58 protein-coding genes and 2 tRNA genes (2 of these 60 cut by a window edge) are annotated in these 53,791 nt (G+C 67.3%); 31 read left to right on the top strand and 29 right to left on the bottom strand.

From position 1 onward, the window contains the following. The 4 genes in view from LHU95_RS06630 to LHU95_RS06615 are tightly spaced (at most 33 nt apart) and all read left to right on the top strand, a layout consistent with a single transcriptional unit that may run on beyond the window. A protein-coding gene (locus LHU95_RS06630; RefSeq protein WP_248710584.1) for a hypothetical protein crosses the window boundary here: on the top strand, positions 1-606 show its 3' portion. 24 nt of this gene lie to the left of the window's left edge; the window shows 606 of its 630 coding nt (coding positions 25-630); its start codon lies beyond the left edge, outside the window; it ends in the stop codon at positions 604-606. A gap of 33 nt (positions 607-639) precedes the next feature. Beyond that, positions 640-1,266, top strand: a complete 627-nt coding sequence (gene parA, locus LHU95_RS06625) for a ParA family partition ATPase (RefSeq protein ID WP_248710583.1) — start codon at positions 640-642, stop codon at positions 1,264-1,266. After that, positions 1,266-1,724: a CopD family protein gene (locus LHU95_RS06620; RefSeq protein WP_248710582.1), complete on the top strand. Its 459-nt coding sequence runs from the start codon at positions 1,266-1,268 to the stop codon at positions 1,722-1,724. The genes parA and LHU95_RS06620 overlap by 1 nt, the downstream gene beginning before the upstream one ends. Then, positions 1,721-2,146 carry a GNAT family N-acetyltransferase gene (locus tag LHU95_RS06615; RefSeq protein ID WP_248710581.1) on the top strand — a complete coding sequence of 142 codons (426 nt, stop codon included), beginning with the start codon at positions 1,721-1,723 and terminating at the stop codon, positions 2,144-2,146. The genes LHU95_RS06620 and LHU95_RS06615 overlap by 4 nt, the downstream gene beginning before the upstream one ends. 63 nt (positions 2,147-2,209) lie before the next feature. Here LHU95_RS06615 and LHU95_RS06610 read toward each other — a convergent pair whose 3' ends face one another. Then, complete coding sequence (locus LHU95_RS06610; protein ID WP_248710580.1) at positions 2,210-6,094, bottom strand: PAS-domain containing protein; 3,885 nt, start codon at positions 6,092-6,094, stop codon at positions 2,210-2,212. Between the two features lie 178 nt (positions 6,095-6,272). Here LHU95_RS06610 and LHU95_RS06605 point away from each other — a divergent pair, with 178 nt between their 5' ends. After that, positions 6,273-6,944: a DUF4189 domain-containing protein gene (locus LHU95_RS06605; RefSeq protein WP_248710579.1), complete on the top strand. Its 672-nt coding sequence runs from the start codon at positions 6,273-6,275 to the stop codon at positions 6,942-6,944. A gap of 130 nt (positions 6,945-7,074) precedes the next feature. Here LHU95_RS06605 and bcp read toward each other — a convergent pair whose 3' ends face one another. From bcp to LHU95_RS06580, 5 genes are all read right to left on the bottom strand, one after another. Beyond that, positions 7,075-7,542: a thioredoxin-dependent thiol peroxidase gene (gene bcp / locus LHU95_RS06600; RefSeq protein WP_248710578.1), complete on the bottom strand. Its 468-nt coding sequence runs from the start codon at positions 7,540-7,542 to the stop codon at positions 7,075-7,077. A 53-nt stretch (positions 7,543-7,595) separates the two neighbouring features. Next, positions 7,596-8,234: an aspartate/glutamate racemase family protein gene (locus LHU95_RS06595; protein WP_248710577.1), complete on the bottom strand. Its 639-nt coding sequence runs from the start codon at positions 8,232-8,234 to the stop codon at positions 7,596-7,598. A 3-nt stretch (positions 8,235-8,237) separates the two neighbouring features. Further along, positions 8,238-8,684 (bottom strand): hypothetical protein, encoded by a 447-nt coding sequence (locus LHU95_RS06590; protein WP_248710576.1) that lies wholly within the window; start codon positions 8,682-8,684, stop codon positions 8,238-8,240. Between the two features lie 27 nt (positions 8,685-8,711). Beyond that, a complete protein-coding gene (locus tag LHU95_RS06585; protein ID WP_248710575.1) occupies positions 8,712-9,944 on the bottom strand; it encodes an MFS transporter in 1,233 nt (410 codons plus the stop codon). A 100-nt stretch (positions 9,945-10,044) separates the two neighbouring features. Beyond that, positions 10,045-10,467 (bottom strand): globin family protein, encoded by a 423-nt coding sequence (locus LHU95_RS06580; protein WP_248710574.1) that lies wholly within the window; start codon positions 10,465-10,467, stop codon positions 10,045-10,047. A 138-nt stretch (positions 10,468-10,605) separates the two neighbouring features. Here LHU95_RS06580 and queA point away from each other — a divergent pair, with 138 nt between their 5' ends. The 3 genes from queA to queF are packed head-to-tail and all read left to right on the top strand — an operon-like array spanning position 10,606 to position 13,255. Then, positions 10,606-11,664: a tRNA preQ1(34) S-adenosylmethionine ribosyltransferase-isomerase QueA gene (queA, locus tag LHU95_RS06575; RefSeq protein WP_248710573.1), complete on the top strand. Its 1,059-nt coding sequence runs from the start codon at positions 10,606-10,608 to the stop codon at positions 11,662-11,664. Beyond that, a complete protein-coding gene (gene tgt / locus LHU95_RS06570) occupies positions 11,661-12,791 on the top strand; it encodes a tRNA guanosine(34) transglycosylase Tgt (protein ID WP_248710572.1) in 1,131 nt (376 codons plus the stop codon). Before queA ends, tgt begins: the two co-directional genes overlap by 4 nt. A gap of 29 nt (positions 12,792-12,820) precedes the next feature. Further along, positions 12,821-13,255 carry a preQ(1) synthase gene (gene queF, locus LHU95_RS06565; protein WP_248711513.1) on the top strand — a complete coding sequence of 145 codons (435 nt, stop codon included), beginning with the start codon at positions 12,821-12,823 and terminating at the stop codon, positions 13,253-13,255. Positions 13,256-13,371: 116 nt separating this feature from the next. On the opposite strand, the gene LHU95_RS06560 is transcribed toward queF, so the two are convergent. The 3 genes from LHU95_RS06560 to LHU95_RS06550 are packed head-to-tail and all read right to left on the bottom strand — an operon-like array spanning position 13,372 to position 17,174. Then, a complete protein-coding gene (locus LHU95_RS06560) occupies positions 13,372-15,063 on the bottom strand; it encodes a thiamine pyrophosphate-dependent enzyme (protein WP_248710571.1) in 1,692 nt (563 codons plus the stop codon). A gap of 54 nt (positions 15,064-15,117) precedes the next feature. Continuing rightward, positions 15,118-16,125, bottom strand: coding sequence for an ABC transporter ATP-binding protein (locus tag LHU95_RS06555; RefSeq protein WP_248710570.1), 1,008 nt, complete (start codon positions 16,123-16,125; stop codon positions 15,118-15,120). Beyond that, positions 16,122-17,174, bottom strand: coding sequence for an oligopeptide/dipeptide ABC transporter ATP-binding protein (locus LHU95_RS06550; protein WP_248710569.1), 1,053 nt, complete (start codon positions 17,172-17,174; stop codon positions 16,122-16,124). Before LHU95_RS06550 ends, LHU95_RS06555 begins: the two co-directional genes overlap by 4 nt. 155 nt (positions 17,175-17,329) lie before the next feature. On the opposite strand from LHU95_RS06550, the gene LHU95_RS06545 reads away from it, so the two are divergent. After that, positions 17,330-17,584 (top strand): Lrp/AsnC ligand binding domain-containing protein, encoded by a 255-nt coding sequence (locus LHU95_RS06545; protein WP_248710568.1) that lies wholly within the window; start codon positions 17,330-17,332, stop codon positions 17,582-17,584. A 97-nt stretch (positions 17,585-17,681) separates the two neighbouring features. Here LHU95_RS06545 and LHU95_RS06540 read toward each other — a convergent pair whose 3' ends face one another. Beyond that, positions 17,682-18,134, bottom strand: coding sequence for a nuclear transport factor 2 family protein (locus LHU95_RS06540; RefSeq protein ID WP_248710567.1), 453 nt, complete (start codon positions 18,132-18,134; stop codon positions 17,682-17,684). Positions 18,135-18,364: 230 nt separating this feature from the next. Between LHU95_RS06540 and LHU95_RS06535 the strand changes: the two genes are divergently transcribed. Continuing rightward, complete coding sequence (locus LHU95_RS06535; protein ID WP_248710566.1) at positions 18,365-18,610, top strand: hypothetical protein; 246 nt, start codon at positions 18,365-18,367, stop codon at positions 18,608-18,610. Between the two features lie 20 nt (positions 18,611-18,630). Here LHU95_RS06535 and LHU95_RS06530 read toward each other — a convergent pair whose 3' ends face one another. Both LHU95_RS06530 and LHU95_RS06525 read right to left on the bottom strand, forming a co-directional pair. Then, complete coding sequence (locus LHU95_RS06530) at positions 18,631-20,127, bottom strand: amidase family protein (protein ID WP_248710565.1); 1,497 nt, start codon at positions 20,125-20,127, stop codon at positions 18,631-18,633. A gap of 113 nt (positions 20,128-20,240) precedes the next feature. Then, a complete protein-coding gene (locus LHU95_RS06525) occupies positions 20,241-21,839 on the bottom strand; it encodes a gamma-glutamyltransferase family protein (RefSeq protein ID WP_248710564.1) in 1,599 nt (532 codons plus the stop codon). A gap of 115 nt (positions 21,840-21,954) precedes the next feature. Here LHU95_RS06525 and LHU95_RS06520 point away from each other — a divergent pair, with 115 nt between their 5' ends. The 5 genes from LHU95_RS06520 (at position 21,955) to LHU95_RS06500 (ending at position 26,909) form a co-directional block, all read left to right on the top strand. Then, entirely contained in the window at positions 21,955-22,293 is a 339-nt protein-coding gene (locus tag LHU95_RS06520) for a tRNA-binding protein (RefSeq protein ID WP_248710563.1), read from the top strand. Further along, positions 22,293-22,772, top strand: a complete 480-nt coding sequence (gene gpt, locus LHU95_RS06515) for a xanthine phosphoribosyltransferase (protein ID WP_248710562.1) — start codon at positions 22,293-22,295, stop codon at positions 22,770-22,772. Before LHU95_RS06520 ends, gpt begins: the two co-directional genes overlap by 1 nt. Positions 22,773-22,938: 166 nt before the next feature. Then, a complete protein-coding gene (locus tag LHU95_RS06510; RefSeq protein ID WP_248710561.1) occupies positions 22,939-24,369 on the top strand; it encodes an MBL fold metallo-hydrolase in 1,431 nt (476 codons plus the stop codon). A 389-nt stretch (positions 24,370-24,758) separates the two neighbouring features. Beyond that, the gene (locus tag LHU95_RS06505) at positions 24,759-25,898 is read left to right on the top strand and encodes a mandelate racemase/muconate lactonizing enzyme family protein (RefSeq protein ID WP_248710560.1); all 1,140 of its coding nucleotides are present in this window, start codon (positions 24,759-24,761) and stop codon (positions 25,896-25,898) included. Positions 25,899-25,958: 60 nt separating this feature from the next. Continuing rightward, positions 25,959-26,909: a tripartite tricarboxylate transporter substrate binding protein gene (locus tag LHU95_RS06500; RefSeq protein ID WP_248710559.1), complete on the top strand. Its 951-nt coding sequence runs from the start codon at positions 25,959-25,961 to the stop codon at positions 26,907-26,909. A 15-nt stretch (positions 26,910-26,924) separates the two neighbouring features. Here the strand turns inward: LHU95_RS06500 and LHU95_RS06495 are convergent, their stop codons facing one another. After that, positions 26,925-27,950, bottom strand: a complete 1,026-nt coding sequence (locus LHU95_RS06495; protein WP_248710558.1) for a putative sulfate exporter family transporter — start codon at positions 27,948-27,950, stop codon at positions 26,925-26,927. Between the two features lie 71 nt (positions 27,951-28,021). Next, a complete protein-coding gene (locus tag LHU95_RS06490; RefSeq protein WP_248710557.1) occupies positions 28,022-29,053 on the bottom strand; it encodes an LLM class flavin-dependent oxidoreductase in 1,032 nt (343 codons plus the stop codon). A gap of 30 nt (positions 29,054-29,083) precedes the next feature. Between LHU95_RS06490 and LHU95_RS06485 the strand changes: the two genes are divergently transcribed. Further along, complete coding sequence (locus LHU95_RS06485) at positions 29,084-29,548, top strand: nucleoside deaminase (RefSeq protein ID WP_248710556.1); 465 nt, start codon at positions 29,084-29,086, stop codon at positions 29,546-29,548. Here the strand turns inward: LHU95_RS06485 and LHU95_RS06480 are convergent. The 5 genes from LHU95_RS06480 to efp form a co-directional block, all read right to left on the bottom strand. Then, positions 29,542-30,039: a GNAT family N-acetyltransferase gene (locus LHU95_RS06480; RefSeq protein WP_248710555.1), complete on the bottom strand. Its 498-nt coding sequence runs from the start codon at positions 30,037-30,039 to the stop codon at positions 29,542-29,544. The two genes, LHU95_RS06485 and LHU95_RS06480, sit on opposite strands and share 7 nt — an antisense overlap. A gap of 4 nt (positions 30,040-30,043) precedes the next feature. Beyond that, positions 30,044-30,685 (bottom strand): uracil phosphoribosyltransferase, encoded by a 642-nt coding sequence (gene upp / locus LHU95_RS06475; RefSeq protein WP_248710554.1) that lies wholly within the window; start codon positions 30,683-30,685, stop codon positions 30,044-30,046. 65 nt (positions 30,686-30,750) lie between these two features. Beyond that, positions 30,751-31,224 (bottom strand): OmpA family protein, encoded by a 474-nt coding sequence (locus tag LHU95_RS06470; protein ID WP_248710553.1) that lies wholly within the window; start codon positions 31,222-31,224, stop codon positions 30,751-30,753. Further along, positions 31,224-32,087 (bottom strand): inositol monophosphatase family protein, encoded by an 864-nt coding sequence (locus LHU95_RS06465; protein WP_248710552.1) that lies wholly within the window; start codon positions 32,085-32,087, stop codon positions 31,224-31,226. The genes LHU95_RS06470 and LHU95_RS06465 overlap by 1 nt, the downstream gene beginning before the upstream one ends. Positions 32,088-32,188: 101 nt before the next feature. Next, positions 32,189-32,758: an elongation factor P gene (gene efp / locus LHU95_RS06460; protein ID WP_248710551.1), complete on the bottom strand. Its 570-nt coding sequence runs from the start codon at positions 32,756-32,758 to the stop codon at positions 32,189-32,191. Positions 32,759-32,913: 155 nt separating this feature from the next. On the opposite strand from efp, the gene LHU95_RS06455 reads away from it, so the two are divergent. Then, positions 32,914-33,525, top strand: coding sequence for a TRAP transporter small permease (locus tag LHU95_RS06455; protein WP_248710550.1), 612 nt, complete (start codon positions 32,914-32,916; stop codon positions 33,523-33,525). Next, entirely contained in the window at positions 33,522-34,826 is a 1,305-nt protein-coding gene (locus tag LHU95_RS06450) for a TRAP transporter large permease (protein WP_248710549.1), read from the top strand. Before LHU95_RS06455 ends, LHU95_RS06450 begins: the two co-directional genes overlap by 4 nt. Before the next feature lie 4 nt (positions 34,827-34,830). On the opposite strand, the gene LHU95_RS06445 is transcribed toward LHU95_RS06450, so the two are convergent. Further along, on the bottom strand, positions 34,831-35,901 hold the full coding sequence (locus LHU95_RS06445; RefSeq protein WP_248710548.1) for a TRAP transporter substrate-binding protein: 1,071 nt from the start codon (positions 35,899-35,901) through the stop codon (positions 34,831-34,833). Between the two features lie 140 nt (positions 35,902-36,041). On the opposite strand from LHU95_RS06445, the gene LHU95_RS06440 reads away from it, so the two are divergent. Beyond that, a tRNA-Thr gene (locus tag LHU95_RS06440) sits at positions 36,042-36,116 on the top strand. 6 nt (positions 36,117-36,122) lie between these two features. Here the strand turns inward: LHU95_RS06440 and LHU95_RS06435 are convergent. Together LHU95_RS06435 and LHU95_RS06430 are read right to left on the bottom strand one after the other, a co-directional pair. Further along, entirely contained in the window at positions 36,123-36,503 is a 381-nt protein-coding gene (locus LHU95_RS06435) for a rhodanese-like domain-containing protein (protein WP_248710547.1), read from the bottom strand. 196 nt (positions 36,504-36,699) lie between these two features. Beyond that, positions 36,700-37,002, bottom strand: a complete 303-nt coding sequence (locus tag LHU95_RS06430; RefSeq protein WP_248710546.1) for a Loki-CTERM sorting domain-containing protein — start codon at positions 37,000-37,002, stop codon at positions 36,700-36,702. Between the two features lie 93 nt (positions 37,003-37,095). On the opposite strand from LHU95_RS06430, the gene otnK reads away from it, so the two are divergent. From otnK to LHU95_RS06415, 3 genes are read left to right on the top strand one after another with little or no spacing between them, the layout of a single operon-like run. After that, entirely contained in the window at positions 37,096-38,358 is a 1,263-nt protein-coding gene (gene otnK / locus LHU95_RS06425) for a 3-oxo-tetronate kinase (RefSeq protein WP_248710545.1), read from the top strand. A 2-nt stretch (positions 38,359-38,360) separates the two neighbouring features. After that, positions 38,361-38,981: an aldolase gene (locus tag LHU95_RS06420; RefSeq protein ID WP_248710544.1), complete on the top strand. Its 621-nt coding sequence runs from the start codon at positions 38,361-38,363 to the stop codon at positions 38,979-38,981. A 10-nt stretch (positions 38,982-38,991) separates the two neighbouring features. After that, entirely contained in the window at positions 38,992-39,576 is a 585-nt protein-coding gene (locus tag LHU95_RS06415) for a nitroreductase family protein (protein WP_248710543.1), read from the top strand. Between the two features lie 93 nt (positions 39,577-39,669). Here the strand turns inward: LHU95_RS06415 and LHU95_RS06410 are convergent, their stop codons facing one another. After that, a complete protein-coding gene (locus LHU95_RS06410) occupies positions 39,670-40,314 on the bottom strand; it encodes a hypothetical protein (protein ID WP_248710542.1) in 645 nt (214 codons plus the stop codon). Between the two features lie 517 nt (positions 40,315-40,831). Next, entirely contained in the window at positions 40,832-41,953 is a 1,122-nt protein-coding gene (locus LHU95_RS06405) for a bifunctional 2-methylcitrate synthase/citrate synthase (protein WP_248710541.1), read from the bottom strand. Between the two features lie 156 nt (positions 41,954-42,109). On the opposite strand from LHU95_RS06405, the gene LHU95_RS06400 reads away from it, so the two are divergent. Continuing rightward, complete coding sequence (locus LHU95_RS06400) at positions 42,110-42,481, top strand: hypothetical protein (RefSeq protein WP_248710540.1); 372 nt, start codon at positions 42,110-42,112, stop codon at positions 42,479-42,481. A 236-nt stretch (positions 42,482-42,717) separates the two neighbouring features. On the opposite strand, the gene LHU95_RS06395 is transcribed toward LHU95_RS06400, so the two are convergent. Further along, entirely contained in the window at positions 42,718-44,256 is a 1,539-nt protein-coding gene (locus LHU95_RS06395; protein ID WP_248710539.1) for an MmgE/PrpD family protein, read from the bottom strand. Between the two features lie 127 nt (positions 44,257-44,383). Between LHU95_RS06395 and LHU95_RS06390 the strand changes: the two genes are divergently transcribed. Beyond that, positions 44,384-45,757, top strand: coding sequence for an amidohydrolase family protein (locus tag LHU95_RS06390; RefSeq protein WP_248710538.1), 1,374 nt, complete (start codon positions 44,384-44,386; stop codon positions 45,755-45,757). A 323-nt stretch (positions 45,758-46,080) separates the two neighbouring features. On the opposite strand, the gene rpoH is transcribed toward LHU95_RS06390, so the two are convergent. Then, positions 46,081-46,962, bottom strand: coding sequence for an RNA polymerase sigma factor RpoH (gene rpoH / locus LHU95_RS06385; RefSeq protein ID WP_248710537.1), 882 nt, complete (start codon positions 46,960-46,962; stop codon positions 46,081-46,083). Between the two features lie 227 nt (positions 46,963-47,189). Continuing rightward, positions 47,190-48,203 (bottom strand): RluA family pseudouridine synthase, encoded by a 1,014-nt coding sequence (locus LHU95_RS06380; protein ID WP_248710536.1) that lies wholly within the window; start codon positions 48,201-48,203, stop codon positions 47,190-47,192. On the opposite strand from LHU95_RS06380, the gene LHU95_RS06375 reads away from it, so the two are divergent. From LHU95_RS06375 to LHU95_RS06345, 7 genes are all read left to right on the top strand, one after another. Further along, positions 48,204-48,497, top strand: a complete 294-nt coding sequence (locus LHU95_RS06375) for a DUF6476 family protein (protein ID WP_248710535.1) — start codon at positions 48,204-48,206, stop codon at positions 48,495-48,497. Beyond that, positions 48,494-48,667, top strand: coding sequence for a DUF2256 domain-containing protein (locus tag LHU95_RS06370; protein WP_248710534.1), 174 nt, complete (start codon positions 48,494-48,496; stop codon positions 48,665-48,667). Before LHU95_RS06375 ends, LHU95_RS06370 begins: the two co-directional genes overlap by 4 nt. Positions 48,668-48,686: 19 nt before the next feature. Further along, positions 48,687-48,762: transfer RNA gene (locus LHU95_RS06365), tRNA-Glu, on the top strand. 346 nt (positions 48,763-49,108) lie between these two features. Beyond that, positions 49,109-49,591, top strand: coding sequence for a DUF488 domain-containing protein (locus LHU95_RS06360; RefSeq protein WP_349292669.1), 483 nt, complete (start codon positions 49,109-49,111; stop codon positions 49,589-49,591). Continuing rightward, the gene (locus LHU95_RS06355; RefSeq protein ID WP_248710533.1) at positions 49,527-50,354 is read left to right on the top strand and encodes a hypothetical protein; all 828 of its coding nucleotides are present in this window, start codon (positions 49,527-49,529) and stop codon (positions 50,352-50,354) included. Before LHU95_RS06360 ends, LHU95_RS06355 begins: the two co-directional genes overlap by 65 nt. 8 nt (positions 50,355-50,362) lie before the next feature. Next, on the top strand, positions 50,363-51,157 hold the full coding sequence (locus LHU95_RS06350) for a TIGR02391 family protein (protein WP_248710532.1): 795 nt from the start codon (positions 50,363-50,365) through the stop codon (positions 51,155-51,157). A 389-nt stretch (positions 51,158-51,546) separates the two neighbouring features. Next, on the top strand, positions 51,547-52,326 hold the full coding sequence (locus LHU95_RS06345; RefSeq protein WP_248710531.1) for a hypothetical protein: 780 nt from the start codon (positions 51,547-51,549) through the stop codon (positions 52,324-52,326). A 257-nt stretch (positions 52,327-52,583) separates the two neighbouring features. On the opposite strand, the gene LHU95_RS06340 is transcribed toward LHU95_RS06345, so the two are convergent. Together LHU95_RS06340 and LHU95_RS06335 are read right to left on the bottom strand one after the other, a co-directional pair. Further along, entirely contained in the window at positions 52,584-53,225 is a 642-nt protein-coding gene (locus LHU95_RS06340) for a hypothetical protein (RefSeq protein ID WP_248710530.1), read from the bottom strand. A gap of 449 nt (positions 53,226-53,674) precedes the next feature. Then, positions 53,675-53,791: the 3' portion of a hypothetical protein gene (locus LHU95_RS06335; RefSeq protein ID WP_248710529.1), read on the bottom strand. The gene runs 51 nt beyond the window's last position; the window shows 117 of its 168 coding nt (coding positions 52-168); the start codon falls outside the window, past its right edge — the gene reads right to left on this strand; its stop codon occupies positions 53,675-53,677.

Below are 53,791 nucleotides of genomic sequence, written 5' to 3'. Positions count from 1 at the left end.
CACACGGCCCACAGCAACGTCCCGCTCTTCGAGGCCGCGGCGCAGGCCTTGCCTGGCGGCGCACTGCGGCTGACGCATCATGTGCATCCAGCGCTACTGCGCGAGCCCACGCCCGACACGCTGCGTGAAGCAGCCACGCTGCTGCATGATCTGGCGCAGGTTGCGGATGCCGTGCTGCTGACCTGCTCCACCATCGGCGCCGCCGCGGCACTCGCGCAGGATGCGGCACGGCCGGTCCTGCGCGCCGATGGCGCCCTGGCGGAAGCGGCCACACGCACGGGCGGCAGGGTGCAGGTGCTCTACGCCGCCCCCACCACACGCGCGCCCACGCAGGCCGTCTTCGAGGCCGCCGCGGCGCGGACCGGCGCCACATTGCATCTGCATCTGGTGGAAGGCGCCTGGGCGATGTTCCTGGCCGGCGATCTGGCCGCGTATCACGCCCGCATTGCCGAGACGGCGCGGGGCTTGCCCGGCCGGATCGTGCTGGCGCAGGCCTCTATGGCGGGTGCGGCAGCCCTCATGCCGGAGGCGCCGCCCTTGACCGTCCCGGCCATCGGCGTGATGGCGGCCGCACGCGCGGCGCTCACGGCCCGCGATTCGCGCTAGACTGAGGGTTCACGATTCGCAGGAGGGCGGAAAATGGCCTTCATCATCGCCGTCGCCCAGCAAAAGGGAGGGGCCGGGAAATCCACCCTGGCCTCCAACCTCGCCGTCGCGTTGCTGCAAGGGGGCAAGCGCGTCGCCCTGCTGGACACCGACCCACAGGCCAGCCTGACGCGCTGGCACGAGCTTCGGCCGCAGACTGCAGCACGGCTGCTGTTCGAGGCGCCCTCCGGCTGGCGCGTGACCGGCGCGCTCGACAAGCTCAAGCGGAATGCCGATTTCATCGTCATGGACACCCCACCCCATGCCGATACCGATAGCCGGATCGCCATCCGCGCCGCCGATCTCGTTCTGATCCCGCTGCAAGCCTCCCTGCCCGATCTCTGGGCCAGCGAGGCGACCATCGCGCTGGCCGAGGGCGAAAAGCGCATGCACCGCCTGGTGCTGAACCGCCTGCCCGCTTCGGGCCGGCTGCGCGATGTCGTTCTGGCGGAGCTTGCGCGGCGCAAGGCGCCGGTGATGACGCAGACGCTGGGCAATCGCTCGGCCTTTGCCGCCGCCTTCGCGCTCGGGCAGGGTGTGACGGAATCCGCCGCGCGCAGCCCGGCGGCCGATGAAATCCGGGCACTCGCCGAAGCGCTCACCAAGCTGAAGGGCAAATGATGTCGGCCAATATTGCTTTCGCCTTGCATGTGGTCTTCGCGGCGATCTGGGTGGGCGGCATGGCCTTTGCCATCCTGGCCTTGCGCCCGGCCCTGGCCGTGCTGGAGCCGCCGCAGCGCATCGCCCTGATGGGGCGGGTGCACAAGCGCTTCTTCCTCATCGTCTGGCACGCCATGCCGATCGTGCTGCTCAGCGGCTATTTCCTGCTGTTCGGCCATTATGGCGGGTTCCGGGGCGTGGGCTGGCCCGTGCATGTGATGCATCTCACCGGGTTGGTCATGGCGGGCGTCTATCTCACCATCTTCTTCGGCGCCTGGAAGCGGATGCGCCTCGCTCTCGCCACCGGCGACATGGCGGGGGCCGCCGCCGCCAATGAGCGCATCCGGCTTCTGGTCACGGGCAATCTCCTGCTTGGGCTGCTGACATTGGGCATCGCGGCATGGGGGCGCCTCGCGTGAAACCGAATCTCACCATCCGCGACGATGACTACCCCGAGTTGGAAGCCGTTGCCGCCATCCAGCGCGGCCTGCACGGCTACAACCAGGAACGCGGCGGCCCCTATGACCGTGAGCCGGTAACGGTGCTGGCCCGGGATGAGGAGGAGGTGGTGAAGGGCGGCCTGCTCGGCCTCACCTACTGGAACTGGCTGTTCATCGACTGGCTCTGGCTGGCACCCGAGATGCGCGGCCAGGGCCTGGGGACCGAGTTGCTGAATCGCGCCGAAGCACAGGCCCGCGCCCGCGGTTGCACCGCAGCCTACACCGATACCTTCAGCTTCCACGCGCCGCATTTCTGGACGCGCAATGGCTGGGTGGAAGCCGGGCGGCTGGATGGCATGCCGCCCGGGCATGCACGCATCTGGTACCGCAAGACGCTGTAGCGAGCCGGAAGATCATCCGCTCAGATGGTAGCATCTGAGCGGGGCGGGATTGGGGATGATGCTTCAGCCCCGGTCCAGCAGGGGCCGGGCGACACTCAGCGTCTCGGTCAGTAAGGCGTCCATGCCGGCGGTGGCTGCGGCGATCCGGGCGGCGTCCTGCTCCTTCAACGCCGTCTCAACCGCCTGGGCCTGCTCGGCCAGCAGCCTTGCACCCACCATGCGCGCGGCGCCCTTCAGGCGATGTGCCGCAAGGCCGAGCGCCTTGGCATCGGCGCCCTGCATCCCCTGGATATCGTGCCGCGCCTGCTCGGCGAAGCTTTCAAGAATGCTGGAGAGCCGGGCGCGGTCCTGGCCGAACAGGCCGCGCAAGGCTTCGGGGTCGAACAGGGCGCCACCCTGCGCCGGCCCCTCCCCCGCCACTTCCGGCAGGAAGCGTGACAGCGCGCGCGAAAGGCCATCCAGCGTCACCGGCTTGGCCAGGAAGCCGTCCATGCCGGCGGCATAGCAGCGCTCGGCTTCCCCCTTCAGGGCATTGGCCGTGACGGCGATCAGCGTGGTGCGGGGCAGGCTCAGCCGCTGCTCCTCGGCGCGGATGGCGCGGGCCAGTTCGAAGCCATCCATCACGGGCATGTGGATATCCAGCAGGATGATGGACTGCCGCTCCTCCCGCCAGATGCGCAGCGCATCCCCGCCATCCACGGCCGTGCCGGCGCCAAGCCCCAGCAGTTCCAGCTGGCGCAGCAGCACTTCGCGATTGACCGGGTGGTCATCCACCACCAGCACGCCGCCCGCCGCATGCCCCGCCGCCGGCGCATGCATGGGGGTGTGCAGCGCCGCCGCATTCGGCGCCGCCGGCGCACCAGCGAGGCCGAGGCGCAGCGTGACGGTGAAGCGGCTGCCGCGCCCGGGATCGCTCTCGGCCCGCACCTCGCCCCCCATGAGCTCGGCTAGGCGGCGCACGATGGACAAGCCAAGCCCCGTGCCGCCAAAGCGCCGCGTGGTGGAGCTATCGGCCTGGGTGAAGGGCTGGAACAGCCGGCCGAGCGTCGCCTCATCCATGCCCACACCGCTATCCTCGACGCTGAGCGTCAGGCGCGCGACCGCGGGCAGCCCATCGGCCGAGCCGGCATCCTTCTCCAGCACGGCATGGGCCGCGATGCGCACGAAGCCGCGCTCGGTGAATTTCAGCGCATTGCCAACGAGGTTGAACAGGATCTGCCGCACGCGCGTCGGGTCGCCCTCCAGCCAATCCGGGCCGGGGCCGGGCTGGTCCGCGAAGAGTGCTAGGCCGCGGCGCTTCGCCTCCGGGGTCAGCGTCTCGATCGTGCCATCCACCATCGCGCGCAGGCTGAAGGGCATCGCCTCCACATCGAGGCGCCCGGCTTCGATCTTCGAGAAATCCAGCACGTCATCAATGATGCGCAGCAGCGAATGCGCGCTTTCACGCATCACCGTGACGCTGCGCGCCTGGTCGGGCTTGAGCTCGGATCGGCCAAGCACCTCCAGCATGCCGAGCACGCCGTTCATCGGCGTGCGGATCTCATGGCTCATGGCGGCGAGGAAGCTGGATTTCGCGAGGGCAGCGGCCTCGGCCGCTTCCTTCGCCGCGATCGCCGCCTGCTCGCTGGCCTTCAGCGCCGTGACATCCCGCCCCTGGGCGATGATGCGGCCCTGGCCGATCGGGCTGTAGCTGAATTCCAGCCAGCGATTGCCGGGCGCCGGCCGCGTCAGCCGGATCGGCTTGCCGGAGAGCACGGCATCCACCCGGCCATCCACCCAGACCGTCTCGGGCTCATCGAAACCGAAATCGCCGCGGCGATACATGTAGCGCATGGATTCGCGCAGCGAGCCGCCCTCATCCACCAGTTCGGCCGGGATATCGAGGAGGTTGCGGCCGCGCCCGTTGGACATGATGACGCGCGCATCCGCGTCCAGCAGCACCACCATCGCATCCATCGAATTCAGCACCTCGGCCAGCAGGGCGCGCTGCTCCTCCACCTCGGCCTCGCGGCGCTTGAGCGGTGTCACATCGCGCGCCTGCAGCAGCGTGCGGCCGCCCGAAAGCGGCGTGTACTGGAACTCCACCCAGCGCCCATCGGCCGAGGGCCTGGTGTAACGCTGGCCGGCCGGATGGGTGATGAACTCCATGCGCTCGGTGATGCGCGCTTCCTCATCCAGCTCCGTGCCGTATTCACCGCGCCGATACAGATGGCGCAGCACCTCGCGCATGCTGCCGCCGGCGGCCAGCAGGTCGGGCCGCTCGGGCAGGAAATCCGAGCCACGCGCATTGCTGGCCAGGATCGCCTGGTCCGGGCCGAGCAGCACCACCGCCTCATCCAGCCCGTTCAGCAGTTCCAGCAGGAGATGACGCTCCGCCTCGACCTGCTCTTCCTGTTGCTTCAGCAGCGTCACGTCACGATAGAAGGCCAGCAGGCCGCCATCGGGCATGGGCTGCATGCGGATATCGAGCCAATAGCCATTCAGCGTCTTGCGCACATAGCGCCGTCCGCCGGGTTCGAGCAGGCCCTCGATGCGCGCTTCGACAGCCGCGATCCGCTCCGCCTCTGTGTCAGGCACCGGGCCGAAATCACCGCGCAGCAGCTGGAAGCGCGTGACATCGCGCAGGCTGGTGCCGACGCCGAAATGCGCCGGCAGATCAAAGAAGCGCAGGATGGGCTCGCTGACGATGGTCCAGCGCAGATCGGCATCGAACAGCATCACGCCATCGCGCATATTGTCCATCACGCGGCGCAGTTTCTGCTGCTCGGCCTCGAGGGCCAGCTGCACGTTCTTCAGGTCGGTGATGTCGCGCACATTGACCAGCAGCGTGGCATCCGGCCGGGTTTCGAGGTTCATCTCCACCCAGCGGCCATTGGGCAGCAGATGCACGCCCTGGACGCGCCCTGGACGCGCAACCTCATCGCGCGCCTGGGTGATGAAATCCTCTTCCGCGACTGCCAAGCCGTAATCGCCCCGGCGATGCATGGCACGCAGGAAGCCCGCATGCGTGGCGCCCTTGGCAAAGAGCTCAGGCGGCAGGCCGAACATCTCGCCGCAATTGCGCGAGGCTTCGAGCAGGGTGCCGGCTGCATCGAACAGCAGGATGGCATCCTCCGTGCTCTCCAGCAGCAGGGCGGCGCGGCGGCGCTCCTCCTCGCGTTCGGCGCGCTCGGCTTCCAGGGCGGCCAGCGCGTTGCGCAGCTCCGTCACGTCGCGCACCAGGATCAGCAGGTCGCCATTGGGGAGGGGGCGGAAATTGTATTCGGCCCAGCGGCCGTCGGGCATCTGGCTCGGCAGGGTGAAGCGGCCGGCGGCGAGGATCATGGCGCGGCGCTGCGCCACGAAGCTTTCCTCGGTCATCTCGGCGCCGTAGTCGCCCCGCCGGTACATGAATCGCAGAATGTCGTGATGCGTGCGGCCGGGCTTCACCAGGTCATCCGGCAGCCCAAGCAGGTCACCGCGCCCGGTGGAATTGTCGAGGATGACCCCCTGCGGGTCCATCAACACCACTGCATCGGTCACGTTTTCCAGCAGATAGGCGCTGCGCAGCAGCTCATGCGCCTGATCCTCCTCGGCGCGGATGGTGTTGAGCGAGGCGAGGCGGCCACCACCGGGCAGGGCGCGGACGGTGAGATGCACGGCCCGTCCATCGGCCCGCGCCCAGCGCGCCGTGCTGCCATCGGGCGCCTGGAAGGGCGCCAGCAGATGCGGCAAGGCCGAAGGGGCGGCGAAAGCGCCCGAGGCGAGCAACCCGCCCAGCCAGTCGGCCAGGCCGCAACCCGGCTCAGGCAGCGCGACCCGCAGCATCCGGCCAAAGGCATCCGAGGCCCGCCGGACCCGCAATTGCGGATCAAGTTGCAGAAAGCCAGACTCGCCCATGGAAAACAGGGCTTCGATCAGGGCGGCGTCGTCATTCGGCACTTCGGCCGGAAGGGCATGATCAGGCATGTCCAGGCTTATGTCAGGTTTCTGTCGCGCCTTCTGTCGCGTCTGTCGCGCGGGAAGGGCGGGCCGCGCGACAGACGCGACGAAGCCGGGCGTGGGGCGCGATCATCCCGCGACACAAGCCGGTCAGATTGGGGTCATCGAAACACGGCCCCCAAGCCTGCCACCGGAGATCACCACCATGCGCCGCATCCTTCTCACCGCCGTGCTTTCCTTTGCCAGCATGGGTGCCGCCCTGGCCGCCCCCGGCAACATGGACCGGATGAGCCGCATGCAGGCCGATCTCGGCCGGGCCTGCCAGGCCGATTGCCTGCAGCAGGCCGCCCGGCCTGGCGCCCACCCCGCGGCCGCCCAGGCCTGCCAGATCCGCTGCGGCGCCGGCCAGGCCTTCGCCCGCCAGGAGGGCCGCAGCCCGGCGGTCGCTTCGGGGCGCGGGGTGCAGCTTGTGGCACAGCGCCCGGTGGCGGTGGCCGCCGCGCCCGCCGCGCAGCAAAGCCATGGCGTGATCTACGCGGCGCGCAGCCCCTCGGCCGGCTTTGGCCTGGTGGTGGGTGAGCGGGACCGGCTGGTCGCCTTCCGCGCGGCCGAGCAGCGCTGCGCACAGGGCGGCCCAGGTTGCCGCGTGATCGCCGAGTTCACCGCGGCCTGCGGCGCGGTGGCCCAGGGCGTGCGCCGCAACCAATGGGCCATCGTCATGACCTCGGACGCTTCAACCTACAACGTCATGTCCACCAATGCCGGCAGCGGCGCCACGCGTGAAGCGGCCGAAAGCGAGGCGATGGCCGAATGCCGGGCGCGCGACCCGCACTCCACCTGCCGCATCGTGGCGGCCCAGTGCGGCAGCCGGGGCTGAGTGCAGGCGGCCTTCGCACCGCTCATGGGGACCGGCGTCCGCCCCTCCAGCCCAATCGCGGGAAGCCTCGGCTTCCCGCCCGGCGTTTGGGGGAGGGAGGCGAGACGGTCGCGAAGCCTTCAGCCGCCGATCAAAGCGCCTTGGCCGCCTCGATCACCTGGGCCGCATGCGCTTCCGGCTTCACCTTCCGCCAGATCGCCGCGATCTTGCCATCCGCGCCAACCAGGAAGCTGCTGCGCTCCATCCCCATGTATTTCTTGCCATACATGGATTTCTCCACCCAGGTCCCGTAGGCGGTGGCCACCTTCTGGTCCGCATCGCTGGCGAGCGGGAAGGTGAGATTGTATTTGGCGGCGAATTTCTCGATCGGCGGCATCGCGTCCGGGCTGATGCCGATCACCTCCAGGCCGATCTTGCCCAGCGCCGGCAGCGCTTCCTGGATGCCGCAAGCCTGCTTCGTGCAGCCGGGCGTATCGGCCTTGGGATAGAAATACAGCAGGTAGGCCTTGCCCTTCAGCTCCTTGGAGCTGACCGTGCGCCCGCCCGAGGCCGGCATGGTGAAGGCCGGCGCCTTGGCGCCGACAGCGAGTTCGCTCATTCCCTGATCCCCTTGCTTTGGATGCTTTCCAGATGCGCGCGATTGGCCGCGCTTCAAGCGCCGAGCATGCGCCGAAGCTTGCGGACCGCGCTTTCGGGTGTGGAAAACACGGGCTTGCCCGTCGCTTCGGCCACCATCGGCGCCACATGGGCCAGGCTGAACTGGCCCAGCGCGATGGCGTCGCAATCGCGCAATGCCATGGCGGCCGCCACCGCCAGGCGGTCATGCAGCGCCACATCGCCCGCATCCAGCGCGGCCAGCGCGCCCTCGGCCAGGCAGGGCACCACCTCGATGTCCGCGGGGAATTCGGGCGGCATGGAGGTCAGCGTGCCGGCGAAGGTGGCGAGCAGCCCGACGCGCTTCACCCCGGCGGCGATGATCTCCTCGATCATCGCCTCGTTCGGCTTCAGCACGGGAAGCGCCGCGTGATCGGCCGCCACCGCCTCGATGCAGGGGCCAAAGGCCGAGCAGGTGAAGAGGATGGCGTCCGAACCGGTGCCCGTCGCGTAGTGGCCGAGGCTGCGGAAGCGCTCGGTCATCGCCGGCGTCAGCTGGCCTTCACGCGCGAGATCGGCCGAGAGGCTGTCATCCAGCAGGTTCATCAGCGTCTGGCCGGGCCAGAGCCGGGCAAAAGCGGCCTCGATGGGCGGTGGCGAGTGCCGCAGCGCATGGATCAGGGTGATGCGGGCCATGGCTCAGACCGTCCGGCAGCGGCGCAGCGCCCCCGGAAATTCGACGCAGCCGGGCAACATCACCTCATCGGGACCGCGGCGCGTCACGCGCAGCAGATTGGGGTTGCCATCGCAGCCGAAGCCGATCTCGGGCGCCGGGCGGCCACTGACCGGGATCAGGCGGAATTCCAGCCCGTCCGGTGTCAGGGCCACCGTCTCGATCGCCCGCTGGCGATAGGCATAGTCGAGGCTGGAGACCCGCATGATGAGGTCCCGCATGACGATCAGCGCCACGTTGCCGAAGCAGCCCGGGCCTTCGGTATCCACGGCGGGGAAGATGCCGCCGGTCCAGCTGCCGAACATCCATTCATGCGGCGGGCCCTGCCGCGGCTGGGCCAGCAGGGGTGTCACGAGGGCGGGCGAGGCCAGGAGCCCCCCGAGGGCGGGCAGAATCGAACGGCGGCGCAGCATGTCAGCCCAGCTCCAGAAAAACGTTACTCATCCGCTTGTAGCGCCTCGCGGCGGCGGCGTCAGGCCCGGCAACTCGGCCTTGGGGCCATCGCGCACCGGAATATGCATCAGCGCCGCGAAGGCGGAGCCCGCGATGCAGATGCTCCACATGAGATCATAGCTGCCGGTGCGGTCGAAGATATAGCCGCCGAGGAAGGCGCCCGCGAAGCCGCCGAATTGATGCCCCACGAAGACCAGGCCGAACATGGTGGCCAGCCAGCGCGTGCCGAAATTCCGCGCCATCAGTGCCACCGTCGGCGGAATGGTGGAAAGCCAGAGCAGCCCCATGAAGGCCGAAAAGATCAGCACGCTCGTCGTCGTCTTCTCGGCGAAGAGAAACACGGCCATCAGCACGCCGCGCCCGGCATAGATCATGATCAGCAATTCCCGCCGCTTCCAGCGCTGCGACAATTCACCCGCCCCCAGCGCGCCCACGATGTTGAACAGCCCGATCAGCGCGATGGCCGCAGCCCCGACCGAGGCGGGCAAATGGCAGGTGGCGACGAAGCCGGGCAGATGCACGGCCAGGAAACTCACATGCAGCCCGCAGATCGAGAAGCCGAAGAAAATGAACCAGAAGGTCGGCGAAGTGAGACCGAGGCGCAGCGCCTGCATCGCCGTCTGCTCGTCAACGCCGGGCTTGGGCGGGGCGGGGCGGCCATCCAGCGGCAAGGCGAGCGGGATCATCAACAGCGCCACCCCCGCCAGCAGAAACAGCGCCCCCTGCCAGCCAGCCAGGTTGATGCCCAGCTGAGAGAGCGGCACCACCAGGAATTGCCCGAAGCTCGATCCCGCCGTGCCGAGGCCGACGGCCCGGCCGCGCATATTCTCGGGCAGCAGGCGCGTCAGGCTGGCATTGATGACCGGCATGCCGGCGGCCGAGACAGCCACCCCCATCACGACGCCGGCGAAGAAGGTGAACATCGGCAGCCCCGCGCTCAGCGCCATGCCGAGGATGCCGAGGCAGTAGAACACGGCGCCCCCCATGATCACCGCGCGCCCGCCCACACGGTCGGCCACCTGGCCGATGATGGGCTGGGTGAAGCCGTTCAGCAGCACCTGGATCGCGATGGCCAAGGCGAAGCCGGAGCTGGACCAGCCCAGATCACTCGTCATCGGCGCGAGGAAGAGGCCAAAGCTCTGGCGCAGCCCCGTCGCCAGGGCCGCGCAGATGACGGCGCAGGCGATCAGTATCCCGGCACGGCTGGGTGTGGCGAGCATGGGCAAACTCCCGAGGACAGCCGGGAGTGTTTCACGCCTGCGCGCAGCCTCGCAACCGCGCCTGGCGCATGACTGAACGCCCAGCCATGCTGGATGCGTCCTAGGCCGCTCGGACGCAATAGGCGGCATCCATCATCACATCGGCCAGGATCGCATAGGCCTCGGCCCAGGCATCCTCCACCTCGGGCGTGAAGCCATCGCCCAGCCCCTTGCCCAGGGTCCAGAGCAGGGCGGCGCCGACACTGGCATAGTGCTCGCGCTGCACCCCATAGGCAACATGGCGCTGCGCCATCTCCCGCAGCTTGGGCAGGAGCTGCTCGGCGCGCTCCAGCGTGGCGATGGCCATGCCGAGCGCCTGCATCAGCTTGACCCCCTGGGCTGCCATGTCCGTCCTGGCAAAGAGCGGCCGCGTGCTCGGGTCCATCTCCATCAAGCGTCGGTAGAACAGGGCCGCCGCGGGCTCCGCGATGGGGGCCAGGCGTCCGAAGCTGTCACGGAGAAGGGCGATACGGTGCAGGTCCATGATGCCATTCCTTTGCCAGAACGAAATCATCATGCGCCGCTTCTGTGTCAGCTTGATCGCGCGGCAAACGCGAAATTGTCGCGTCTGTCGCGCGCGCGACGTTGCGTCCCCCAGCCGCCCGCGCTACCGCCGCCGCGCATGTCCCTCTCAACCGCCGATTTCGACTATGCCCTGCCCGAGGCGCTGATCGCGCAGAGCCCCATCCGCCCCCGCGATGCGGCGCGGCTGCTGGTGGTGCGGCCTGACGCCCTCGATGATCGCGGCGTGCGCGACCTGCCGGCACTGCTGCAACCCGGCGATGTGATGGTGGTGAATGATACGCGCGTCATCCCCGCGAGGCTGCACGCGCGCCGCGGCGAGGCGCGGATCGAGATCATGCTCAACCGCGCCGAGGGCGATGGCACCTGGCACGCGCTGATCCGCAATGCCCGGCGCATCAAGCCGGGCGATGACCTCGTCATCGAGGGCAGTGACCTCACGGCGCGGGTGGTGGAGAAATTCGAGGGCGGCAGCGCCAGGCTGGATTTCGGGCCGGATCCCAAGGCCCTGGCCGCCGCCCTGGAACAGGCGGGCGAGATGCCCCTGCCCCCCTATATCCACCGCGCAGCACCGCGCGGCGAGGACCGCGCCGACTACCAGACCGTCTTCGCCGCCCGCCCCGGCGCCGTCGCCGCCCCCACCGCCAGCCTGCATTTCACGCCGGAACTTCTGGCGGCGCTGGACGCGCGCGGGGTGCAGCGCGCCACGGTGACGCTGCATGTGGGCGCCGGCACCTTCCTGCCCGTGCGCGACGGCGACCCCCGCACGCACAAGCTGCATCATGAATGGGGCGAATTGTCGCCCGAGGCCGCCGCCATCATCAACGCCGCCCGCGCCGAGGGCCGGCGCATCCTGTGTTGCGGCACCACCGCGCTGCGCCTGCTGGAAACCGCGGCGCGCGCCGTCCCGGACAGGACCACGCCCATCCCGCCCTTTTCCGGCCTGACCGACCTCTACATCCTGCCCGGCTTTGAATTCCGCGCGGCCGACATGCTGATGACCAACTTCCATCTGCCCAAATCCACCCTGCTCATGCTTGTCGCGGCCTTTGCCGGCCGGGCCCGCATGCGGGCGGCCTATGCCCATGCCGTGCGCCAGGGCTACCGCTTCTTCTCCTACGGCGATGCCTCGCTGCTGTTCCGGGACGCCACGCCATGAGCCTGCACTGGACCCATGCGGCGACCGATGGCCGCGCGCGCGCCGGCATGCTGCACACCGCCCATGGCGAGGTGCCCACGCCGGTCTTCATGCCCGTGGGCACCGCCGGCACGGTGAAGGCGATGACGGCGGATGCCGTGCGCTCCACAGGCGCCCGCATGGTGCTCGGCAACACCTACCACCTCATGCTCCGCCCCACGGCCGAGCGGGTGGATCGCCTGGGGGGCCTGCATCGCTTCATGGATTGGCACGGTCCGATCCTGACGGATTCCGGCGGCTTCCAGGTCATGAGCCTGTCCGGCCTGCGCAAGATGGATGAGGATGGCGTGACCTTCCAATCCCATGTGGATGGCTCGAAACACCGCCTGACGCCGGAGCGCAGCATCGAGATTCAGCGCCTGCTGGGTGCTGATGTCACCATGAGCTTTGACGAATGCACCCCCTTCCCCGCCACGCATGAGGTCGCCGCGAAATCCATGCGCCTTTCCATGCGCTGGGCCGCGCGCGGGCGGGAAGCCTTTGTGGAGCGGCCAGGCCATGGCCTGTTCGGCATCGTGCAAGGCAGTGTGTTCGAGGATCTGCGCGCGGAAAGCGCGGCCGCACTCACCGCCATCGGCTTCGAGGGCTATGCGATTGGCGGCCTGGCTGTGGGCGAAGGCCAGGAGGCGATGTTCGCCACCCTCGACTTCACCACGCCCATGCTGCCCGAGAGCCACCCCCGCTACCTGATGGGCGTGGGCAAGCCGGCCGACCTTTTGGGCGCGGTCCGGCGCGGCGTGGACATGTTCGACTGCGTGATCCCGACACGCTCCGGCCGCATGGGTCGTGCCTATACCTCACGCGGGCAGCTCAACCTGCGCAACGCGAAATTCGCCGAGGACACCCGCCCGCTCGACCCGGATTGCAGCTGCCCGGCTTGCCGCAACCACAGCCGCGCCTACATCCACCATCTGCTGAAATGCGACGAGATGCTGGGGCCCATGCTGCTGAGCTGGCACAACATCCACTACTATCAGGCGCTCATGGCCCGCATGCGCGCGGCCATCCTGGCCGGGCGCTTCGAGGCCGAGGCGGCGCTGATCGAAACCGACTGGACCCCAAGGGGCAGAGAGGAAGGCGAGGCGTGACCGCGAAGACCGAAACCGCCGGGCTCACCATGCTCGGCGCCATGACCGCCCTGCCCGCCAACCCGGACGAAGCCGTGCTGGAGCGCGTGCCCAACCCGCATGGCGACATGGCCTATTGCATCCGCTTCGCCGCGCCGGAATTCACCTCGCTCTGCCCGCTGACGGGCCAGCCGGATTTCGCGCATCTGGTGCTGGATTATGTGCCGCGCGACTGGATCGTGGAGAGCAAGTCGCTGAAGCTGTTTCTCGGCAGCTTCCGCAACCATGGCGCCTTTCATGAGGCTTGCACGCTGGATATCGCGCGCCGCCTGGTCACGCTGCTGGAGCCCGTGTGGCTGCGGATCGGGGGGTATTGGTATCCGCGGGGGGGCATCCCGATTGATGTGTTCTACCAGACGGGGACGCCGCCGGAGGGAGTTTGGATCCCCAACCAGGATGTGCCGGGGTATCGCGGCAGGGGGTGAAGGTCAGGGGCTCTGCCCCTGAAACCCCGCCGAGGGACCAGTCCCTCGGAACCCAATTAAATGGTTTCCAAAGGCCTTTCGGCCTTTGGTGGGGTCCAGGGGCAAAGCCCCTGGTCTTACTTCTTCTTCCCCGTGGACTGCGCCCGAAGGTCCGAGATGGTCGCCCGATTGGTCACCTGCTCCGGATTCATCCGCACCTCGATCAGCGCCGGCTTGCCGCTCGCCACCGCGCGCTTATAGGCGGGAACGAGTTCTTCCGTCGCATTCACCACCTCACCATGGCCGCCGAAGGCCTCGATGAACTTGGCGAAATCCGGATTGGTCAGCGCCGTGCCGGAGATGCGCTCAGGATAGACGCGCTCCTGGTACATGCGGATGGTGCCGTACATGCCGTTATTGAACACCATGATGATGGGCGCCACCTTGTGGTGGAATGCGGTCGCGATCTCCTGCCCCGTCATCAGGAAGCCGCCATCGCCGACGAAGCAGATCACCTGCCGCCCCGGGTAGGTGATGGCGGCACCGATCGCCGCCGGCACGCCATAGCCCATGGCGCCGTTGGTGGGGCCCAGGAATTCCTGCGCTTCCTTGACGTGCATGAAGCGGCTCGGCCAGGTGGCGAAATTGCCGGCATCCGTGGTGAAGATCGTGTCCTTCGGCAATTCCTTTTCCAGCGCCTGGAGGGCGCGGGCGAGGTTCAGCGGGCCCTCATATTCGGGCGCCACCGCCTGCGCCTCACGCGCCGCGCGGAGTTTCTTCCGCCAGGCGGCCCATTTGGGCTTCTTCACCCGCTCCTGCTGGATGGCGGCGGCGAAGGCGTTCACATCGCTGGTGATGCCGAGGGCCGGGCGATAGACACGGCCAATCTCGGCCTGCTCGGGATAGACCTGCACCAGCGGCGTCGCACCCGCCATGTCCAGCAGGGTGTAGCCCTGGCTCACCGGCTCCCCCATGCGGGTGCCGAAGGCGAGAATGAGGTCGGCCTCCTTGGCGGCGGCCACCAATGCCGCATCGGCGCCGACGCCGAGATCGCCGGCGAAATGCTTGGAGGTGCCATCGAACAGCGACTGCCGCCGGAAGGAGACGGCCGTCGGGATATCATTCGCCACCAGGAAATCCCGGATGGCGGCGCGGCCCTCTTCACTCCAGCGGCTGCCGCCCAGCACGGCCAGCGGGCGCTCGGCCTTGGACAGCAGCTTCATCAGCCTGGCGATGGCATCGGGTGCCGGATGGGCGGGCGCCACATCCGCGGCCCCGATATCGGGCACTGCCGAGAGATGCTTCTGCATCTCCTCGCTGATGGCGACGACGACCGGCCCAGGCCGGCCACTGACGGCGACATCGAAGGCATGCGCCATGATCTCGGGGATGCGGTGCGCGTCATCAATCTGCGTCACCCACTTGGCGATGGGCGAGAACATCCGGCGGTAATCCACCTCCTGGAAGCTTTCGCGATCCGTCTCCTCGCGCGGGATCTGGCCGACCAGCAGCACCATGGGCGTGCTGTCCTGCTGAGCCACATGCACACCGATCGCGGCATGGCAGGCGCCAGGACCGCGCGTGACGACGCAGACGCCAGGGCGGCCGGTCAGCTTGCCATGCGCTTCCGCCATATGGACGGCGCCGGCCTCGAAGCGGCAGGTGATGAGCTCGATGCGATTGCGAACGGCGTAGAGCCCGTCCAGCAGGTCGAGATAGCTTTCGCCCGGCACGGCGAAGACATGGGTCGCGTCATTGGCGACGAGTGCATCGGCCAGCAGCTTGCCGCCGCTGCGCTCACTGGTCTTGGTTTTTGGCGGCTTCGCCATCATCGTCGCTCCCTCTGGAATCGCGGGGGAAGCTAGATCAGGCGGAGCGTTCCGTCACTCCGCCGGGATGGCCGATGCCGCCCCCACACGCACGCAACGCGCGAAGCGCCCCGGCGAGGCTTCCAGCAGGGGCGGAACGCCGGCCACGCAGGCGGCCTCCGCATATTCGCAGCGCGGGGAAAAAGCGCAGGTGGTGGGCGCCACATCCAGCGTGGGCGGCGCGCCGGGAATGGTGGTCAACCGCTTGCCGCGCATGCCGGGATGCACCGTGGCCCCCAGCAAGCCTTGCGCATAGGGGTGCAAGGGCCCTGCCATCAGCCCGGCCACGGGGCCTTCCTCCACCACGCGCCCGGCATACATGACGGCCACGCGGTCCGCGATTTCGCCCGCCACGCCAAGATCGTGCGTGACAAAGATCACGCCCATGCCCAGCCGCTCCTGCAACTCGCGCAGCAGCAGCAGCACCTGGATCTGCACCGTGGCATCCAGCGCCGTTGTCGGCTCATCGGCCAGCAGCAGCTTGGGGCGGCAGGCGAGGGCCACGGCAATCATCGCGCGCTGGCGCAAGCCGCCGGAAAGCTCATGCGGATACGCCGCCAGGCGGCGCTTGGCGGAGGGGATCTGCACCAGTTCAAGAAGTTCCAGCGCCCGCGCATCGGCCGTGGCGCGGGAGACGCCCTCATGCCGCTGCACCGTCTCGGCAATCTGGCGTCCCACAGTGAAGACCGGGTCGAGCGCGGTCATGGGCTCCTGGAAGATCATCGCCACTTCGCCACCGCGGAAATCCGCGAGCTGGCTGTTGCTCATGCCGTTCACATCGCGCCCGCCGACTTCGATGCCGCCCTTGATCTGCGCGAATTTCGGCAGGAGCTTCATCAAGGCGCGCAAGGTGACCGACTTGCCCGAGCCGGACTCGCCCAGGATGCACAGCACCTCGCCGGCGGCCAGATCGAGATCCACGCCGTTCACCGCATGCACCGTGCGATCCCGCGTCTTGAAGGTGACATGCAGGTCCCGCAGCCGCACCAAGGGCGGCGCTTCGGTCTTCAGGACGGCGCTCATGCTGCGAGGCTCCCGGCCTGGCTGTGCCCGCTGCCCGGGCTCGCCATATGGCAGGAGACGATGTGGCCATCGCCGAGATCGGCCATCAGCGGCTTGCGGGCGGCGCAAACATCCTCGGCATGGGTGCAGCGGGTGCGGAAGCGGCAGCCCGATGGCGGATTCACTGGATTGGGCGGATCGCCGGTCAGTGGCGGCTTGGTCCGGCGCGTGGCCGGATCCATCGAGGGCCGGCTATCCAGCAGGGCACGGGTATAGGGATGCGCCGGGCGGTCATAAATGGCGCCCACCGGCCCCATCTCCGCCACCTCGCCCAGATACATGACCAGCACGCGGTCACTGATGTACTGCACCACGTTCAGGTCATGGCTGATGAAGACATAGGTCAGCCCGAACTCGGCCTTGAGGTCCACCAGCAGGTTCAGCACCTGCGCCTCGACCGATTTGTCCAACGCCGAAACCGGCTCATCCAGGATCACCAGCTTGGGCCGCAGGGCCAGGGCACGGGCGATGTTGATGCGCTGGCGCTGCCCGCCGGACAGCTCATGCGGGTAGCGGCGGGCGAAGCTTTCCGGGGCGAGGCCGACCGCGGCCAGCAATTCCCGCGCGCGCGTCACGGAATCATCGGAGGACAGCCCGTGGATGCGGGGCGCGAAGGCAATGGTTTCCTCGATCGGCAGGCGCGGGTTGAGCGAGGCGTAGCTGTCCTGGAACACCATCTGCACCTGGCGGCGGTATTCGCGCAGCGTCAGCCCACCGGCCTGGACATTCTCGCCCACGGCCTCGCCATCAAAGATCATCGTGCCGGCATTGGGCTCCAGCAGGCGCATCAGCAGCCGGGCGGTGGTAGATTTGCCGCAGCCGCTCTCCCCCACGATGCCCAGGGTCTCCCCCTTCATGACATCGAATTCGACATCATCCACGGCGCGCACGACCGCCTGGGTGCGCCCAAGCAGGCCGCCCTTGAGGGGGAAATGCTTGACCAGCCCCTTCACCGCGAGGAGGGGTTGGGCGGGGCCACCGCGATCGGGCGTGGGTTCGAGAGCGTCCATGGCGCCTATTTGGCGAGGACCTGCCCCCGGGCACAAGCTCCCTGCTTCCGCTGCCGCCTGGGGGGACCCCAGGCTTTGCCCGCGCAGGGTGCAACCCGATGGACGGAAGCCTCGCATCACGGCATATCTGCGCCCGTGAACCCCGGGGGCCTCAGATGCGCGCGATCTTCGTCATGGTGAAATGCGAGATGGGCCAGGCCTATCGCGTGGCGCGCGAAATGGCCGACGCCATCGGCGAGCTTTCGGAGATGCACTCCGTCTCCGGGCAGTATGACCTGCTGGGCAAGTTCTACCTGGAGCCGGACCAGGATATCGGCCTGTTCGTGGTCGAGAAGGTGCAGAGCGTGAAGGGCGTCAAGGACACCTACACGCTGCAAACCTTCAACGCCTTCTCCGGTGCGCGCGGCTGAAGCCATTCGCCAGGGGCTTCGCACCCCTTCCGGCCGGCCTGTTTTCACGCATGTTGCGGGCGGCCGGCAGGGGCAGCCACGCTGCAGGGTCAGCGCGTCAGAACATCCCGTTGGGATTGGCCGCGGTCTCGGGGACGGGTTGGATCACGTCCCAATGCTCCACGATCAGCCCGCCCTCGACGCGGAAGATATCCATGATTGCGAGGCCGCGATCCTGTGGATTGTTCCGGCTGTGATGATGGAGCACCACCAGGTTGCCTTCGGCGATCACGCGCTTCAGATCATTGCTGGCCTGGGGATTGTCCCGGAAGCGGCCGGCCAGGAAGCGGATGGCGGGCTCGGCCCCGTCCGGCACGCGCGGGTTATGCTGGATGTAGACCGCGCCGACATGGCGGGCAAAGCCCTCGGCCACGCGCTTCTGCGTGAAGACGAGGTCGAAGAAATCCAGGACGATGGCGCGCGGTGTGGCCGTGGGTGGCGGCGATTGGGCCTGGACAGGTGAGAGCAAGGCCGAGGTGGCGGCAAGGCTGGTGATGAAGCGGCGGCGCATCGGCGGCATCCTGCGGAGTTGACCGGCTCAGCCTCCCTGCCCTCCGCCGCCCATGCAAGTGACCATGCGTATCCGGCGGCGCGGTTGCCACAATCCCGGCCAGAGATGCCTTGATCGCACCGCGCTTCCGCCACAGCCTGCGGTGTACTCTTCAGACCAGAGGACAAAGACCCCCCTCCCGGTCCGGCGCCCGAAAACGCTGGGCTGATGCTCTGGAAAGAGCCAAGACGATGCGCAAGCTCCTCCCTGCCCTCGCCCTCACCGGGCTGCTCGGCTTCACCGCCTGCACCGACATGTATGGCCGCTATGACCCGGTGGCGACGGGCTTTCTTGCCGCCGGTGCGGCGGTGGCGGCGGTCGCGGTGGGTGTTGCCGCCAGCCAGCCCAGCCGGCCCGCCTATTACGGGCGGCCTTATTACGGCCGGCCCGACTACCGCTACAGCGCCTACCAGCAGCCCCGCCGCGCCTATTGGTGAGGGCCCAGTCTTAGGTCTTATCAGTCCCAGGTCTTGAAGGCTTCCATTCCGGAGATCGGCGGCGCCTTGGCGAGGGCTGCCACATCCGGGATGGGCCGGCCAAATTCGGCATCGCCCGCGAAGGCGGCCTCGATCGCGGCCGCCACCTGCAACACCAGCACATCGCCGCCGCGCGGACCCACGATCTGCAGGCCGAAGGGGAAGCCCTTTTCATCGAGGCCAACCGGCAGGCTCATCGCCGGATGCCCGGTCAGCGTCACGTAGTAGGACAGGCTCAGCCAGTGGAAGTAGCTGCGCGTGGGCTTGCCATCGATCAGCGCGGGATACAGTTCCCGCCAGGGGCGGGGTGAGGCGCAGATGGCCGGGCTGATCAGGACCGAATGCCCGGCAAAGAAGCTCTGGAAGTTGCGGTAGATCTGCGTCTGCCGCGTCAGCGCAGCCGAGTTGTCAGCGAAGGTGTAGCGCCGTGCCTCCTCGACATTCGCGTGCATGTTGGGGCCGCAGAGATGCGGCGTCTTGTCCACCTTCTCGGCATGGGCGGCCAGCACGTTGACGGAGCGCAGCACTTCGAACGCCTCGTCACCACCCGTCACATCGGGGGTTGCCTCGCTGGCGCGGGCGAACATGGGCGCCACCGCCGCCACCACCTTGCGGAAGGCCCGCCGAATGATGGACTCGGTGGGTGCCAGTCCGAAATCCTCGGTGAAGGCGAGGCTCATCGCGCTGAGATCGGCCGGCCGCACCGGATGGAACAACTCCGGCCGGGCACGCATGGCCTGGCCCGGGAAGGTATAGGCCAGCGGGTCCGCCACATCATCGCTCGCCATCGCGCCCAGCATGAGAGCAAGGTCGGGCACGTTGCGCGCCATCGGGCCCAGCATGGGCAGGGGGGACCAGCCGTGGCCGCGCCGCTCGCTCGGCACCAGGCCCGAGGAGGGGCGGTAGCCGACGATGCCATTGAAGGCCGCAGGATTGCGCAGGCTGCCGCCCGTATCACTGCCCGAGGCGAGCGGGATCATGTTCGTCGCCAGCGCCACGGCCGAACCGCCCGAGGAGCCGGCGGCATTGTAGGTCGGGTTGAAGGCATTGCCCGTCGCCCCCCAAACCGTGTTGCGGCTATTCGCACCCAGGCCGAATTCCGGGACGTTGGTCTTGCCCAGGACATTGCCGCCTGCCTCGCGCAGGCGGCGGACCATGCCTTCGTCATGGTCCGGCACATGGTCGGCAAAGAGCGGGCTGCCCCATGTGGTGCGCAGCCCCTTGGTCGCTTCCAGATCCTTGATGCCGAGCGGCAACCCGTGCAGCAGGCCGAGCGCTTCGCCCTTCATGGTCGCGGCATCGGCCGCCTTGGCCGTGGCGCGCGCGGCCTCGATATCCATCGCCGTCATGGCGTTGACGGCGGGGTTCACGGCGGCGATGCGCGCCAGGCAGGATTCCAGAAGCTCGGTCGCGGAAAGCTTCTTGGTGCCGATCATGCGGCGGGCTTCGAGGGCGGTCAGGTCACAGGGTTCGGTCATCGGGCTTCCTTTCGCGCTCTGAGGCGTGCCCCCTGTGGCATGCCGCCAGGGTCACGCGCCACAGCGGGCGCGGCTTCGAAAAATACGATGGGGATGATGGGCGCGCGCTGCGCCTAGTAGCCCATCACGCAGCCATCCTTGCGCGGATCGCTGCCGCCGATCAGCACGCCGCGGTCATGATCCATGAAGATCACCTGGCCACCGCCATGCGGCTTGGTGATCGGCTCGCAGACATGGCCCATCGCGTTCAGCTTGGCGACGGTCGCCGCCGGCACATGCGCCTCCACCTGAACCTTGCCGCCCTCGGGGAAGAGGCGCGGCGCGTCCAATGCCTGCTGCGGGTTCATCCCGTAGTCGAACATGTTGGAGAGCAGGAGCGTCTGGCCCATCGGCTGGAAATGCCCGCCCATCACGCCGAAGGGCATCACCGCCCGGCCATCCTTCATGGCCATGCCGGGGATGATGGTGTGCATCGGCCGCTTGCCCGGCGCGATGCAATTCGGGTGGGCTTCCTGCAGGCGGAAGCCGAAGCCACGATTATGCAGCATGACGCCCGATTTCTCGGCCGTGATGCCGGTGCCGAAGCTCTTGAACAGCGAGTTGATGAAGGAACAGGCATTGCCCTCCTCATCCACCACACAGAGATAGACCGTGTCGTCATGCTTGGGCAGCAGCGTATCGGGGGCCGGCGGCACCACCATGGCGCCCGCATCGGTGATGAGCTTGGCCAGCCCACTGAGATAGGCGTCCGAGAGGAGGATGTCGGTCGGCACCGGCACCTGCGCCGGGTCCGCGATGAAGGCATCGCGGTCGCGGTAAGCGAGGCGCGCGGCCTCGATATGCCGGTGCAGCCGCAGGGCCGACATGGGATCCTCGGGCGGCGTGAAGCCTTCCAGCAGGCCCAGGATCATGAGCGCGATGATGCCCGTGCCGTTCGGCGGGCATTCATGGATATCCATGCCCTTCCAGCTGCGCTGGATCGGCGTCACGAATTCGGCGCTGCGCAGGCTGGCCGCGAAATCCTCCTCGGTGTGCAGCCCGCCCAGGGCGCGAAGTGTGGCCACCATGTCGGCCGCCACCTCGCCCTCGTAGAAGCCGCGGGCGCCCTTCGCCGCGATGGCGCGCAGCGTCTTCGCCAGCGCAGGGAAGCGCATGATGTCGCCCTCGCGCGGGGCCTCGCCATTCTTCAGGTAGAGCCGGGTGGAGGCCTCATTCAGCCGCAGCTTGCCGGCCGCATCGGCCCAGTCGGCCGCCACGCGCTGCAGCACGGGGAAGCCTTGCTCGGCAAAGCGGATGGCGGGTTGCAGCAGGAAATCCAGCGCCTTGCGGCCATGCGCCGCATTCAGCGCCTCCCAGGCGGAAACGGCGCCCGGGATGGTCACCACATGGGCGCTCGTGTCCACCAGCTGGGTCACGCCTGCCGCGCGCAGCGCCTCGGGGGTGGCGGCCATGGGGGCCCGGCCCGAGCCGTTCATCGCATAGACGCGGCCCGTGCCGGCCGGCGCGTAGAGGCAGAAGCAATCCCCGCCGATGCCGGTGCTCTGCGGCTCGATCACACCCAGCACGGCCACGGCCGCGATGGCCGCATCCAGCGCATTGCCCCCGGATTTGAGGACCTCGATCGCCGTCAGGGTCGCCGCCGGCATGGAGGTCGCGGCCATGCCGCGTGCGGCGATGACCGGGCTGCGGCCAGGGGCGTGGAAGTCGCGCATGGATGGAGTTTCCTCAAGGGGCAAAACGTTTCACCTCCATATAGGACGAAGCCGGTCCAGCTTGGAACCCTCGGCCCCCTCGCTTCCGGCGCGGAAATAGGATAGCGGCGATGCCATGGAAACGATCACCTATCCGGACTTCGAGAAGCTCGACATCCGCGTTGGCACCGTGGTGGACGCCAAGCCCTTCCCCGAGGCGAAGAAGCCCGCCATCCAGCTTTGGGTGGATTTCGGCGAGCCGCTTGGCATCAAGAAAAGCTCGGCGCAGATCACGGCGCATTACACGCCGGACCGGATGATCGGCCGCCAGGTGCTGGCCGTGGTGAATTTTCCGCCCCGCCAGATCGGCCCCTTCATGAGCGAGGTCCTGGTGCTGGGCCTGCCTGACGAGAACGGCGCCATCGTCCTGCTGCGGCCGGATATTCATGTGCCCGATGGCGGGAAGATGTTCTGATGGCGCAGCGCTATTTCACCGTCACCTGGGATCAGCTGCATCGTGACAGCAAGGCGCTGGCCTGGCGTCTGCTCGAGCTCGGGCCCTGGCAGGGCGTCGTCGCCATCACGCGTGGCGGGCTGATCCCGGCCGCCATCATCGCGCGCGAGCTGGAATGCCGCATCATCGAGACGGTCAGCATCGTCACCTATGACGAGGAGAAGAAGGGTGAGCCGCGCGTCATGAAATCCCCGGCGGCGGCGGGCGATGGCCAGGGCTGGCTGATCATTGACGACCTGGTGGATACCGGCACCACTGCGAAGCTCGTGCGCGCGATGCTGCCACATGCCCATTTCGCCACGATCTACGCCAAGCCCGCTGGCAAGCCGCTGGTGGATACCTTCGTGACCGAGGTCAGCCAGGACACCTGGATCCTGTTTCCCTGGGATACCGAGGCGCAGTTCATCGCCCCCATCGCCAAGGGCCAGACGAGCAGGTAGGGCGCGGGCCTGGCAGCCGCAGGCGTCGCCAATTCCGGATTGGCCAGTTGACTCGTGGGGTCCGCCGCCGGCCCGATGCGGTCAACCCGCCCCCTCTCGCTTGACACAGCACGGAAAAATATTGCTGAATTCATGCTTCTGACGGTGGGGAGATGCCCCTGTGCGCATGGCGATCCTGTCCCATGCCGGCCTGCTTGTTGAAAGCCAGGGCCGACAACTGATCTGCGATCCCTGGTTGATCGGCAGCACCTATTGGCGGTCCTGGTGGAACTATCCACCCGTCGCGCCAGAGCTGGTTGCGTCGCTCAAGCCGGACTGGATCTACCTGACGCATATCCACTGGGATCATTTCCAGAGCGCGTCGCTCAAGCTTTTCAGCCTCGACACACCGGTGCTGATCGCCTTTGATCGTTACACCCGCATGCGGGATGACCTGCACAAGATCGGCTTCCGCAACGTGATCGAGCTCAGGCACGGGCGGCGCAGCGAACTCGCGCCGGGCATGGCGATCACCAGCTACCAATTCTCGCCGTTCTCCGACAGCGCGGCCGTGATCGAGGCCGATGGCACGACCATCCTGAACGCCAATGATGCCAAGTTCATGGGCCTGCCGCTTGCGCAGATCATGGACGACCATCCCAGGATTGACTTCGCGCTGCGCAGCCACAGCTCGGCCAATGCGCGGCTGACCTATCAATGCCTGGACGGCCCGGATGAACAGGTGGACGATGTTGCGGGCTATAGCCGTGCCTTCTGCGCCTTCATGAAGCGGGTGCAGCCGCGCTATGCGGTGCCCTTCGCGTCCAACCACTGCCACCTCCATCGCGAAACCTGGGAATTCAACCACCACGTCGTCTCACCCGACACGGTGGCGCGCGACTTCGCCGCCTATCAACGCGAGCACCCGTTTCCGACCGAGCTCAAGGTGATGACCACCGGCGATTCATGGGATGATCAGGCGGGTTTCCACATCACGCCCTCACCCTGGCTCGAGGACCGCGAACGCCATCTGGCGCAATACGCCGCCGAGAAGCAGGCGGTGCTGGAGCGCACCTACGCGCGCGAGGCGCGCAGTCACGTCAGCGAGAAGATGGCCCAGCGCTACCTTATCGAGATGGCTCGCAACACGCCGTTCTTCCTGCGCCGACGCTTCAAGGGGCACCCTGTCCTGTTCGACGTCCGCGCGGGCGAAAACCGGCAGGGCTTCCTGTTCGACCTGTGGAACCGCACCGTCATCGCCGTGGACCCGGCGGCCGCCGACCCGATGATCATGCGCGTCATCATCCCGGCGAATGTGTTCAAGATGACGCTGGTGCTGCGCATGTTCGGCCATGCCGCCATCAGCAAGCGGCTTCGCTGGCAAGCCACGCGGGCGGATATGGGAAGGATGCACCTGTTCGAAGGGATCCTGTCCTGGCACGAGCACGAAGCCCTGCCCCTGCGCAAACTCCTCACTTGGCGCTGCTTCGTGGATTATCTGCCGCGCTGGCGGGAGGTGCTGCTCTACCTCCAACTCACCATCGGTGTGCTGCGCGGCCGCGGCCTGAAGCAGCAGGAGGAGGAAATCCTGGGCGGATACCGGCTCCCGGCGCCCTAGCCCGCCCTGCGGATGCCCTCGCCCCAAGCCGAAGCCCAACCGCGGCATTGGCCGGCGCGGCCGTGCTTGCGGGCATCATGGCCGATGGAAGGAGGCGCCTCGTCACCTGCCCTCCGTCATGTCCGCCCCATCCCGCGGGCTGAAGCCATGCCTGGTGGCCATGAATGGTGGCCTTGGGCTCCGATACGGATCGGGTAGCCCATCCGTCCGGCCGTGATCTGGCCGGCCTCGCCATCCTGCGGGCGGCGGCGCTGAGCTCCCCAGCCAAGGTGCTGGGCACCATTCCGGTCCGGGCTCAAGCAATGGCCTTTTGCCAAGGCGTGGCCTGCTTGCCGGTGAGCTGGCCGCCTCCTAACCTTTGCGCAAGCAACCAAAGGGGGAAACGGCGCATGAAGGTCACGGATGTCACCTGCCACGTGGTGCAGTCCAAGGTGGAGAAGCCCTTCACCTCGGCGCGGGGCTGGCTCTACACCACCCGCGCTTCCTGCCTCGTGGAAATCAGCACGGATGAGGGCATCACCGGCTGGGGCGAATGCTATGGCCCGGCCATGGTCAACAAGGCCATCATCGAGACGCAATACCGCAACCGCGTCATTGGCCGTGACCCCTTCGATGTCGAGGTGGTGTGGGAGGATCTCTACAACCGGATCAAGGATTACGGCCTGACCGGGATGACCATCTGCGCGCTCTCGGGGATTGATATCGCGCTGTGGGATGTGATGGGCCGCGCGGTGAACAAGCCCATCCACAAGCTGATCGGCGGGGCGCATCGCAAGGACCTCGTCGCCTATGCCACCGGCCTCTACTTCATCGACATGGACCGCCTGGTCGAGGAAGCGGTGGAGGAAGCCCTTGCTTACAAGGAACAAGGCTTCCGCGCGGTAAAGATGAAGATCGGCCTGGGCGATCCCAAGCTCGATATCCGCCGCATCGCCGCCGTGCGCGAGGCGCTGGGCGATGGCGTGCAACTCGCCGTGGATGCCAATCACTGCTTCACCGTGCCCCAGGCCATCAAGCTGGGGCGCGAGATGGAAAAGCTCGATCTGCTCTGGTTCGAGGAGCCGATCAGCCCGGAGGATCACGCGGGCTATGTCGAAGTCTCCCGCGCGCTGGATCTGGCCGTGGCCGGCGGCGAGAATGACTTTACCCGCTGGGGCTTCCGCGATGTGATCGCGACCAAGGCCATGGACATCGTGCAGCCCGATGTCTGCGCCGCGGGCGGCATCAGCGAGTGCCGCAAGATCGCGGCCCTGGCCAGCGCGCATGGGGTGGAATGCGTGCCGCATGCCTGGGGCTCGGCCATTGGCCTCGCCGCCACGGTGCAGTTCCTCGCGGCCCTGCCGGACACGCCGCCCGCCTTCCGCCCCATGCCACCCATGCTGGAATTCGAGCAGACGCCCAACCCGCTGCGCGATCACCTGGCGATGGAGCCCATCGTTCAGGTGAACGGCATTGTTCGCGTCCCCGACGGCCCGGGGATCGGCATCGAGGTGGATCGTGCCGTGCTGGAAAAATACCGCGTGGCCTGACAAGCTGCGCGCACTGGCCATCCCGGAGCAACCGGGAGGCAACCTTTGGGAGAGACGAGTATGCGGCGCATCCTGCTGATCCTGTTGACCATGGCGACACCCGCCTGGGCGCAGGACTACCCCACACGCGACATCCGCTTCCTGAACGCCTTCGCCCCCGGTGGCACATCGGATCTGCTCGGCCGCGTGCTGGCCGAGCAGCTTTCCCAGCAGATGGGCCGCCGCGTCGTGGTGGATAACCGCACGGGGGCGAGTGGCGCCATCGCCGCCGGCGAACTCGCCCGCGCGGCCCCCGATGGCTACACGCTGCTGCTCGTCTCGATGAGCATGATGGCCGTCCTGCCGCAGATGCAGCGCCTGCCCTATGAGACCGATCGCGATATCACGCCTATCGTGAATGTCGCCAATGTCTACAACATCCTGGTGGCCTCGCCCGCGTCCGGCATCCAGACCTGGCAGGATGTGGCGCGCATCGCGCGGGAACGGCCAGGCGCGCTGCGCTGTGCCACGGTCGGCCCCGGCTCCAGCCAGCAACTCTCCTGCGCGCTGTTCATGTCGCTGACCAATACGCGGCTGGAGCAGGTGGGGTATCGCGGCGGGGCGCCGGCCATCCTCGACATCGTCGCCGGCCGGATCGAGGTGATGTGGGGCAATCTGCCGGAATACCTCGCGCAGATTCGCGGCGGTGGCTTGCGGGCCATCGCCTATGGCGCCGCCACGGCCTCGCCCCTGCTGCCCGAATTGCCGGTGATGTCGCTGGACGGGCTGCCCGGTTTCGTCATCCCCAACTGGTTTGGCGTGGCGGGGCCGGGCGGCATGGCGCCGGCCCTGGTGCAGCGCCTCAATGCCGAGATCAACCGCGCCCTCATGGCACCCGATGTGCAGCGCCGCTTTGAGGAAAACGCCATGCTGCGCATGGGTGGCTCACCGGCCGACATGGTCCGGCAGATCGGCCAGGACCGCGAGCGCTGGGGTGCGGTGATCCGCGATCACGACATCAAGCCGGAGTGAACCCCGCCGTGGCGATCAGATGATCGCGACCCCCAGCAGGGCCAGCAGGGTGATGAACACCGTGCTGGCCACGCCAAGCAACAGGGGAGCCGCGCCGCGCGCATGCAACGCCCGCAGATCGGTCTGCAGCCCAAGTGCCGCGACCGAGGCCGCGAGCATGATCGGCACGATGAAGCGCGACGCATCCACGACGAATTTCGGCACGAGGCCCGTGCTGCCGATCACGACCAGCGCCAGGAAGCCGAAGGCGAACCAGGGCACCGGGGCCTTGGCGTGCCCGGCCTCCGCCGTGCTGCTGCGCGCCACCCACCAGCCCAGCGCCACCACGGCGGGCGCCAGGAGGAACACGCGGGCCAGCTTCATCACGGTGCCGGTCTGCGCGGCTTCCGGGCCGCCCGCTGCGGCGGCACCGACGGCCTGCACCACCTCATGGATCGCAGCCCCGGCCCAAAGGCCATAGGTATTGGCGGACATGCCCATCAGGTCACCCAGATAGGGGAAGGTGATCAACGCGACCGTCCCGCACAGCGTGATGACCGCCAGCGCATAGGTCACGTCCTCATCCTTGCCGCGCGCCACCTGGTTGGCGGCGACGATGGCCGATGCGCCGCAGATCGCGGTCCCGGTACCGATCAGCAGGGAGAGTTTCGGGTCCACGCCCATGATGCGGCCGAGCCAGATGGTGAAGGGCAGCGTCAGCCCCACCACCAGGAAGGCCAGCACCAGGGCACCCAGGCCCAGCGAGGCGAGCATGCCAACCGTCACCTGGAAGCCCAGCAGCACGATGGCCGCGCGCAGCACCGGCCGCACCGCATAGCTGATCCCGGGCTTGAGGCTGGCCGGACGGCCGATCACCGCACCCAGCCCCACGCCCAGCACCAGGGCCACCACCACCGGGTTGAGCGCGGCAATGCCCGTCATGTTGCGGATGATGATGGCAATGGCCGCGATGGCGAGGCAAAGCCCCAGCCCCGGGGCCAGGCCACGCATCCGCTCGGGGAAGGACTGGGCGGCGCTGGGCGCTGTGGTCGGGGCTGCCATGGTGGGTCGAATCAAGCCTGAACGTTACGCGCCGACCGTCAACCCGGATCGGGGCAGCGTCAAGCGGCCGGCTATTCGGCGGCGATGGCCATGGGCTGCGTCAACCCGAACGCCTCGGCCAGCAGGGTCACGCTGCGGGCCCGCGCGCCGGCATCGTGGCAGGGGGTGAGGATCGCCACCTCCTGCACGCCAAGCTCGGCGGTGAGTGCCGCCAACCGGTCCCGCACCTGCTCACCCGTGCCGATGATGGCGTTTTCCCGCATGCGCTCGATTCTGATGCGCTCGGCGTCGGTATAGGGGTGGCTGGCCGCTTCATCTGCGGTGGGAAAGGGCGGGAAATGGCCGCGGTCGCGGTGCAGGCGCCAGAGGGCGCGCGGCGCGAAAAGGCGCTCCGCCTCGGCCACCGAATCGGCGGCCAGGGCATAGACGGCGATGGCGGCGTGGGCGGGCTGGCCGCGCATCTCCCGGAAGCCCTCGCGGTACATATGCAGCGCTTCGGCGGCCCCCCGGCCATCGGTGATGAAGTGGGCGTAGCAATAGGGCAGGCCGAAAAACGCCGCGACCTGCGCGCCGTAGTCGCTGGAACCCAGCACCCAGACCTCGGGCATGGTCGTCACCTCGGGGCTGGCGCGGACCTCGCGGAAGGGATGGTTCTCGGGCAGGCCATCGCCAAGCCAGCCGAGCAGATCGCGCAGCTGGGCCGGGAAATGATCCGCCGCACTCGCCGCATTGGGATTGAGCGCATAGGCGGTGCGGCCATCGCTGCCGGGCGCCCGGCCCAGGCCCAGGTCAATGCGGCCGGGGGCGATGGCTTCCAGGGCGCGGAATTGCTCGGCCACCTTCAGCGCCGCGTAATGCGGCAGCATGATGCCGGCGGAACCGACGCGGATGCGCCGCGTGGTGGCGGCAATGGCGCTGATCAGGATTTCCGGCGCCGAGCCCGCATGGCTCTGGCTGTTGTGGTGCTCGGCCAGCCAATAGCGGGCATAGCCGAGCCGATCCGCCAATTGGGCGATGGCAAGGCTTTCCTGGATCGCCTCCGCCGGGCCCAGGCCGGAGACGATGGTGGATTGATCGAGGATGGAGAGCGCTGGCAAGGTCATCCGCACAGCTTACCGGCAGCAGGGGATGCCATGGAAGAGATGTTCATGCGCCGCGCCGTCGTCCTCTCCTGCCAGGGGGTGGCCGAGGGTGGAGGGCCCTTCGGCGCGGTGGTGGTCAAGGCGGGCGTCATCATTGGCGAGGGGCGCAACAACGTCGTCCCCGGCCAGGACCCGACCCAGCATGCCGAGGTGGTGGCGATCCGCGCCGCCTGCGCGGCACTGGGCACGCATGACCTCAGCGGGGCCACGCTCTACACCAGCTGCGAACCCTGCCCGATGTGCCTGGCCGCCACCTGGTGGGCCCGCATCGGCGAGATCGTCTATGGCAATGACCGCGCGGATGCCGCACGGATCGGCTTTGACGACGCGGCGATCTATGAGGAAGTCGCGCGGCCCATGCCGGCCCGCGCCCTGCCGATCCGGCGCCTGCTGAGCGAGGAAGCCATCGCGGCATTCCAGCTCTGGGACGCGAAGCCCGACAAGATCCGCTACTGAGGATAATCCCAGCACTCGGCCGCGGCGCCGAGCAATTCAAGGGCCTCCCCCTGCACCCCACCCAGCCGGGCCGCGAGGCGGCGTGATGCCCCGTTGGCCGGGCGGATGTAGCTGACGATGCGCCGTTGCGGCAGCGCCGCCCGGGCCCAGCGGAGGGCCGCTTCAGCCGCCTCAAAGGCCAGGCCCTGGCCCCAGGCGGGCCGCGCCAGCGCATAGGCGAGTTCCGGAGCCGGCCAGCCTTCGGGGTTGAGGATGCCGGCCCGGCCGATGAAGCGCCCCTGATGCTCCAGCGCCCAGAGGCCATGGCCGCGCAAGGCCCATTGGCCCATGAAGCCCGCCATGCCCTGCCAGGTTTCCGCCCGGCTGCGGGTCTGGCCCGTGCCGAGATGCCGCATCACCTCCGCATCGGCCTGCATGGCGGCGAAGGCATCCAGATCCGCCTCGGTGAAGCCGCGCAGGGTCAGCCGCGCGGTGGTCAACACCGGCACCATCGCCTCATTCCGTCCCGAAGCAGCGATCCCCGGCATCGCCCAGGCCTGGCACGATGTAGCCATGCTCGTTCAGCCGCTCATCCAGCGCGGCGGCCAGGATGGCGACATCCGGATGCGCCGCCTGGAGGGCCGCCACGCCCTCGGGGGCGGCCACCACGCAGGCGAAGCGCACCACCTTCGCACCCGCCTGCTTCACGCGATGAATGGCCTGCACGGCGGAACCGCCCGTGGCCAGCATCGGGTCCAGCACCAGCGCGCCGCGGCGGGCCAGGTCCTTGGGCAGGCGCACCACATATTCGCTGGCCAGCAGCGTCTGCTCATCCCGCACCAGGCCCAGATGACCGACCGGCGCATCGGGCAGCACCATCCGCGCGCCATCCAGCAAGCCGAGGCCCGCGCGCAGGATGGCAACAAGGCAGGGCTCCATCTGCGCCAGCACCGGCGCTTCCATCCGCGCGACGGGCGTCTCGATGGTGGCCGTGGTCTCGGGCAGGTCACGCAGCGCCTCGCTCGCCAGGATGGCGCCGATCTCGGCGAGCACACGGCGGAATGTGGCGCTGTCGGTGTCCCGGCGCCGCAACCGGGTCACCTTGGCGCGCAGCAAAGCGTGGCGGGGGATGTGGAAATTGGCACGGATCGGGCTCATCGCGCCGGCTTAGCCTTATGGCGCGGCGGTATCAATCGGCGCCCCCGGGGCGGCGACGCGGGGCATCAGCTGCCCGGGCGTGGCGCCGTCGGGCTCAGCACATCCACCACATCGCGGCCGTTTTCGGTGCGGCCGAGGGCACGGATATCCACCCGCGTCTCGTTCAGCCCGCCCGCGACCAGGGCATCCTTCACCGCCCGCGCGCGCAGCAGGGAGAGGCGGCGATGGGTCGAGAGGTCCTCACCCGCACTCACTTCGCTGTTCAGCGTGATGCGGCCGATCGTGGCGGTCTGGAGTGCCGCGCCGAGCCGCCCCAGCGCCGCATGCTGTTCGGCGTCCAGTTGATCGCGATCCGCCCGGAAGGTGACGCGCCATGCGCCCGGCGGCAGTTCCGCCACCCCGCGGGCGAGGCGAATGGCGGGCATGGGGGGCAGCGCCACGGGCGGCGTGGCGGGCGTGCCCAGGGGCTGGGCCAGCGCGGCGGCGGGCAGCATCAGGGCCAGCAGGATGCGCCGGCCGAGTTGGTGATCGGCGAGCATCAGCCGGCCTCGGCGCGCCCCTTGGCGGCGCCCTGGGCGGCGGCGGCGATGCTGTCGACCACCGCCTCACGCAGCTTGCCGTGCAGATGCTGGTTGCCGGCGACGACATGCCCCTCCGGATAGGGATCCCCGCCATCGGGCGAGGTGACGATGCCGCCAGCCTCGCGCAGCATCACAAGGCCGGCCGCGATATCCCACTTGTTCAGGCCCAGCTCCCAATAGCCGTCATAACGGCCGGCCGCCGTCCAGGCGAGGTCGAGTGCGGCCGAACCGAAGCGGCGGATGCCCGAGACCTGCGGCATCAATCGCACCAGGGCATGGGCGAATTCGGCCTTGCGGGGCGTCGCGGCGAAAGGGATGCCGGTGGCGAACAGCGCCTCCTTCATGTCCCGCCGGCCGGAGACGCGCAGCCGCTTGTCGTTCAGGAAGGCGCCCATGCCCTTCTCGGCCCAGAACAGCTCATCCACCACCGGGTTGTAGATGACGCCGGCGACCACTTCCGTCTTGTCCTCGGCGATGCGCTTCTCGATGCCGACGCTGATCGCCCAATGGGGGATCCCATGGAGGAAGTTAGTGGTTCCATCCAGCGGGTCCACCACCCAGCGCCACTCCCAATCGGCATCGCCATGGGCGCCGCTCTCCTCCATCAGGAAGGCGAAGCCGGGGCGGGCCTTGTGCAGATCCTCGCGCAGGGTCTGCTCGGCCCGCAGATCGGCCTGGCTGACGAAATCACCAGGGCCCTTCATGGAGACCTGGAGCTGCTCCACCTCGCCGAAATCACGCAGCAGGCGGCGTCCCGCCTTGCGCACGGCGGAGACGACGACATTCAGGGCGGGGGAAAGGCGAGGCGAGGCGCCGGACATTCAATTTCCTTCTTGGAGCCAGGGGCGCTGCCCCTGGAACCTGGCAGGGTGAAAACCTGCGTGGTTTTCACCAGGTTCCTGCACCTCCGATAAATGGGACCTTAGTTCTTGGCGCGCTCGACGTAGGACGCGTCTTCCGTGCGGACCACGATCTTCTCGCCGGCCGTGATGAAGGGCGGCACCATCGTCTTCACGCCATTCACCAGCAATGCCGGCTTGTAGGAGGAGGAGGCGGTCTGCCCCTTCACCACCGGATCGGCCTCGGCGATTTCGAGGATGACGGTCTCCGGCAGGTCCATCGCCACCGGGTCACCCTCAATGAGGCGGACATTCACCGTCATGTTTTCCTGCAGGAAGGCCAAGCGGTCGCCCAGGATGGTGCCCGGGACCTGGGTCTGCTCGTACGTCTCGGGGTCCATGAGGACCAGGTTGTCGCCATCGGCGTAGGAGTAGGTGAACTCCTTGTCCTCGGTGGTCAGGCGCTCGACGACGTCGGCGGTGCGCCAACGCTGGTCCTTCTTGGACCCCGTCTTGATGTTGCGCATGTCCACCTGAATGATCGCGTTGCCCTTGCCCGGGATCATGATGTTCTGCTTGATGATGGTGTAGCGCTGGCCTTCGAATTCGATGACCATGCCGGCACGCATCTGATTGGCCTGCATCTTCGCCATGGGCGGGAACCTGCAATTCTTCGTGGGTTGAGCCGAGGCGGCAGGGCTTACACGCGTGGGCGCGGATCGGCAAGTTTATGGGCGTTGCCACAGCCCGATGCACCCCTGGTATGCGTTTTGCATGGCTCAGATGGCCCTTGCCCCCAGGAGTTCCCTTGACCCATCCCGACGAAAATCCCATCGGGCGGCGGGTTGCCCCCTTCGCGCGCTTCCTCGTGCTCGCCGGGGGGTGGTGGCTGCTGGCGCTCTCCTTTGCGACCTGCGCCGAAATCCTGGCGCGCAAATTCCTCGGCCGTTCCTTCCAGGGCATCGACGAGGTCGGCGCCTACACGCTGGCGGTGTTTTCCTCGCTCGCCTTTGCCTGGGCGCTGGTGACAAAGGCGCATACGCGGGTGGATTTCCTGCTGGCGCATCTGCCGGCCCCTGTGCGAGCCGTGCTGAATGCGCTGGCCTATGCGCTGCTGGCGGGCCTCGCCGTCTTCGCCGCCTGGCGTGGACTTGATGTGGTTTCCGAAAGCATCGAGTTCCAGTCCCACGCCAATTCGCCGCTGGGCACGCCGCTCTGGATTCCGCAGAGCCTCTGGCTGCTCGGCCTCGTGACCTTCGCCGCCTGCGCCGTGCTCTTCGCCCTGCATGCGCTCTTCCTGCTGGTGGTGGATCGCGCCCGGCTCAATCGCCTCTACGGCCCCATGACGCTGGATGAGGAAGTGGAGGCGGAGGCCAGCGCCCTGCTCTCCCGCACACAAGGCAAGGAGCTGGCGCCATGATCGGCGTGGGCGAGACGGCGATCGGCTTCGGCCTCATGGTCGGGCTGCTCTTCCTCGGGCTGCATGTGGCGACCTCGATGTTCCTGGTCGCAGTGCTGGGGGCCACGCTCTATCTCAGCCCGGCGCTAGTGAATGCGGTGGGGACCCAGCTCTGGGCCTCGATGGAGGACTACGTCCTGCTCTCCATCCCGCTCTGCATCCTGCTGGGCGAAATCCTGGTGCGCAGCGGCAGCACGGACCGGCTCTACCGCAGCCTGGCCGACTGGCTGAACGTGCTGCCGGGCGGTCTGCTGCATACCAATGTGGGGGCGAGCGCCATTTTCTCGGCCGTCTCCGGCTCCTCGGTCGCGACGGCGGCGACCGTGGCCACCGTCGCCCTGCCCTCCTTTCGCAAGCGCAAATATGACGACCGGCTGGTGCTGGGGTCCATCGCGGCCGGCGCCTCGCTCGGCAACCTGATCCCGCCCGGGATCGCGCTGATCGTCTATGGCGCGATGACCAATACCTCCATCGGGCGGCTCTACGCGGCGGCGGTAATCCCCGGCATCCTGATGACGCTGCTCTTCATGGCGACGATCATCGTCATCGCCCTCGCGCGGCCCGATCTGGTGCGGGAAAAAGAGGCGCTGGACCCGCTGCTCATGCGCCTGAAGCGCCTGGTGGATCTGCTGCCGCCGCTGGTCATCTTCACCATCATCATGGGCTCGATCTACACGGGCTGGGCGACGGTGACGGAGAGTGCGGCGCTGGCCGTGGTGGTCGCGCTGCCCATCGCCGCGATCTACGGGCGGCTGAATGTCGCGATGCTGCATGAATGCTTCATCGCCACGGCGCAGTTGACGGCGATGAGCCTGCTCATCCTCGCCTGCGCCTTCTATCTGAATTTCGTGCTGGGGCTGCTGGGTGTCACGCCGGCCCTGGGCGCCTTCGTGGCCGGCCTGGACGCGACGCCGCTGCAACTCATCCTGGCGCTCACGGTGTTCTACCTGCTGCTGGGCGTCTTCTTCGAGACGCTGCCCATGCTGGTGGGCACGGTGCCGGTGATCTTTCCCGTGGTGGTGGCGGCCGGGATCGATCCCGTGTGGTTCGGCGTCTTTATCGTGCTGATGTGCGAAATCTCGCTGATCTCACCGCCGGTGGGCATGACGCTCTACGTCATCCAGGCGGTGCGGCGGGAGGGAACCATCGCGCAGGTCTTCGCCGGGACCATCCCCTTCTTCCTCGCGATGGTGGTGATGACGGGGCTGCTGATCGCGCTGCCGGAAATGGCGCTCTGGCTGCCCCGCCTCGCCTACAACTGAACGCTCAGCGGATCTGCATGTTGGCGACCTGGCCAACCGTGCGGTTCCAGGTGGCCGAGCATTGCGGGTCCACCCGGTTGCAGGCATCGCGCCAGATCGGCAGCACCACCTCCTCGGCGGCGCGGCGCACGCGCTCCTGATCGGCCGGCTCGATCTCCACCATGGTCATGCGGAAGCGGGTATTGGCCGTGCAGGGGTCACGCCCGACATTGCAGTTCACCGCATCCTCATTGGCCGAGATCGCCAGATCCCAGAGCTGGTTTTCCATTCGGCGGAACTCGGCCGTCAGCGCCGCCTGGCGCTCGGGCGAGTAGCGGCGCCAATGGTCCAGGTTCATCAGATGGCCCTGCACGGCACCGCCCAGCGAGAGCGGCAGGAAATGCGTCGTCACCTCCGGCCAATTTCCCGAATTGCCCGATGTGGGTGAGGTGATGGCGCATTGCGCAACCCCGCGCTGCAGCGCCGGATAGACCTCGCTGAATTGCAGAGTGACGGCGACGGCGCCGAAATTCTGCATCAGCGCGGCCATGGAGGGGGTGAAGGTGCGCACGCGCAAGCCACGCAGGTTTTCCAGCGTGCGGATCGGCGCGTTGCAATAGATGACCTGCGGGCCGAAGGGCCACAACGTCATCACCTTGGCATTGAAGCGGGTTTGCAGGCGGCGGTCGAAGGCCTCGCGATAGGCGTCCACGGCACGGCGCAGCTGCGCCATGTCGGTCGAGACGCCGACAAGGTCGAGCCCTTCGAAGAAGGGATCATCCCGGCTGGCCATGCCGATCTGCACGCTCATCACGTCAAAGGCGCCGGAGCGCAGCAGGCGGAAGGCATCGGCCGCCTGCACCCCCACCTGGTCCATCGGGTTGTAGGTGATATTGGTGCGCATGCCCGCCGTTTGGGCAAGCTGGGTGAAGAAGGGGCGCTCCACCACCTCCACATGGGTGCGGTTGGAGGAGAAATTCCCCACGACCCGCATGGTGGGCGCCTCGGTCTGGGCCTGGGGCGAGGTGGGCCAGAGCAGGCCACAGGCCAACAGGGCGGCGCCCAGGAGGCCGGTCGGGGGGATGCATCGGTGCATGGGGCGTCTTTCTTGCAAGGAGAAGCGCCCAGAGCTGAGCAACCCTTGTGCCATCCAGGCAACGATGAACGCCGCCAAGCGGGTTTTTGGCACATGGGGCTTGCGGGACGGCAGGCAGGTGGGTAGGAACCGCCCCGGCCGCTGTTGTAGCTCAGTGGTAGAGCACCTCATTGGTAATGAGGAGGTCGAGAGTTCGATTCTCTCTAACAGCACCAGTGGCCCTACCCCGGTTCAACCTCGCCGCCCGCTTCCACCCAGTCCTTGAAGCCGCCCAGGTTGCGCACATCCGTGTAGCCCATGGATTTCAGCGTCTGCCCGGCCAGCGCCGCCCGCCCACCGGCGGCACAATGGATGATGATGGTCTTCGCCCGGTCGAACGCCGCGTCATGCATGGGCGAGTCCGGGTCGGCCCGGAATTCGAGCAATCCGCGGGAGACGGCGAGGCCGCCCACGGCCTTGCCGGTCACCTTCACTTCGGCGGCGTCGCGAACGTCCAGGATCAGCACCTCAGGCCGGCCGGCGAGGGCCACGGCCTCCGCCCCGCTGATGCGCGGCACCGCGGCATTGGCGGCCTCCAGCATGTCCTTGACGGTATTGGTCATGGCCTGATCCTCATCTGCTGTGTCGGGCCGAAGCCTTCCGGCCCGAAGCCCTGGGGCGCAGGCTACCCCGCCGCCGCGGCCGCGGCCATGCCCGGAGCGACCGGGTACCAGGCCGCCCCCAACGGCGGAACAGCGATGGAGGGACCCTGACACGGCGGGGGGCGCAAAACCGGGCCGGCGGGAGCGCCGCCGCGGCTCAGCGGCGCACCACGATCCGGATCGGGCCGGGCTCGATGCCCATCTTGCGCAGGCGACGACGGCGCCACCACAGCGAGACGGCCGCGATGGCCCCGGCACCGATGACGATCGGCAGCAACAGCCCGATGAAGAAGATGGCCAGGGCCACCAGCAGCAATCCGCCCGCCGCAACCGCAACGAGGATCGCCACCCCGCCCGTCCGCGCGAGCAGAAGGTTGAAACCGGTGGGCTTCGGCGCTTCCCGGAATGCGCCATCCGGCGTCATGTCCAGCACCGGCCGATGGTGCGAGGGATTGTTCATGAGGGAGATGTTGCCCCGCGCCCCCTCCGCTTCAAGCCCTGTTTGCCCGGGACCGCGCCTCAGCCTAAACCGTGGGTGATACAGGAGATTTCCATGCCGCTTCTTGGCTGCATCGCTGACGACTTCACCGGCGCCACCGACCTCGCCAGCACGCTGGTCCGCCAGGGCATGCGGGCCGTCCAGGTGATCGGCGTGCCGGAAGACGCCCTGCCCGAGGCGGATGCCGTCATCATCGCGCTGAAATCGCGCACCATTCCGGCGCGTGAGGCCGTCCTGCAGTCGCTGGCCGCCTGTGAGGCGCTGCTGGCGGCCGGGGCCAGGCAGATCCTGTTCAAGTACTGCTCCACCTTCGACAGCACCGAGCACGGCAATATCGGCCCGGTGGCAGAAGCGCTGCTGAAGCGGCTCGACGCGCCCTTCGCCATCGCCTGCCCTGCTTTCCCGACCAATGGCCGCACCATCTTTCAGGGCCACCTCTTCGTCGGCAACCACGTGCTGAATGAAAGCGGCATGGAGAACCACCCGCTGACGCCGATGCGCGATGCCAATCTGGTGCGGGTGCTCGGGCGGCAGAGCGAAGGCAGCGTCGGGCTCATTCCCTTCGCCGTGGTCGAACGCGGGGCCGGCGCGATCCGCGCGGAGGTGACGCGCCTGCGCGATGCCAATCGCCGCTTCGCCATCGCGGATGCCATCACGGACGCGCATCTCATGGCCCTGGGCGAAGCCTGCGCGAACCACGCGCTGATCACCGGCGGGTCCGGCATCGCGATGGGCCTGCCCGAAAACTTCCGCAGCGCCGGCCTTCTGCCAGCGCGCGAGGATGCCGGCGCGCTGCCCGAAGTGGGCGGGCTCTGCGCCGTCATCGCCGGCTCCTGCTCCCGGGCCACGCTGGGGCAGATCGGCCTCGCGCGGGATCATGTGCCGACGCTGGAGCTAGATGCGCTGGCCACGCCGGATGCCGCGGCACTGGCAGGCGAGGCGAAGGCTTGGATGGCCGGGAAGCTCGATGCTGCGCGGCCCATCGTCATCGCCGCCTCGGCGCCGCCCGAGCGGGTCGCGGCCTTGCAGCAGAGGCTGGGGCGGGAGGCGGCGGGCCTGCTGATCGAACACGCCATGGCCGAGATCGCCGCCGCCCTGGTGCAGGCGGGCGTGCGTCGCCTGGTCATCGCGGGGGGTGAAACCTCGGGTGCGGTGGTGCAGCGCCTGGGCGTCCATGCGCTGCGCATCGGGGCGGAGATTGATCCGGGCGTGCCCTGGACCCATGCGACGCCCGATGCCGCCCCGGAGGGCATGTGGCTCGCGCTCAAGAGCGGCAATTTCGGCGCGCGCGACTTTTTCCTGAAGGCCTTCGCCTGACCATGCGGGAAGAGGATCAGCGGCAGCTTCTGGTGAGCCTGGGCGCCTCGCTCTTTGCGCGCGGCTACAGTGTGGGCAGTGCGGGCAATATCAGCCTGCGCCTCCCGGATGGCTATCTGATGACGCCCACCAACTCCTCCCTCGGGCGGCTCGATGCCGCGCGGCTCAGCAAGCTGGACCGGGACTGGAACCACATCGGCGGCGACAAGCCCACCAAGGAGGTGTTCCTGCACCGCGCCTTCCTGGACGCACGCCCCGATGCGGGGGCCGTCGTGCATCTGCATTCCACCCATGCGACGGCGATCTCCTGCCTGGAGGACGCGGTCATTCCGCCCCTCACTCCGTATTTCGTGATGCGCGTCGGCCGCACGCTGCCGCTCATTCCCTATTACCGGCCCGGCGATGCGGCGATGGAGCCCGCTATCCATGCGGCGGCGCTATCGGCGAAGGCCGTGCTGCTGGCCAATCACGGCCCGGTGATCTGCGGCGCCACGCTGACCGATGCGGTCAACGCCGCGGAGGAACTCGAAGAAGCCGCCAGGCTCGCGCTCATGCTGCGCACCATGAATCCCCGCCTGCTGACGCCCGCGCAGGTGGATGATCTTCTGACAACCTTCGGATAAGGACTTGCCCATGGACCGTACCGCCCCCACCGACCATCCCGTTCTGCCCGCCATCGCCGCACGCTGGAGCCCGCGCAGCTACCTGGAGACGCCCGTTCCCGATGCAGCGCTGCATTCCATCCTGGAAGCCGGGCGCTGGGCGGCCTCGGCCTATAACGAGCAGCCCTGGCAGTACCTGATTACGCGCAGGGCTTTGGAGCCTGAGGCTTTCGCCAAGCTGCTGGCCTGCCTGGTTCCCTTCAACCAGGGCTGGATCGGCGGGGCGCCTGTGCTGATGCTGGCCTGCGCGCGGCTGAATTCGGCCGGCAATGGCAAGCCCAACCCCTGGTCGCATTACGATGCGGGCCAGGCGAGCAGCGCGATGGCGATCCAGGCGGCCGCACTCGGCCTGCAGCTGCACCAGATGGCCGGCTTCGATGCGGCGGCCGCGCGCGCGGCTTTCGCCATCCCCGAGGATGTGGCGCCGATCGCGGCGATGGTGCTGGGCACCCCGGGGCCGGCCTCGGCCCTGCCCGAGGCATTGGCGCAGCGCGAGACGGCGCCGCGCGCCCGCAAGCCCGCGGGTGAGATGTTCTTCCTTGGCCAATGGGGCTGATGCGGCCATGAAAAAAGGCGCCACCCGATGGGTGGCGCCTGATCTCCCGGGTCAGCGCCTCGCGGCGTGACCCGGCCTGATGATCCGGAAGGATCAGCTCGTCGGCGTCTCGCTGGCGGGCGCCGTGGCGGGGGCCGCGGCAGCCGCGGCCTTCTTGGCGGCGCGGGTGGCAGCGGCCTTCTTCGCGGCCTCGGCGCGCTTCGGGTCCTTCGCCGGGGCGGCCTTCATCGCCGGCGCCTTCTTGGCGGGAGCGGCCTTCTTCGCGGCAGGCTTCTTGGCCGGGGCGGCCTTCTTCGCAGGCGCGGCCTTCTTGGCAACCGGCTTCTTGGCAGCGGCCTTCTTCGCGGGGGCAGCCTTCTTCGCGGGTGCGGCCTTCTTGGCTGCCGGCTTCTTGGCAGCGGCCTTCTTCGGCGCGGCCTTCTTGGCTACGGCCTTCTTCGCAGGAGCAGCCTTCTTGGCGGGTGCAGCCTTCTTGGCAGCAGCCTTCTTGGGGGCGGCTTTCTTGGCAGGAGCAGCCTTCTTCGCGGGTGCCGCCTTCTTGGCAGCAGCCTTCTTGGGGGCGGCCTTCTTGGCAGGAGCAGCCTTCTTCGCAGGCGCAGCCTTCTTGGCAGCGGGGGCCTTGGCGGCGACGCGGCCACGGGCCGTGGCGGGCTTCTTCGCGGTGCGGCGGGCGCCGGCGGCAACGGCCATGGCTTGCGCGCGTGCCGTCACTTCGGCGGTATCGGTCGTATCAGTCATTTGAGTCTCTCCTTGCGCCTTCGCGCGACAGGTTGGTGGATGGTTACTGGACCAGGCCGCGGCGGCATCGCGCCGCGACGGATTGCAGAGAGTTCGAACAGGCGAAGATCATCGTCGCGAAGAAGCCGCTTGCACTGTCGCGTACCCGCCGTGAATCAGGCGATGGCCCGACCCAATGCGAGAACGGGTGCCTTCCTCCCGCAGAGACCGGAAATGGTTTCCGGCTAACCTCATCGAGGTTCATCCCTTCCGTTCGCCGCTCGCCCTGCTCTGCGATTTCGTGGCCCTGCTCTCCATGTCTCGCGTGATGCGCGGCGGTCAGAGCGTAGGCGCGAATCGCGCGTCAATGCGTGCGTCTGCAACGCTATCGGAATGCGCGAGTTGCCTGTCAAACACATTCTGCTTTTACGCAAAGATTTTCCGCGGCGTGAGTCGCGCGTGCATCATCTTCACACATGAGAAAGGCCGCCCGTTGCAGCGGGCGGCCTCACCATGGAACGCCACGCGCGTTCAGGAGTCAGCGCGTCGGTACCGCGCGCTGCTCCACGCCGTTGTAGAGCGAGAGCGGACGGATCAGCCGGTTATCCGCGGCCTGCTCGAAGACATGCGCGGCCCAGCCGGTGATGCGGCTGCACACGAAGACCGGCGTGAACATCGGAATGTCGAAACCCATCAGGTAGTAGGCGGGGCCTGCCGGGAAATCGAGATTGGGATGGATGTTCTTCTCGGCCAGCATGACGCGCGCGAGCACGGCCGAGGTGTTCATCCAGCGCTTGTCGCCCACCACATCGGCCATCACCTCGGCGTATTTCTTCATCGTCGGTACGCGGCTGTCGCCATTCTTGTAGACGCGATGGCCGAAGCCCATCACCAGCGCCTTGTGGTCGAAGCGCTCGCGCAACCAGGCTTCCGCCGTTTCGGGCGAGGGGATTTCCTTCAGCATGTGCATCACCGCCTCATTGGCGCCGCCATGCAGCGGGCCCTTGAGGGCGGCGATGCCGGCGACGATCGCGCCGTGCATGTCCGCCATGGTTGACGTCACCACGCGGGCGGCGAAGGTCGAGGCGTTGAAGGTGTGCTCGGCGTAGAGGATCATCGAGACATCGAAGGCCTTGATCACCTCCGGCTGCGGCACCTTGCCGAACACCATGTGGAAGAAATTCTCGCAGAAGGGCAGCGAGGGGTCGGGCGGGACAGGCTCAAGCCCCTTGCTCAGCCGGTTGGTCGCGGCGACGGCCGTGGGGATGCGCGCCAGCAGGCGGATCGCCTTGCGGCGCTGCGCGGCATCGCCGATGTCGGCCGCCTCCGGGTCTTCCATCCCCATGAAGGAGACGGCGGTGCGGATCGCATCCATCGGATGCGCGTCCTTGGGGAAATCGCGCAGCACGCGCAGCAGCGTGGGCGAGAGCGCGCGTTGCGAGCGCTCGGCCTCGGCGAAGGCGGCGCGCTCAGTCGCGTTGGGCAACTCGCCGTTCCACAGCAGGTAGGCGACATCCATGAAGTTGGAATTCTCGCACAGATCCTGCACGGCATAGCCGCGATAGGTGAGGCTGTTGGTTTCCGGCATCACCTTCGAGACGCTGGACTCATCGGCATAGACGCCGACGAGCCCTTTGCGGACGTCGATGGTTTCGCTCATGACTGACTTCCCTTGTTGCTCTTGCTGCGCCGCAGCTTAAGCCTGTGTGCGTGGCTGTCCATCGGGCCGACCGATCGGGGAGATCGTCCGATCCGGGTCGCCTCCCGCCCCTCGCGCTGGCACGATGGGCGCATGGAACCAGGGAGATCTTCGACGATGTTCACGCGCCTCGCCGCCGCATTCGCCATGGCATGCCTCGCCGCCCTTCCCGCCTCCGCTCAGGGCAGCGGGGATTGCGTCGCCAACGGGATGATACAGGTGCTCGGCTTCACCGCCACACCGGCGCCAGCAGAACGCGAAGGCCGGGTCCCGGCGGGCACCATCTACAGCGCGAGCCTGCTCGGCTCGCGCCCCTTCCGGATGGTGGTCGTGCGCCTGAGTCTTGCCGGACGGCCCATTGCCGCCGGGCTGGAGGTGGAACTGCCACCCGGCCAGGTAACGATGGTGCGGATCGCCCGCATCACCGGCCCCACAATCAGCGATGGCGATCTGCGCAATGGTCTCAGGGTGACATGCATGTTGCCGTAGGGCGAAGGCGGTCGAGAAGATCCGGCTCGCCTTCCTCGTTCTGGCCGCCGTCGCCTTCGGCCTCGATCATGCAGCCACGGCGCTCGCAGACGCCGCGGCCAAAGTCGCTGCGCGCCATACCATGCAGCGAGCGACCCGGGATGTGCCCGGATCGCCTCGCGCAGCAGCGCCGTACCCATGTCGCGCAGGCGGCATGATGGATGCACGCCGGCCTGGGCGCAACGCCCATTCCGGCATCAGAAGATGCCGGGCTTGGCCTCCAGCAACGCGCCCTTGGGCAGCGCCACATGCAAGGCACCCAGTTCACCGGCCTTGAGGCTCGCCAGGCTCTGCACCACTTCGAGAAAGCGGTTGCTCTCGCGCGCCGAGATGATGCCATCGGTCAGCGTGCGGAACTTGTGGATATACTGCTCACGCGCGAAGGGCCGCGCGCCGCGGGGGTGCGCATTGGCCACACCCAGCTCATCCACGAGCTTTGTGCCGTCCTTCATGGTGATTTCGACGCGGCCGCCGAAGGCCAGCGTCTCCGGATCGCGGCTGTGGTAGCGCTCAGTCCATTCCGGCGCCTCGCAGGTCTCGATCTTGTGCCACAGGCGCACCGTATCGGCACGGCCAGCACGCTTGGGCGCGTAGCTGTCCACATGGTGCCAGCGACCGTCCTGCAGCGCCACGGCGAAGATGTACATGATGGAATGGTCGAGCGTTTCGCGGCTCGCCTTGGGGTCCATCTTCTGCGGGTCCTGCGCGCCCGTGCCGATCACGTAATGGGTGTGATGCGACGTGTGGATCATGATCTTCTCGATCGCGTCGAAATTCTTGATGGATTCGCGCATGCGGAAGGCCAGATCAATCAGCGCCTGGCTCTGGTACTCGGCCGAATGCTCCTTGGTGTAGCTGTCGAGGATGGCGCGCTTGCCCTCGCCGGCGGCCGGCAGGGGCACGTTGTAGTAGGTCGGGTCGTACACCGTCTTGCGGCCCTTGCTGTCGGCCTGCGTGCGGCCCGAGAGCACCCAGGCGATCACGCTGTCCTCACCCTCATAGATCGGGCTGGGGGCACCTTCGCCGCGCATGCAACGGTCGACGGCTTCCACGGCCAGCTTGCCGGCATGGGCGGGCGCGTAGGCCTTCCAGGAGCTGATCTCGCCCTTGCGGGACTGGCGGAAGCTGACGGAGGTGTGCAGCGCCTGCTGCACCGACTGGAAGATCACCTCCTGCTTCAGGCCGAGCAGCGTGCCGATTCCGGCGGCCGAGGCGGGGCAGAGATGCGCGATGTGATCCACGCGATGCTCATGCAGGCAGATGGCCCGCACCAGGTTGATGTGGATTTCATAGCCGGTGGCCAGGCCCCGCAGCAGGTCCTTGCCGGAACGGCCCATGGTCTGCGCCACGGCGAGGATGGGGGGGATGTTGTCGCCGGGGTGGGAGTAGTCGGCGGCCAGGAAGGTGTCGTGCATGTCGAGCTCACGCACCGCCGTGCCATTCGCCCAGGCCGCCCATTCGGGGCTCGCCGTGAAGCTCGCCGGCATGCCGAACACCGTGCCGCCGCCCTTCTTCGCATGGCCCAGCGCCATGCCGCGCGCCGAAACCACAGGCCGGCGGTTGATGGCGGCAATGGCGACCGAGGCGTTGTCGATGATCCGGTTGATGATCATCTCCGCCGTGTCCTTGGGCACGGGCGCCTTGTCGGTGGCCACACCCGCAATCTTCCAGGCGAGCTGGTCCTCGCGCTTGAGCAGCGCCTTGGAGGGATGAACTTTCACGGGGTGGAGTTGCATGCGCGTCTCTCTTTCGTCTTGCCGGGTTGGCGGCCACGGCGCGCGCGCCTAGCCTTGTGACATGTGACGGGGCCGCATCCTATTGATCGCGACGCGTCACGCAACATGGGCAGGGGATTCTGCGGGTATGGCTTTCGATCTGGTGGTGCGCGGCAATCTGGTGCTGGCCGATGGGGTTCTGGAAAACGGCTATGTCGCGGTGAGCGGCGGCGTGATCGCCGCCATCGGCCAGGGCAGCCCGCCAGCAGCGGCCGAGATGGTGGACCATCGTGGGAAGCTTGTGTTCCCGGGCCTGGTGGATGGGCACATGCACACCAGCAGCAGCACCGGCTGGTCGGGAATCGAGGGCGCCTCGATGTCGGCCGCCGCCGGCGGTGTCACCACCTGCGTGGACATGCCCTATGACGTGCCGCGCCCGGTGACCGATCCCGGCATCCTCGCCGAGAAGATCGCGGTGGTGAACGCCACCAGCCATGTGGACATGGCGCTCTACGGCACCATCCGGAAGGATGGCGGGGTGGACCAGATTGCGGGCCTCGCTGAGGCCGGCGTCTGTTCCTTCAAGCTTTCCACCTATGAATATGACGCGGTGCGCTTTCCGCGCATCAACAACACCATGATGGTCGAGGCCTTCGCCGAGATCGCCAAGACCGGCCTCATGGTGGGCATTCACAACGAGGATCAGGAGATCGTCGAGGGCGCCATCGCCGCCGCAAAGGCCACCGGCCGGACCGACCCCATCATGCATGCCCGCACCCGCCCGCCGCTCTGCGAGACCATGGCGGACCTCGCCATCTTCGAGATGGCGCTGGAGACGGGGGCGCATGTCCACATCGCGCATTCCTCCCTGGCGCGCGGCTTCGACCTGGCCGAGGTGTTCCGGAACCAGGGTGCCAAGACCTCGGGCGAGGCCTGCATCCAGTATTTGTGCATGACGGAGGAGGATCTGGTCCGCCTCCAGGGCTTCGGCAAATGCAACCCGCCCTTCCGCACCGCGGCGGAGGTGGAACGCATCTGGGGCAGCATCGCCGAGGGCAAGGTCGCCTATGTGTCCACCGACCATGCGCCCTGGCCCAAGCAGCGCAAGGAATATACGGGCGACATCTTCGCCTGCGGCGCTGGCCTGACCGGCATGCAGAGCTTCGCGCCGCTGATGTTCACCCTGCTGTCCAGGCGCGGCCTGTCCCCCACGCTGATGGCCAGCCTCTGCGCAGAACGCCCGGCGAAATTCCATGGCCTGTTCCCGAAGAAGGGCGCCATCCGCATCGGCTGCGATGCCGACCTGCTGGTGATGGAGGAGGGTGACTTCGCCTTCGACGCCCGCAACATCCAGGACCGCGAGGATGCCCGCTGGTCGCCCTATGACGGCATGGCCATGACGGCGCGCGTGGCGGCCACCTATCTGCGCGGCGCCTGCATCTGGGACGGGACGCGGGTTCTGGCACGGCCAGGCACGGGCCGCTTCGTGCCGCGCCAGCATGGTGAGAGCTTCTGGGTCTGAGGGTCTGGACCAAAATCCTTCCCGATCGGCTCGTCGGGGCGGATCACGATGCCCGGACACCAACTGCCCGGGCCTTCTGATGTGAGCCCCGGCGATCGGAAGGTGGCCGGGACGCCTCTGAAATCAAAGCGGGCCGGGGGGCGAGGCATAACGCACCTCGAGCGGCAGGCTGACTGACCGCTGGACGTCAGTGCCAGAACCAGAGCCCTGAAACCCAGGCTACCAGGCGAAAGGGCGCCGCCCTTTCGCATTCCGATCACCACCGGGGCCGATCACGAAGACAAGCTGCCCGCGTCGCCCAGCCCCGGCCTTCCGCCCTGGCTTCAGCCGACGCTGAGGCGCCGGTCCACGATCTGCTGCTTCATGCTCTTCTGCAGCTTCTCGAAGGCGCGGACCTCGATCTGACGCACGCGCTCGCGGCTGATGTTGTATTGCTGGCTGAGCTCTTCGAGCGTCGTCGGCTCATCCTTCAGGCGGCGCTCGATCAAGATATGGCGCTCACGCTCATTCAGCGTGCGCAGCGCGCCATTGAGCATGTCCTTGCGGTTGGACATGTCCTCCCGCTCGGCGAGTTCGCTTTCCTGGCTCTCGGCGTCATCCACCAGCCAATCCTGCCACTCGCCCTCGCTATCGGCGCGGACGGGGGCGTTCAGGCTGTTATCCGGGCTGGCGAGGCGGCGATTCATGCTCACCACATCCTGCTCGGGCACGGCCAGCGTCTTGGCGATCTTGGCGACGACTTCCGGCTGCAGGTCACCATCCTCCAGCGCCCCGATCTGCCCCTTGAGGCGACGGAGGTTGAAGAACAGCTTCTTCTGCGCGGCGGTGGTGCCCATCTTCACGAGGGACCAGCTGTGCAGGATGTATTCCTGGATGGCGGCACGGATCCACCACATGGCGTAGGTCGCCAAGCGGAAACCGCGATCGGGATCGAAGCGCTTGACCGCCTGCATCATCCCGACATTGCCCTCGGAGATGAGTTCACCGACCGGCAGGCCATAGCCGCGATAGCCCATCGCGATCTTCGCCACGAGGCGCAGATGCGAGGTGACGAGCTTGTGCGCCGCCGCCTCATCGCCGGCATCGCGCCAGCGCTTGGCCAGGTTCAGCTCTTCCTCGGGGGCGAGCATGGGAAATTTCCGGATGTCCTGCAGGTAGCGGGACAGGTTGCCTTCCGGGGCAAGCGGGATACTCAAAGAAGCCATCGTATTGGACGAGCCTTCCATTTGCGCCGTGCCCCACCCCGTGACGGCGATGGGCACACGGCCGTATTGGCCTAACGCGTCTGGGGCCCTCCCGGATGCATCCGCCCCGGTCACGGAGGGGGAAGAGTCAGCAAACGGGCTCAGAGCGGCGCCCCAGGGCGTAGATCCACCCTCAAAATACCGACATGCTCGGAGGCTTGCAAGCAAAACTGACCAAACTGGTACGGTTACTCCGTGTTACAGCCGAGCATGGCCAGGAGCCGCGCGAAATCCTCCGGCGGGGCCGATCGGAAAGAGAGATTTTTCCGGGTCACGGGATGAACAAAGCCGAGACTCGTCGCGTGCAGAGCCTGGCGCGGAAAGGCCAGCAGGGGGTCCCGCAAGCCCGGTTCCAGGGTTTTGCTGACCGCCGGGATACGCCGCAGATACACAGGATCACCCACCAGGGGGTGCCCGATATGGGCGAGGTGGACGCGAATCTGGTGCGTCCGCCCAGTCATCAGCTTGCAGCGCATCAGGGCCAGCGCCCCATGGAAACTTTGCTCGGTGCTGTAGCGGGTGACGGCGTGCTTGCCGGCGCTGGCACCCGCCATCTCGCCGCGCGCCACCCCGCGCGCGCGGGGCTCGACCACGGCCATGCGCTTGCGGTCCGTTGCATGCCGGCCGATGGCGGCCTCGATCTCGCCGGCGGGCGGCTTCGGCAGCCCCCAGACCAGGGCGAGATATTCGCGGTCCAGATCGCGCGCGGCGAAGGCTTCGGAGAGGATCTGATGCGCCTGCTGCGTCTTGGCGACCACCATGATGCCGGAGGTGTCCTTGTCCAGCCGATGCACGATGCCGGGTCGCTTCTCGCCGCCGATTCCTTCCAGCTCCTCCCCCGCATGCGCCAGCAGCGCATTGACCAGCGTGCCATCCAGGTTGCCGGGAGCCGGGTGGACCACCAGGCCCGCGGGCTTGTCGAGCACGATGAGGTGAGCGTCCTCATACAGGATATCGAGCGCCATCGCCTGCGCCGCAGGTCGCGCCGGGGCGGGCGGTGGTGGGGCCACGCGATACAGGCTGCCTGGCCGCACCGCCTGCGCCGGCTCAGCGAGGGGTTCGCCATCCCGCGTCACGTGGCCATCCTCGATCAATGCCTTGACGCGGGAGCGCGAGAGATTGCCTATCCGCTCCGCGAGGAATCGGTCCACGCGCTGTCCGTGATCGGCTTCTGTCGCGGTGATCTCATGGGTTTCTGGCAAATGCGGGCACTCAAATTCCTGGTTGTGGCGATGGGGGTGCTGATCGTGGCCGGCACCGTGACGCTGGTTGTGCTGCTCGTCCAGCGTGCCGGTGGCGGAGGCGCTGGTGCCAGCTTGCCCCCGATGAGCCTGAACCTGCCCGCCGGCAGCCGGATCCTGGGCGTCGCGGGCGCGGGCGAGCGCTTTGCCGTGCATGTGCAGCGCCCCGATGGGGACCGCATTCTGCTGCTCGACGCGCAAACCGGGCGGGTTGTGGGCGAGGTGATCCCCGGGGCCGCGGTCCCGGTGCGGTGACACACCGCAAGCCCAACCTGCCGGAAAAGATCTGCGCTGCCTGCGGCCGGCCCTTCGCCTGGCGAAAGAAGTGGGCCAGGAGCTGGGCGGAAGTCCGATATTGTTCCGATGCGTGCCGGGATGGGAGATATGCGAAGGCCCGGGTTGATCCGCCGCGCCGCGGGGGGTAGGAAGCTGTCTCTCGGCCAAGTCCCTTTCGTCTAGAGGCCTAGGACACCGCCCTCTCACGGCGGCAACACGGGTTCGAATCCCGTAAGGGACGCCATTTTAAATCAAACACTTAGATGGCAGCTTGGACAGAGCTCCACGGTTTCTGCCCATCTTCGGGAGTTCCTTCGGGAGAATGCAGGTGGCGGGTGCGCCCTGCCCAATCTCCCCACAGCCGGCTCCGCCGTCTCCCAACGTTCACCGCCCGATCCGCCTACGCCGCCTTCCCCAAGGCTGACTTGGTGGACATGCCCAAGCTTTCCCTTTTGGCCGTCCGCTGGCACCATTGCAGACGCAGCACAGGGGGCCACGTGGCAAAGGCAGCGACTTCATCGGCTCAACGGGACGCGACGGGCGCCAGGGCGGGCGGCACCCTGCCGGCCAGCCGCGGCTAGGCGCCTCGTGTGACATCTACGCTCCGCACCATCGGCTATGAGGGAGCTACGCTAGACGGTTTTCTGGCGGCGCTGCGCCGCGCCCGTGTGTCCCTGTTGATTGACGTGCGCGCCGTGGCCGTGTCTCGGCGGAAGGGCTTCTCTAAGACGGCACTGGCCGCCGCGCTGCGCGAAGCCGGCATTGGCTACCTGCATCTCCGCGACCTTGGCGACCCCAAGCCCGGCCGGGAGGCGGCCCGTGCCGGCCGCATGGCGGAGTTCCGCACGATCTACACCGCGCATCTTCGGGGCGCCGTAGCACAGGCCGCGCTCGCGGAAGCCGCACGTGTCGCGCAGCAACGGGCCGTGTGCCTATTATGCTACGAAGGCGAACCATCCGGCTGCCATCGTGCCATCGTGGCGGCTTCGATAGCGAGGAAGACCGGCCTTGTCGTCCAACACCTCCACCCCGACGCACCCCGAGTCTCAGGGAAGCCCGCCGCAGCCGCGTGACGGCAACCGCGAGGCCGTCCTGACCTTGGTGAAAGCTGTCCCGCGGCCAAGCAGGGGCTACCGGGAAACCGTTTGCTGCGCCGGCATCACGGCGGCTGGCGAGTGGCGCCGCCTTTACCCTGTGCGCTTCCGCCAGCTTGTCGCGGGACAGCAGTTCGAACGCTGGCAATGGGTGGAATATTCGTGGCAGGCGCCGCGCGGTGACAACCGACGCGAAAGCCGCCGGATCGAAGAGAACACCCTGAGACCAGGCGGCAAGGTCACGTCGCGCGATAGGTTGCGGATGGTGCTACCGATCGTGCGCGCTTCCACGCGCGAAGCTGCGGAGCTTGGCGAAAGTCTTGCCTTGATCGAACCGCGCGACCTCACACTGAAAGCACGTGCAAAGGGACCGGCGCGGATCGAAGCCGAACGCGCCGAGTTCCGGGAGGCTGCGCGTCAACAGTCCTTCCTTGATCGGGACGTGAAGGACTTCGAACCTTGTCCCTATGCGGTCGCCATCGCCTTCACGGATCAAGACGGGGTGCGACATGCGCCGCAATGCGGTGATTGGGAAACCACGGCGACATTCTTCAAGATGCGCCAGCGCGGCGCGAGTGACGCAGCCATCATCGCCCATCTTCGCGCCGAGTTCACGGAAGCAAGGGCCGGCCGTCGCATTTTCCTCGCCATGGGCACGGTAGCGAAGAGGCCGCGCCAATGGTTGCTGCTAGGGGTGATACGAGTACCTGACCTGGCACCCGGTCAACTCGCGTTGCTGTAGAGGTTCGCGTGATACAGGAAATCAAGGCCGCGCTCCCCGATCCAGAGGTGTTATTGGCGCTCGCACCGCAAGAACTAGCGCGCGTGTTGCTGCCGATCTTCAAGCGGCATCGTGGGCAGGTGCATCTCTACAACATCATGATGCACCTCAAGCAAGGGCGCGTGGGCGAAGGTTACGAAGCTGAGTACGTCCCGGCAGTCGGCATAGCGATAACGGAAGCGTGGAACTGGTTAGCAGTCGAAGGCTTGATCGTGCCGAAGCCCGGAGATATGGGCGATTGGTTCATTATCTCGCGCGCGGGCGAGAGGATCGACGGCGACGAAGCGTTCAACGACTTTGCGAAGGCAGCGCTCCTACCGCGTAACTTGCTTCACCCCAAGATCGCCGCCGATGCTTGGGCCAACTTCCTGCGCGGAGCACATGATCTCGCGGTCTTCGCAGCATTCAAGCAGGTCGAGGTTGCGGTGCGCGAGGCCGCTGGCTGCGATGCCCGAATGACCGGCACCGACCTTATGCGGATGGCATTCCATAGCGACAGCGGGCCGCTCGCGGATCGCACCTTGCCGAAGGGCGAACGTGAAGCACTGGCGCATCTTTTTGCCGGTGCCATCGGTTCTTACAAAAATCCGAGCAGCCATCGCACCGTGACGATTGCCGACGCGTCAGAGGCGGGCGAAATGCTCATTCTCGCCAGCCACCTTCTCCGCATCGTGGAAGATCGTGCGCGCCGCCGTCGTGGCGAAGGCCCGCCTTTGCATGATGACGCTTCTCCCGCCGCCAGCGGCATGACCAAGCCTGTATAGGCGCGACCATGGACCCGGCCGCCGCCGCTATTTGATAGATGGGCTGGCCCGCATGCGCAGCTAGTGGATAAAACCTAACGCTTGGTACCCGACGAATTATGGCTATTTTCGACCCACGGCGGACATTCGCACTGGACTTCTGCAACGGCTAACCGGTTGACGAATTTGGCTCCGCGATGTCGTGCAAAATTCCTGAATTATACACGCGGACATGCGTTTGGGACTCGTTGGGGCAAATCCCCCCAGTCAGGAATCTCGTGCATTGCCGGCGTGTGTTGTCCGCAAAAATCGCTTGTCAATGTCGCTATTCGGTCTCCAGACTTCGACGGATGCTTTACCAACGAAGCTGGAGGGTTCAAGCGATGTCAGTCACAATTCAACCAGTAGACATGGAAGCCTTTGAATTCGATCTCGGTAAATACGTTGGCTCCAGCGAAGACAAAAGCTTGCGGCTTCAGGCAACTTTGTTCGGCTATGGAGGCGGCGGCGGCGGCGGCGGCGGTGGCGGACAAGGTGGAAGCGGCGGAGGTGGGGGTGGCGGTGCAAGGGGCGAAGTGCAGGTGCTCGATCTGCCCGTCTGGGACGACGTTGGCGTCCTGATAAAATATTCTTTGCAAAAAGGTGAAGGGGGAACGGGCGAAGCGAACAACGGCAACGCCGGTATAAAAGGCAATGACGGCAAGGAATCCGTTTTTTCGCGGCGGCAAAACAATCAGTTGGAGATATTGGCAAAGTTCATTGGCGGCGTGGGTGGAGAAGGCGGGCGCGAATGGAACTTTGCGGGACCCGTCTCCGGAGGGACTGGCGGGGTCGGAAAAATCTCCGGTGGCAACGGCGGTGATGGTGGCTTTGGCGATCCTAATACCGTTGGTGGTACCGGCAACCGCGGCAGCGATGCCGATTCCACTAATGGCAAGGGAGGCGTCGGAGGAATCGGCGGCGGTCAGCCGGAAGGAGATTCAAGGGGAGGCGGCGGCGGCGGCGGCGGCGGCGGCTATGGTGATGGCGGCGCTGGAGCTGGCGCTGGACCGCACGAGGTAGCCAAATCGGGCGCGGCGGGTGCCGGAGGGGGAGGTGGCCATGGCTGGGCCGGCTCCCCCGGGCCTCGTACAGTCGGCGGCAAAGGTGGGATAGGCGATATCCGTCTGATTGTTGTGTCGCTCAAATAAGGCAATTGCCAAGGGCAGCGCTGAGATGGCGTTCTCGAGCTGAGCTGGCCTGCTTTTGGGGATTGTTCGCAGTCCGAGCGCCTCCATGAAGCAGAGGACAGGACATCAATTCGCCAAGTCCTGCCCCATTTCGCAAAACGCCTTCTATGGAACGTGAGTAATTAGCGCATAAATCTTGATTTTTGCACCATGCCGAGTGTCCGATTCCCACCACAAGCCGACCTCTGCCACTGGTACCAAGTGTTAGATTTCATCGACTAGATGCGCTGCCATGGCGATTCGATTGGCTGCTGCGGGGACATCTGCCGTTCTCGGGCACGAAGAATTAGCGCCAGCAGACTTGCCCTGGCAGCCGTGTCCAAGGCGGGCTTCATCCGCCAGTCAACCCGGAAAAGCTCCGCCGCTTCGTTAGGACATGAGCCTGCTGCGGCATCCGCAACAACAGTCGCCGCTTCAGCGCTGGACGCGGCCAGCGAAGCGGCGGCGGCCTGTACACACAGGATATAGCGGCGGGTTGCAATGTCGAGTTCGGCGTCTCGCCGCGCGGCATTTGCCGCGTTCAAGCGCGCCGAAGCTGCATTTCGTCGCTCCCGATAAGGCCGATCAAGTTCAAATCGCATCTCACGGACTGCGCCCCACGCACGCATTCTTGTCCAGGGGCGATCCAGCGGGGGAACGCCGCACGAGGTCATCGCCTCTTCGATGGAAGGTCGCTCCTGCTCAAGATCGATACTCGAAGCTACGTTTTCTCCCAAATCGACAAGGCGACGGTGCATATCTGCGCGAACGCACTCATCAGCACGAGCTTGGTCAAAGCGTGCAATCGGCGCTGGACGCGGCGGTGGCGGTGCAGCGCAGGCCATCAGCAGGCAAAAGGCCAGCATGTTGCCGTAACGCATCTCGACCCCCACAAACCGTCTCCCCGAGCAGAATAGTTAGCCGTCCGATGCGACTGAGGTCCAGCGAAGCAGGCCAACGACGCGCCAGCGCGGCACCATGTCCAGGCGGGGTAGGATATGGACGCCAGGCGCACCGCTACATTTTTTTTTGCGAGATGGCAGGGCGCGCAATCTGGCGTGGTGTCCACGGGGCGTAGGGAACACGGCTGCGCGTAAGGCAATTTGTGCGCGGGGGTAGTGTTGGCGAGCGGCGGGGGGTGTCGGCGGCCCCACCCCCCACCCTTTAGCGCGCGTCAGACGTTCGCCAGCGCCAGCGCGCTCGGGTACCGGGGCTGGCGAGGTGGCCGCGGTCTTCGGCGCCGTTGCGGCAGCGGTGCCAGCATCGGGCTTCGCTGGCGTCGCCGATGGATACAGGGCTTGCAGCGCCGCGGCCTGATCGGGCGCGCCGGTCATGACAGCATCTCGGCGAGTTCGCGCTTGTCGCGCTCGACCGGCGTCTCGGGCGGGGCGGCATCGGCCGCACCGCGCCCGCCCTCACTCGCCGATGGCGATGCGGCTTCCTGCCC

This window comes from Sediminicoccus sp. KRV36 (genome assembly GCF_023243115.1).
In the GTDB taxonomy this organism is placed as follows: domain Bacteria; phylum Pseudomonadota; class Alphaproteobacteria; order Acetobacterales; family Acetobacteraceae; genus Roseococcus.
Note: the sequence above shows the minus strand (reverse complement) of the source record. Positions and strands in the feature narration are given on the sequence as shown.

Coding starts and splice junctions, on each gene's coding strand:
- parA (WP_248710583.1), top strand. CDS start 640: ATGGCCTTCATCATCGCCGTCGCCCAGCAAAAGGGAGGGGCCGGGAAA.
- LHU95_RS06620 (WP_248710582.1), top strand. CDS start 1,266: ATGTCGGCCAATATTGCTTTCGCCTTGCATGTGGTCTTCGCGGCGATC.
- LHU95_RS06610 (WP_248710580.1), bottom strand. CDS start 6,094: ATGCCTGATCATGCCCTTCCGGCCGAAGTGCCGAATGACGACGCCGCC.
- LHU95_RS06605 (WP_248710579.1), top strand. CDS start 6,273: ATGCGCCGCATCCTTCTCACCGCCGTGCTTTCCTTTGCCAGCATGGGT.
- bcp (WP_248710578.1), bottom strand. CDS start 7,542: ATGAGCGAACTCGCTGTCGGCGCCAAGGCGCCGGCCTTCACCATGCCG.
- LHU95_RS06595 (WP_248710577.1), bottom strand. CDS start 8,234: ATGGCCCGCATCACCCTGATCCATGCGCTGCGGCACTCGCCACCGCCC.
- LHU95_RS06590 (WP_248710576.1), bottom strand. CDS start 8,684: ATGCTGCGCCGCCGTTCGATTCTGCCCGCCCTCGGGGGGCTCCTGGCC.
- LHU95_RS06585 (WP_248710575.1), bottom strand. CDS start 9,944: ATGCTCGCCACACCCAGCCGTGCCGGGATACTGATCGCCTGCGCCGTC.
- LHU95_RS06580 (WP_248710574.1), bottom strand. CDS start 10,467: ATGGACCTGCACCGTATCGCCCTTCTCCGTGACAGCTTCGGACGCCTG.
- queA (WP_248710573.1), top strand. CDS start 10,606: ATGTCCCTCTCAACCGCCGATTTCGACTATGCCCTGCCCGAGGCGCTG.
- tgt (WP_248710572.1), top strand. CDS start 11,661: ATGAGCCTGCACTGGACCCATGCGGCGACCGATGGCCGCGCGCGCGCC.
- queF (WP_248711513.1), top strand. CDS start 12,821: ATGCTCGGCGCCATGACCGCCCTGCCCGCCAACCCGGACGAAGCCGTG.
- LHU95_RS06560 (WP_248710571.1), bottom strand. CDS start 15,063: ATGGCGAAGCCGCCAAAAACCAAGACCAGTGAGCGCAGCGGCGGCAAG.
- LHU95_RS06555 (WP_248710570.1), bottom strand. CDS start 16,125: ATGAGCGCCGTCCTGAAGACCGAAGCGCCGCCCTTGGTGCGGCTGCGG.
- LHU95_RS06550 (WP_248710569.1), bottom strand. CDS start 17,174: ATGGACGCTCTCGAACCCACGCCCGATCGCGGTGGCCCCGCCCAACCC.
- LHU95_RS06545 (WP_248710568.1), top strand. CDS start 17,330: ATGCGCGCGATCTTCGTCATGGTGAAATGCGAGATGGGCCAGGCCTAT.
- LHU95_RS06540 (WP_248710567.1), bottom strand. CDS start 18,134: ATGCGCCGCCGCTTCATCACCAGCCTTGCCGCCACCTCGGCCTTGCTC.
- LHU95_RS06535 (WP_248710566.1), top strand. CDS start 18,365: ATGCGCAAGCTCCTCCCTGCCCTCGCCCTCACCGGGCTGCTCGGCTTC.
- LHU95_RS06530 (WP_248710565.1), bottom strand. CDS start 20,127: ATGACCGAACCCTGTGACCTGACCGCCCTCGAAGCCCGCCGCATGATC.
- LHU95_RS06525 (WP_248710564.1), bottom strand. CDS start 21,839: ATGCGCGACTTCCACGCCCCTGGCCGCAGCCCGGTCATCGCCGCACGC.
- LHU95_RS06520 (WP_248710563.1), top strand. CDS start 21,955: ATGGAAACGATCACCTATCCGGACTTCGAGAAGCTCGACATCCGCGTT.
- gpt (WP_248710562.1), top strand. CDS start 22,293: ATGGCGCAGCGCTATTTCACCGTCACCTGGGATCAGCTGCATCGTGAC.
- LHU95_RS06510 (WP_248710561.1), top strand. CDS start 22,939: ATGGCGATCCTGTCCCATGCCGGCCTGCTTGTTGAAAGCCAGGGCCGA.
- LHU95_RS06505 (WP_248710560.1), top strand. CDS start 24,759: ATGAAGGTCACGGATGTCACCTGCCACGTGGTGCAGTCCAAGGTGGAG.
- LHU95_RS06500 (WP_248710559.1), top strand. CDS start 25,959: ATGCGGCGCATCCTGCTGATCCTGTTGACCATGGCGACACCCGCCTGG.
- LHU95_RS06495 (WP_248710558.1), bottom strand. CDS start 27,950: ATGGCAGCCCCGACCACAGCGCCCAGCGCCGCCCAGTCCTTCCCCGAG.
- LHU95_RS06490 (WP_248710557.1), bottom strand. CDS start 29,053: ATGACCTTGCCAGCGCTCTCCATCCTCGATCAATCCACCATCGTCTCC.
- LHU95_RS06485 (WP_248710556.1), top strand. CDS start 29,084: ATGGAAGAGATGTTCATGCGCCGCGCCGTCGTCCTCTCCTGCCAGGGG.
- LHU95_RS06480 (WP_248710555.1), bottom strand. CDS start 30,039: ATGGTGCCGGTGTTGACCACCGCGCGGCTGACCCTGCGCGGCTTCACC.
- upp (WP_248710554.1), bottom strand. CDS start 30,685: ATGAGCCCGATCCGTGCCAATTTCCACATCCCCCGCCACGCTTTGCTG.
- LHU95_RS06470 (WP_248710553.1), bottom strand. CDS start 31,224: ATGCTCGCCGATCACCAACTCGGCCGGCGCATCCTGCTGGCCCTGATG.
- LHU95_RS06465 (WP_248710552.1), bottom strand. CDS start 32,087: ATGTCCGGCGCCTCGCCTCGCCTTTCCCCCGCCCTGAATGTCGTCGTC.
- efp (WP_248710551.1), bottom strand. CDS start 32,758: ATGGCGAAGATGCAGGCCAATCAGATGCGTGCCGGCATGGTCATCGAA.
- LHU95_RS06450 (WP_248710549.1), top strand. CDS start 33,522: ATGATCGGCGTGGGCGAGACGGCGATCGGCTTCGGCCTCATGGTCGGG.
- LHU95_RS06445 (WP_248710548.1), bottom strand. CDS start 35,901: ATGCACCGATGCATCCCCCCGACCGGCCTCCTGGGCGCCGCCCTGTTG.
- LHU95_RS06435 (WP_248710547.1), bottom strand. CDS start 36,503: ATGACCAATACCGTCAAGGACATGCTGGAGGCCGCCAATGCCGCGGTG.
- LHU95_RS06430 (WP_248710546.1), bottom strand. CDS start 37,002: ATGAACAATCCCTCGCACCATCGGCCGGTGCTGGACATGACGCCGGAT.
- otnK (WP_248710545.1), top strand. CDS start 37,096: ATGCCGCTTCTTGGCTGCATCGCTGACGACTTCACCGGCGCCACCGAC.
- LHU95_RS06420 (WP_248710544.1), top strand. CDS start 38,361: ATGCGGGAAGAGGATCAGCGGCAGCTTCTGGTGAGCCTGGGCGCCTCG.
- LHU95_RS06415 (WP_248710543.1), top strand. CDS start 38,992: ATGGACCGTACCGCCCCCACCGACCATCCCGTTCTGCCCGCCATCGCC.
- LHU95_RS06410 (WP_248710542.1), bottom strand. CDS start 40,314: ATGACTGATACGACCGATACCGCCGAAGTGACGGCACGCGCGCAAGCC.
- LHU95_RS06405 (WP_248710541.1), bottom strand. CDS start 41,953: ATGAGCGAAACCATCGACGTCCGCAAAGGGCTCGTCGGCGTCTATGCC.
- LHU95_RS06400 (WP_248710540.1), top strand. CDS start 42,110: ATGTTCACGCGCCTCGCCGCCGCATTCGCCATGGCATGCCTCGCCGCC.
- LHU95_RS06395 (WP_248710539.1), bottom strand. CDS start 44,256: ATGCAACTCCACCCCGTGAAAGTTCATCCCTCCAAGGCGCTGCTCAAG.
- LHU95_RS06390 (WP_248710538.1), top strand. CDS start 44,384: ATGGCTTTCGATCTGGTGGTGCGCGGCAATCTGGTGCTGGCCGATGGG.
- rpoH (WP_248710537.1), bottom strand. CDS start 46,962: ATGGCTTCTTTGAGTATCCCGCTTGCCCCGGAAGGCAACCTGTCCCGC.
- LHU95_RS06375 (WP_248710535.1), top strand. CDS start 48,204: ATGCGGGCACTCAAATTCCTGGTTGTGGCGATGGGGGTGCTGATCGTG.
- LHU95_RS06345 (WP_248710531.1), top strand. CDS start 51,547: ATGGAAGCCTTTGAATTCGATCTCGGTAAATACGTTGGCTCCAGCGAA.
- LHU95_RS06340 (WP_248710530.1), bottom strand. CDS start 53,225: ATGCGTTACGGCAACATGCTGGCCTTTTGCCTGCTGATGGCCTGCGCT.